Source organism: Pseudoalteromonas sp. 20-92 (assembly GCF_030847595.1).
GTDB lineage: Bacteria > Pseudomonadota > Gammaproteobacteria > Enterobacterales > Alteromonadaceae > Pseudoalteromonas > Pseudoalteromonas fuliginea.
Genome location: NZ_JANJGQ010000020.1, coordinates 1 through 57,671, shown reverse-complemented (window position 1 = coordinate 57,671; position 57,671 = coordinate 1). Strand labels below are relative to the sequence as shown.

Sequence of the window (57,671 nt, the reverse complement as noted above, 5' to 3'; positions counted from 1 at the left end):
TACCTTGATGGGGCGTGCCTAAAGTAACTACTTTTGTAATGTGTTGGCTTGCAACTGAATTAGCTTCTAGGTATGCGCGAGCGACTAATCCGCCCATTGAGTGACATACGAGTGCAGAAGGTTCACCTGCAATAAATTCATCAATTTGAGCAAAAATAGCATCGCGGTTTGGATCAAGCGTATTATAAGTAAGGTTTAATACCTTAACACCAGATTCTTCCAAGCGAGAGCACAGTGGGCGCATAACAAAGCCAGACATATACAAGCCATGTAAAACAATAACGTGTTTAACTTTCATATGCTCCCTAATACCAATTTTATTAAAAACATGATCATTCTAGCGTATTAAATAATCCGCTACCTGCGTTAAAAATTATTTAGATAGAACAACTATGTGTCATAATTTTCGCCTTGTTATCGACTTATTTATTTGTCGCTATAATAGATAACTAATTTAATGCAATTGGTATAAATACCGTAATTACATTAACTGTAGCGGTTTTACTTCAATATTAGTTGTATCGGTGTTTACCCACACTTCACCATCTTGAATGGTAATGGCGAGCTTGATACCACGATCAACCAAAGCAGCAAGTGCTTGTGTGGCTGCATAATCAAGGCTAAAAATACTCAGGTTTTTAAATTCATACAATTTAGGTTGGTGTTTTTGCCACCAAATTGCTTGATTGTTTTCACCATAAGTATATAGCACCACTTTTTTAGATTTATTACAGGCTTTTTTAAGACGTTTTTCATCTGGTAAGCCAAGTTCAATCCATAGTTCTATTTCTTCACTATAGCTTACATGCCAAAGTTCAGGCTCATCATCAGCACTTAATCCTTTAGTAAATTCTAAACCATCACAGCTATTGAGTGCAAAAGCGAGTAAGCGAATCATTAACCGTTGGTCGGTTTCTGACGGATGTTGTGCCAAGGTTAAACTAAAATCTTGGTAAACGTGGCGGTCCATATCGCTAAGCGATAATTGCACCTTCATAATGGTGGATTTAAGAGCCATAACAACTAATCTAAAAAAATTTGCGCCAGTATAGCGCAATTAAATGAATTGCCAGTTAAAATAGCGGTTAATTATACGTTAGGAGTTAAAAATGGCTATCCAGTGGTTCCCTGGGCACATGAATTAACTTCCGTAGTTGTTTGTTGTGGTTATTTTACGTTTATAATATCAATGACTTGGTTTTATTTTGTTCCGCCACCTTCCGTTGTTTGATAGCTAAATCCGAATGTTACAGTACCCCACTCAGTACCCCCGACTATAAAAATACTATATACTCACTTTATTAACTGAATATATAGGTTCTGCGAATTATGCGTTTAACTGATCGCAAGATAAAATCAATTGTAGCCACAGGTAAAGAACAAACCTTTTCAGATGGTAACTGTCTAGTATTACGTGTTAGAGCGAATGGCACTAAATCTTGGCGATTTAAATATACAGTTAATAAAAAAGTCACCAAGCTTTCCTTAGGTGCATACCCTGCTGTGACTCTTGCTGAAGCCCGAAGTGTGGCAGTAAACTACTTGCAGCTTTTAGCTAAAGGCATTGACCCTAAAGAATACGAAAGTACTAAAAAGGTTGAAGCGAGTAGAAAACTAGCTAATACATTTTTAGCCGCCGCAGAGCTTTGGTTTGAACGTAAGCAGCCTAATGTGACGGCTAAGCATGCCGCTAGAGAGTGGCGAACACTTGAGATGTATATTTTCCCGAAAATGAAGGGCATGCCTTTAGAAAGTATTACAGCGATTGATACCATTGAAATACTTAGACCGCTTGAGACTGACGGTAAACACTCCACTATCAATAATATTTGCCAAAGCTTAAATCAGATCATGGATTACTCGGTAAACCATGGCTTTATCAATGCCAATCCACTAGCAAAAATTATAAAAGTATTTACTAAAAATACTGCAGAGCATATGGCAACGATTAGACCTGAAGAACTACCTGATTTTTTAACCGCTCTGAATGGCTCACAAACTATTCAAAACAAAACCAAGCTTTTAATTTTGTGGCAATTGCACACTATGACTCGCTCAAATGAAGCCGCAAGCACTAAGTGGGCAGACATTAATATTGAAGATGCTTTATGGGTTATTCCGGCAGAAAATATGAAGGGCGGAAAAATGCACCGAGTACCCTTAACCCCAAGCACTCTAGCAGTACTAGAACAAATGAAACCACTCAGCGGTCACCATGAATATGTATTCCCGAATGGGCGCAATAAAAAGAGCCATGCAAGCTCCCAAACGGTCAATAATGCTATAAAGAAAAGCTTGGGTTATAAAGATAAGCTGATGGCTCATGGAATGCGCTCCATAGCATCTACAGCCCTTCATGAAAAAGGTTACGATAGCCTGCTAGTTGAAGCCTGCTTAGCTCATGCAGATAAAAATGAAACAAGAGCAGCATATAACCGCTCTGATTATCTTGAAAAACGTAGGTCTATAATGAGCTGGTGGAGTGAGTTCATTTGCGAAGGCATGCATTAAAAATAGCCTGATTGATTCAAGCTATAATACGCCCTTATCATTATCAATAATCAACTTAATTAAATATTGAGTCATGCTCATATTTCTTACTTCGGCGTTTAATCGTAGTTTATTATAGTCACTGGGGTTCAAATTTAATGTTACTTGTTCTTTATTAAATTTACGTCTTTTGGCTTGTCGCCAAGCATTTTGAAATAATTCTTTATGATTATTTTTACTCAAGTATTTATCTAATTTATCTGAATTCCCAGATTCCAAATATTGCTCAAAAGCCTTTGCATGAACTGGTGAACTTTTAGAAAGATACGCGACTGCCCATATCTCAAAATACTCTCTATGTCTGACATCTAACCCATTAAAAAGTGATGAAACTACACTTATTTTGTTGGTACTTGTGTTACTCATTGCTAACTAATTCCATTACCTGTAATGTTACCTGTATCGTTACCTGTATCGTTACAGGTAATGTTTTTCAAAACTGGAGAGTACTATTAAATCTATATTAAGTGAAGAAGTTTTTAATTTGCCCCCTAACTCCTTCTGGATTTTTATGAAGCTGTACTTATGTCCAATATTTGAACTTGAAGGAGAACAGTTGAGGGGTTCTTTAGCAGAACTTAATAAAATGATTGGTGTTAGTTCTAGAGATTTTAAGAACTGCCTCGATGAGTTAGTACAAAAAGATTTAATAAGGCTCGCTCATAATGTCAGTGTAATTAAAAGAGGATGCTCTCCACAAAAAGTAATTTTATTAGGTGAGGTTAAAGAGTTTTTAGTTCAGAGTTATGATGATAAATCACTTGCGGATATCCGAAAAGTTTTAGCTTTTAAAAACTCAAATGACTCAAAGCTTATGATTAAAGAAAAGGCTCTCTTACTTTATTGTTTGCTGATAAAAGACTCGGTAGCAATGAGCGAAGTGTATATAAAGAAGGCATTTGATGTGAAGATTAAGAGTACTAATGAAAAGTTCAGTCAACCTGACTTTGGGTTTCAGAGTGTAAATAATATAGACTTTGATAATAGTAGTCGCATATTCAGAATTGAAAAGAAAAATAGCCATAGGATGGTCATGCAAAGAGGAGATAAAGGATTACTGGTAGTTTTACATTTACAGGAGCCGGATGAAAAATCAGAAGCAAAACTAGAATATGAGCAAATAATTATCGGCATTGAAGGCGTTACAGGAGCGCCATCACTGAATAAACTTTCTACTCTAATAAGAAGTTACTTTGAGTACTATCGAATGTATAAAATGGAGGGGGCAGAGGAATACATTGTAAGGGAAATGGGCAATTTTGGTTTTATTAGTGATAGAGATAATAATCGCGAGTTTATTGGGAGCTTAAGAAAGGATTGTAAAGGCTTTGACGCTAAAACTAGAGACCGAATAAGTGATGAGGCTGGATTAAAGCTAATTATAAAGGAAAAATACTCTGTCGCAGAAAACACTCAATTTCGAAATTATATTCTTGCTCTTAAAAAAAGTTGTTATTCAGATGCTTACTTGAAAAAAATAGCCAAGAGTGTAGTGAAATTGATTTTCAAAAGAGAGCACTACGAGAGTGGCGATTACTTTTTCCGTGCTGTTTGTGACTTTTATGTATTGCTTTTAAAGCGCTTAGAAGAAAGATTATCAGACGATTTTTATAAAGAAGGGTTAAAAACTATCCATGTTAACGATGATAGACCAGTCTGTTTTAATGTTTGTGTCTATGCAGATGTAGGGAACATTAAGTTAACTCGCTCCCTGTTGTTTCAAAATAAAGTGTTTAAGGTTTAGTTAATTTGCCTCCTCGTATTGGACTAACTTCAGAGTGAATAAAAAGTAGATTAAAAGGTAGCTTCCTGCTCTTTTTTTGATTGACTAAAGGTATGCCTTTATTTTAGAAAACCATTATTTCGTATAGTTAATATACATCTAGCATTATGTATTTAAAGCACTTAATTATTTGATGTGTTTTTTTACTTTAATTCTCCTTTGTATGAAATATACAAACTTATGGAGAAAAGTAATGAGCTATAGAAAAGTTGAAAGAAATGCATTTGATGAACGTTTTCATGTATTAACCACATATAAGCAAATTATTGAAGCAGAGCTTAAGAGTGCATTCGATAGCAATAAAAGAGTGTCTATAATTCGTTTTGATTTACATATACCTAAGCTGTGCAGGGGACAAGACAATCCACTTACTCAAAGTACCGGATTGATGAAGAAGTTTTTTGGTTCTTTAGTTTCAAAATTAAAGGTTAGTTTCCTTATTGATGATGTTTATCGAACGCAATGCTTACGTTACGCTTGGGTAAAAGAGTTTGGTGAAAATAGTGAGGTTGAACACTATCATATTTGTTTGTTTATGGACCAAGATAAGTTTGGTTTTATAGGAGGTAGTGAATACACATCGAGGCTTAGGGAAAATAAAAAAGTAAAGAAAAAGTCATTAAAAACCTGCATATTCGAAGCTTGGGCTAGCGTTTTTGGCTTAAGTGCTAACTTAATCTTAAGTAGCGTTCATTTTACTAAAAAACCTGTACATTGGATTAGTTTTCGTGATTATGAGGAGGGAAATGAGGTATATAAAATTGCTGTTAAACGCTTAATGTATTTGGCTAAACCAGAAACAAAGTGCTGGAGAGGGGACGGTCTAAAATCAATCGGAACTGGTTGCATGACGATAAAAAACTCTATTAGACCTAGAGCTTTTAGTATTAAGGACTAGGAAAGTAGCTATGCACGGCTAAGAAATTACTGATAGTGATTTAACCACTCAAGATTTTGAAGTCGATAAGTGGTTAAATCAAATCTGAGTTAGTACGCTTTAGTCGTCTTCTTCACAATCACACTCATGTTTTTTAACTAAGCAGTCTTCACAGCCAGGACACTCACAATTACTTCCCATTTGTTCGCAGTTATCACAAATTTTATCTAATGGATCCATGTTCTTACCTTTTAATTAATACGATATGTCTGACACAGTGAATACTAGAGTGAGATTAAAAACAAGTATGTAATCAATTAAATAGAAAAATTTATCTAAATAGGGGGCAGTACTGCCTCCTTATTTTAATCGTCATTAATAACGTCACGTAAAATAATTAAAATTGCAATTACATGAGTGACTAATTGTGCAGTTTTATTACGTCTAAGCATTCAACCTCCTGTTTTAGTTGAGCTAATAAATTAAGTTCAGCAAAAGAGGCGTATGAGTTACCAATTATTAAATGATCCAATACCTCTACATCTATTAACGACAGAGCTTTAATCAGCTTACCTGTTATGAGCTTATCCGCTGTAGACACCTCCACGCTCCCAGAAGGATGATTGTGCGCTAGTATGACACTAGCTGCATTAACCCTTAATACGTCCTTTACAACCTCTCTGGGATACACTGAGGCTGAATTAATTGTGCCAAAAAAAAGCTCTTTGTATTCAATAATTTCATTGTTATTGCTCAAGTAAATTATTGAGAATACTTCTCTCTCATAGCTACCTAATTTCAGCTTTAAAAAATCTACAGTTGAACTTGGGGAGCTAATTCTGCCTTCCCTTTTTAATCGTCGAAATAATATTCTTGATGCCAAATCAACAATTTCATCGTCAGTCAAAATTGTATTATTTGTGCTTGGTAGTTGCTGGCTTTTTAACATGTGGACCTCTTATGAATTGTTTGCTCATAAAGGTGATATAGATTTCAAAATATTTGGAATAGTGGGTGGGAACTTAAGGAAGCCCAGAAGTATTTTTTTACACAACTCCCTCATTAGATGACAAAAATTAGGAGTCATCAAATGCGTTTAATTAAATTAAAAGAAGTTATACAAAAAACATCACTTGGCCACTCAAGTATTTATAAATTTATTTCTGAAGGCACATTCCCAAAGCAAGTATCGCTAGGTGCTAAGTCGGTGGCATGGGTTGAGTCAGAAGTGGATGACTGGATAATGGAAAGAATAGGGGATAGGAATATTTAGTGGCTGATTCGCTTTATGGCTTTAAGGGTGGGGGGAGGCACTGAAATCTGCTATGGCATATATTCTAGCTTATGGCATGCTACTCACCTTTAAACATAGGGACGTGTGAAATGAACTCTTTTTATAGTGGCTTAGAAAAACAGCTTTCAGGCATGGATGGCGGGAACATCAATGCGCCTTTATGGCTTTCAGGTCTAGAATGGGGTAGCGCTGATGAAAAAGTTACCTTAGGGATAACCCGACCAACCCACAACGTAGCAGGCTATTGCGTTCCTTATCTTTCCGATGAGTGGAAAACTGAAAACCTAAATTTTTACAAGTGGCAATTCGACCAAAAAATAGCAAAAATTCTTTGTAGGGCCTTTGAATATGAAGGTGAGTATAAGGAGTACATGAAAAAGCACTACTGTAATTTTGATTCAAATGAGTTTAAGTTAAATCTGTTCCCACTTCCTTGCAAGAATATGAATACTTGGACTGAGGAACATGTCGAACTCACTAAAACTAAGATTAAATACCACTATCAAACATACTGTTCAATTACTCGGTTTAAATTGTTTAATGCCTTAGTAAAACAGTTCCAACCAAAGGTCATAGTTTGCTTTGGGCCAAAGTATACCGAAGAATATAAAATGGCATTTTGGGGCGATACTTATAATGAAAACGAATGCGCGGAAGAACGAGTATCTCTAGGGAGCAAAAACGAGTTAAGAATATTTAAAGCTAACGGATTGCCAGTATTAGTGCTTGCGCCTTTTCTAGGGAGAAACTTAGTTGCTAATGTTGAGCTAGATAAATTGGGAAAAATAATAAAAGTTTATCTTTGAAAGTACTTAACTATTTGATCTTTGGACGTCAAATCATTAAGTGTCAATGGTGGATGAATTCTATAAATCCTAAGTCATGGAAGGGATTTTAGTAAAGATGATTTAATTAAATCATCTTTACTATACTAATTATTTTGTATGGATAAATTACATTTTTATATCGCGTAATATTGCCTTAATGTTTTTTATTAAGGCTTTTTCTTTAATATTACTTGTATGGTCAGCTTTTAAAAGCTGGTGGGCTATGCTGTGGCATGTTGGGCACAATGTAACTAAGCTATCGATAGATACTTTGCTTTCCTTAACCATACTGATAGGGTTGAGGTGGTGGCATTCGACCACTTTATCTTGGTAGTGAAAGTTACAAGCTTTGCAAGAATATTTATCGTATTTTTTTCTTTCGTTTGCTATCGCTTTATTTCTGGATCTCGCTAAAACTTTACGCTCTCTGAGAACCCCTTCAATTATTATTTGATCTGGCTTTTCAATATCTTCAAGCTCTATATCATCAAATATTGAAGGCTCTTCTGATATGATTGTATTTAAAAAGCTCTTAATTTTATTAGGTTTGTTTTGTTTCCAAATATCGGCTAAGTTTATTCGCGATATGTTAAGAACATTTAAAGACCCTTCATCTGCAATTAACATATTTACTTCATTACTATCTGTGTAGTTCCAGAAATCAGTCAAATTGAGCCTTTTATCCCCTCTTGTCTCAGCTTTATATAGAGAAGCTAATGATTTTACTGATTTATCTAATGTATGAAAGTAAACATCTTTTGTTACCTTTTGAGCCTTACCTCTTTCTTGATCATCGTAGTTATGAAACCCAACTCTATGAAAGTATTCACTGATGATTTTCGTTGCATCAGTAATTTTTTTGTTCTTCATTGTTTGAGTTGTTGCTAGGAGAGAGAAGTCAACACCTTTACTTTCTATAAAGTAAATAGACTCTTTTTCTTTAATTGATAAGTTTGCGGGTTTAATTCTATTTGCTTGTGTCATGTGAGTCCCTGCTTGATTTTTTATTTATCTTATCTGATGAATGAAGTGACTTCCATGCTAAAAGCATTAGCAATCAATATTTTAAACTTAACGATTACTTTATTTGCATTAATAACTATAGTTTCTCAGTAAAATATTTAGGGCTGGCTATTAGTAAAAAGGTTGCAGAGTGTAATTGCCTGTGAGTTTAAATAAAAACTATCGTGATCTTATTTAATATTGTCCTGGATTTAGGTTTGGGGTTGAGTTAAACTATCAGCAATTAAAGTTTCGGAGTGTTTATTTGTGCGGCATATTGAGCTGTTTGCAGGCTGTGGCGGCCTTTCATTAGGTTTAGAAAGTGTGGGTTTTGAGTTTGTCTTAGGCAATGAATTATCACCTATGGCAGCTGAGACGTTTGCTTATAATTTTTTTAATGAAAACTTAAGTGATCTTGCTAAAACCCAAGCAAAGCCGAAACAAGTGAAGTGGATTAATAGTCGCAACGATGATTTGAATGCAAGATTACGAGAAAACCCTTTTGAGTTTCCTACTATTGATGAGAGTGGTTACAGCGATTTACCTGCTGATATTCGTGAATACGAAGGCAAGTTATTGGTTGGTAGTGTCAGGGAGTTAAACACCCTTTTATCACAACGACCGGATCTTGCTGATGCGTTACATAATAGCTTTGGGAGAGGCGAGCTAACTCTTGTTTCTGGTGGCCCACCTTGTCAGAGCTTTAGTATGGCAGGTGCACGTAAAAAAGACTGTGAAAAAAATACCTTACCTTTGGAATTTGTTTCTTTTGTACAAAGTACTCGGCCGCGTTTTGCGTTGCTTGAGAACGTAACAGGTATTTTAAGAGCATTCCAAGACGATGACGGTAATAAGTTTCACGCATGGTATGAAGTCGCTAAAGCTTTCGCTTCTATTGGGTATGTACCGCTTTGCCTTCACGTTAACGCTCGTTATGTAGGTATTGCGCAAAATAGACCTCGTTTCATTCTTATAGCTATTCGACAAGATGTTCATGCTGATATTATAGAAGCGCAGCATCTGAATGCTCAAAGCCATAGTTTGCTCGCTTCATCCTTGCCGTTTTTTAATATGGTGCAAGAAAAAGGAGCTGAATTAGAATTTGGTCATTTAGATTACTTTGATGTTGATAAACAACCAAAGGTATTCGAAGAAAGCTTTTTAGCCGAACTTATCAATGGGACTCAGATTTCTGTTAGTGAGGCAATTGATGATCTTCGAGGTGAGGGTATAGAAGCATCTAACTTTGTTACTCAACTTAACAGTACCTTTGAATTACCATATAGAGGCGCTATCCCTAATCATGATAAGCGTGCCAATGGGGAACTTGTGCAAAGGCGCTTTAGGCTTTATCAGGTGTTACAACAAGTTGGAAGTAAAGCTGTAAGCAAAGAGGTATTCGCTATTTTAAAAAGTGAATCTACAACCCTTAGTAGTGATGCATGGGCTGCACTTTCGAAGTATGAGTATTTAAATTTAGATGGTGAATTAGAGCTTATCAGCAGTCTTCAAAACTTTATTAATTACCTAAGGCTTCATCCGACTAAAAAACAAACACAGAAAGCGTTGGCTCCAAATTTACCTGCACCAGCAGCTTTATCTATTCCTGATGATGCATGTCATTATCATGCAGATGAACTTCGAACTCTTACTGTGAGAGAAATGGCACGTATACAGTCTTTTCCTGATAACTTCGAGTTTCGTTCTAAAGTAACTACTGGCGGTAAAATGAGGCGTTATGAAGTGCCTCAATATACTCAAGTTGGTAATGCTGTTCCACCGCTTTTAGCTAGGAAACTAGGTTTGATAATTGCAAAGTTATTGTAATTTAATTTAGTCTTTCCAGAACATTCTTAATCTAACGGTCCCAGCAGTACTATTAAAGCACGCAAAGCTACTTGTTTTTTACATGTTGTTCAAAGTTATATGAATATTATTCCAATGATAATATTATAGACAATGTAGTTTCTATAAATATAAAAGTCACATAGGCTTAGTTTATGAGTCGTTTTTAAATAAAAATTTATTATAAGGAAATTTACTTTGAGTATTAAAGCCAGTCAAAAGGAAGTAAGTGATTTGTCAACGGGGCCAAGTGATGAGGATTTAGTAAGTGAAATAAAAAACGGTAAATCACAAACTGCTAAATTAGAGACTGATGATAAAGTCTTGGCAAGGGTAACCGATGGTATATATCGAGTGCCTGGTTCAGCAATTCGTGAACTAATTTCGAATTCTTATGATGCTGATGCAGAGAATGTAGTTATCAGCACAGATGTCCCCCGATTCAATTCAATGACAATTCGGGATGATGGTAATGGAATGTCTGTTGATACTCTTGTTAACATGATTCGTCATATTGGTGGAAGTGCAAAGAGAACATCAAAGGGTAAGGGTCTTGAGGTTACAGATGCTAAAGATACCTCTTTAAGCCCGAAGAAGAAAAGAAAGTTAATTGGCAAAATCGGTATTGGTATCTTCAGCGTTGCTCAGTTAACGCGCGACTTTGAGATTATCACGAAACAAAAAGGTGATGAGTATTATTCTAGAGCTAAAGTTACTTTATTTAATTATTCAGATGAAAATATTACCGAAGAGGCTGAGAGGGGACAAAGCTTCCAAACAGGTAATGTTGAGATTTGGACTGAACCAACAGAAAATATAAATGCACACGGCACGGACATAATATTAAAAAATATAAAAAAAAGTGCAAAAGAGCAATTGCAAAGTGTCGAGGTTTGGGGTCTGAAAGAAAATGAAACAGATAAAACCGATGACGATGAAGATGATATCCAAGACTCTTCAAATGCAATTTTACCCAGCTTTCATGTTGGCTCTATAAACAGTGATGAAGACGGAACGGATGTTTATGATGTGCCTGAAAGGCAGCACCCTAACTTACCTTGGGATATAAATACGGATCCAAAAGAAAAATTTTCACTTTTATATAATGCCATTTTAGAAAAAACAAAAAATGCTGTTAGCCCTAAATTAAGCCATGTTCTAGATAATTATTTAGACATGATTTGGAGTCTGGGCCTTTCTATCCCATTACCTTACATTGAAAAGCACCCGTTTAGTCTAACTTCTAATGATGTATCGGATATTTTCGCTTTAAGTAACAAAAAGAAAGGTCAAGTAACAGACATTTCAGATCTATTAAAAGATGGAAAGGGTTTAGGGGAAAAACTTGGTTTTATATCCCAGAATGAAAAAAGTGACTTTAATGTCACTATCGATGATATTCAGCTTTTTAGACCAATAAAATTCACAGATTTACCTGAATCAAAAGCAGTGGTTAAAAAACCTATTTTATTTGTTGGGAAATATGAAACAGAATTTTCTGAAATGGATATTAAGGACTCTGCGGGTGGGTTATCTTTTGAAGCTTATATCTTGTGGAGCCCTAAAGTTAGTCCAAAAGACCATAATGGTTCGTTGATTAGAATTAATAATGCTTCAGGTATTATGTTCGATGATAGCTTTATGAAATATCAGGTTGCTGAACAGACTATTAAAGGACAGTTAATAGCTGAAATTTTTGTCCATAAGGGCTTAGATTCAGCTTTAAATATAGATAGAGAGTCATTTAATGTAGCCCACCCACATTATCAACTTGTCATGAAGTGGTTACATAGTGCGATTAGGCAGGTTATCAATAAATATAAAAAGATAAAAAAAGATAAAAAAATTGAAATCGTTGGAAATAACGCCAATGACTTTTCAAGGAGGCTGAATTCAATTGTTGAAAAACGCTATATTGCAAATAAAAGAGATCCACGCGAGCGATCTAATTTAGTTGTTTCAAACCCTGCAATAGAGAGCGATGGAAGCAAAGAGGTTCAACCTATTAGTTTTAATGAGGATTTAAAAAATACTAATGATAATTTTCTTATTTCAAATAATAAGTTGTCTGAGGTTTTCGAAAGTATAAAAACGAATAAACCTAAGCAGCTACAGCTTATGAGCAAATCTGAAGCTTTGTTACAGATATTAGATTCATACGGAATACTTGATAATTTAACACTTGAAATACAGGAAAGCCTAGTAATTGATCTAATTGAAATAATGAAGATGGAGGGATGAAAATGGATTTATTTAATTCAGATGAGGTCTTAATTGGAGAGGATACGTTCGGAAAAGTATCTAGCCCTCAATCTAATGCTTTTAAACCTTGGCATAAACCAAGAAAACAATACATTAGAGATAAGCAATGGCTTTTTCAATTTAAGAGACTTCTTGGCTCCAGAGCTTATAGAAGCATTGATACAGTTAATTACTTTGGACTGCCGGGCGGGGACTTGCTAGATGTAAATTTTATATTTGATGGCGTTGAAACTAGCAAGGACGCAAAAGGTAAAACATTTGGATTTCATGGCTTTATTAATAATGAAAGTGATCATAATAAAGCGCAGATAGAGCTCTCTAAACTTCTTGATAAAAAACATATAGATCAACGCTCTAAAATAGATCAGTTTCAATTCGAAGATTTGCAAAAGACAAACTCAGAAGCATGGTCACGAGTTAAAAACTTTGGGACTTATCACTTTATAAATTTAGATTTCTGTAACAATGTAATGTCTCCAGAAACATTGGTATCAATCTTTTATTTACTCAAACATCAGATCCATAGAGTAGCGGATATGCCATGGTTATTGTGTATTACAACGCGTTTAAACCGTGATAGCGCAAAAGAGGGTATCATAGAGAGATTTAATAAAATACTGTATCAATATTTAGGTACTGACTTGCTCAAGAGTAAAATTCAGGAGTGCTTTTCTGAAGTGGAAATATATATTGCAGAAGAAAAGGACTTAACATCATTAGAAAGCAAAGAGCTAATGAATCAGGTACTACAAATTGGTTTAGTTATGTGGATTCTAATCGAAGCATTACAAGAAGGGTGTGAGGTTACTTTAAAAAGTAGCTTCAAGTATTCAGTTAACCTCTTTGATAGAGAATCAGATATGCACTCTTACGTATTCTCAATAGAAAAGAAAACTAAAGAAGCTGACTTATTGGGACTTGTTCAATCTGAAAGTGGGAAAAATAAAGAAGTAGATTTTGAGTCTTGTGCATTACAAGTTCTCGATAAGCTTTCTTCTAGCTTAGATATAGATACTCACCTAGAGAATAATCAGGATGACTTAGAACACTATGCAGATGAGATGATCCGGCTTTTGAATAAATGTAGTTATGATACGGAAAATTACAAAGATATAATGGCCACAGAATATGGATACGAATTTAACTCATAAACTATACAATTAAAAACTATTTGGGGAAGGCCTGCAGTGCCTTCCTCAAATAAAAACAATACTTCCCAAATGTTTATTCTTAAGTACTAACTTTAAAGCAGTATAAACTTCACACTCAAAGATCACTCCATGGTCGTCCATGTAAATCTCAGGCCCTTCGCTAGTTCCTTCATTAGTAGCCCTAACTATTACATATCTAGGTGTATCTTCCTCTCTTTGCTCTATGTCAGCATAATCAACCCATAGTACATAATACTGCTCGCCTACTTTAAAATAGAAGCTAGGGCAAAGATCATTGTGCCAACTCTTATCTATTAGATAAGGGTGATTTTTTAAGTCAAAGCCTAGGTCAAAGTCTTGACCAAATTCTTGTTTATATAACTCCATTTTTTACTCCTAAAAATAAATACTAAAGCAGGTGCAAACGCACCTGCTTCTATGCCGGTTAGTTAAAGTGGAAAGCCTAAATCTTTTTCTGTGAGGTAGTAGCAGTTATCTTCTTTGTTAAGGCCTAGAGAGCTTGCATATGCGGGAGTACCCTCAATAAAGTATATTTTAAGATGAGGAGTAGGGTTTTGGATATTCTCTATTTTAACGTTACCTTGAATCAGTTGTTTGCTTGGTATATTCAAGATTTTTGATACACCTCTTACTATAGTTACGTTGTGCCCAAGTTCTTTAATAAACTTGTCGTTGTAAATTTCTAGCTCAGCCCTAACTATGCCTTTCTTTTTCCAGTCCCTTAAAGGGCCTGACCATATATTTGCTAATAGTTTAGATTCTCTGTTAAATTTGCTGGCTTTCCAGATTCTTACTTTATGCGAACCATCTGCATAATGAATAACTATTTCAGCTTTCTGTACTTTGACTAACCCAGATTTAAATTCATCAGCATCTAATCCACGATAGCCACCGTCGATTTGCTCAGTAAATGTCAGCTCGGGCTTTAACTCAGCAGTACTTTCTTTTGAGTTTTCTACTAAATCAAGAAGACGATTAATAGCTCTGTCAGCTGTGTCATTAAATCCCGCAGCATGTTTTTCTAATCTTTCATAAGTACACTTAGAGATCGAGAAACTAACTAAATTACTATTCATATATAAATACCTGTAAATTAAATCATATTTGATGTTTTTTATGATATTGATGCGAGAGTCCTTAGTCAATCATTGTTTTTATCAAATATGATTTAAAATATGGTTTTATTATAAACTTATGCAATAGAGGTAGTAAATGCTGTAAACTTAAAGCTATTAGTTGAGGTGATAAATCGAAATTATTCACCCAGTACCCCACACAGTACCCCATGGTGTTATGGGTTGAAATAAAAGGTTTATAAATCAAATGAGTAGAGTAGGAATACAGTGGTTCCCTGGGCATATGAATAAAGCCCGTAATGAAATTAAAGAAATAATGCCACAAATGGATGTGATCATTGAAGTGCTAGATGCGCGCATTCCCTACAGTAGCGAAAACCCGATGGTGGCAACCTTGCGTGAAGGTAAGCCAGTTATCAAAATAATGAACAAAGCTGATTTAGCTGATCCTAAAATGACGCAAATTTGGAAGGATTATTTTGAACAAGAAAATGGCGTTAAAGCGATTTCTTTTGGTCACGATAAAGCAGCTGAAGTGCATCGTATTAATGAGCTTTGTAAAAAGTTAGTGCCGCATAAAGTAGGCGCCGATAAGCAAATAAAAGCCATGATAATGGGTATTCCTAACGTGGGTAAATCTACGTTAATTAATGTACTGGCTGGACGTATAGTTGCAAAAACAGGTAATGAACCTGCTGTAACGAAAGCACAACAACGCATTAAGCTTGAAGACGGTATTATGCTTTACGATACGCCAGGTATGCTTTGGCCAAAAGTAGAAAACGAAAACTCAGGTTATCGCTTAGGCGCTACAGGTGCCATTCGTGATACCGCACTTGAGTATGAAGAAGTAGCAAGTTATACCGCTGAATATTTATTACGTACTTATCCTGAGCTTTTAAAAGCGCGCTATAAAATCGCTGAACTTCCTGAAAGTGACTGGGAGTTTGTTGAAATGGCAGGCAAAAAGCGTGGTTGTATTCGTGGTGGTAACCAAATAGACACGTATAAAATGTCTGAAATACTAATCAACGAATTGCGCGATGGTATTATTGGCCGTATTACGATGGAAACTCCGCAAATGCGTGAGGAAGAAGAAGTAATGGTTGCTGGTTTACGCGCAGCTGCAGAAGCTAAAAAACAAGCTAAAGAAGAAGAAAAGCTTCAGCGTCGAGCGCGAGCACGTAAAAACCGTCGTTAATTGATTTAGTTTAATTTAACCAACTAAATTACAGACATAAAAAAAGCCCGTAAGGGCTTTTTTAGTTTCATATCTACCGTCACCGATATGAGCAATGTAGCAAGTAAAATAGTAGGGCGGTTACTCGTCATCAACATCAAGGGGCGTTGCGGTTCATAACAAGTAACCATAGCTGTTAACGTGCGCCACACGTTGTTTCAGGGTCGAGAAACAAATCAATTCATTCCGTTACAAGCCAGTATGTTTGCCGTCTTGTTGATAGTGATTATCAGTTAGATTCAAGTGTCTGTCAACACCCAAATGCAAATAATTCTTATTATCTTGTTGTGCAACTTGTAAGCTGATGTAAAGCATGAAAAAATTGCGACTATTTAATTTTTCTTCATCTTGGGTGATATATGCGGTGATTAAATCGCTCTTAGTTTAAACAAGTATTAGTTTTTAAAGATTAGTAATTTCTGAGTATATATTAAAGTTTTAGCTGTTTAAGCTATGGTAGTGTGTTGTTCCAAAATAACGAAATAACTTTATGTACCTAAAGTTAGGGCGAGAAAAAAATAGTGTTTTCATTATGTTACATGCGATTCTCAACTTGAAATACAAAATAGACCTTGCGCATAAAAAAAATATATTGAATTGATTGCATTTTAAGCGGCTTGCATGGTGATGTTCGCTTTAAGTAATGTTATACTCCTGCCGAATAATTTATCGACTTTATTAAGAGTAAAATTAATGGCAGATTTATCGAAGTACAGAAACATTGGTATTTTCGCGCACGTTGATGCGGGTAAAACCACGACTACTGAGCGTATCCTAAAGCTTACTGGTCAAATCCATAAAACAGGTGAGGTTCATGATGGTGAATCTACTACTGACTTCATGGAACAAGAAGCTGAGCGCGGTATTACTATTCAGTCTGCGGCTGTAAGCTGTTTCTGGAAAGATCACCGTTTTAACGTTATCGATACTCCTGGGCACGTTGACTTCACAGTAGAAGTTTACCGTTCACTTAAAGTATTAGATGGCGGTGTTGGTGTGTTCTGTGGTTCTGGTGGTGTTGAACCACAATCAGAAACTAACTGGCGTTATGCTAATGATTCAGAAGTTGCACGTATTATCTTCGTAAATAAATTAGACCGTATGGGTGCTGATTTTTACCGTGTAACTGAGCAAGTACGTAAAGTACTTGGTGCTGTACCACTAATCATGACTTTACCAATTGGTATTGAAGATGAATTTGTTGGTGTTGTAGATGTTTTAACTAAAAAAGCATACGTTTGGGATGACACTGGTCTTCCTGAAAACTACGAAATTACAGACGTTCCTGCAGACATGGTAGAAAAAACTGACGAGTATTATGAAATGCTTGTTGAAACTGCCCTTGAGCAAGACGATGAACTACTTGAAGCTTACATGGAAGGTGAAGCACCTTCTGTAGAAGACATCAAGCGTTGTATCCGTAAAGGTACACGTGAGCTTGCTTTCTTCCCTACATACTGTGGTTCTGCGTTTAAGAACAAAGGTATGCAGCTTATTCTTGATGCTGTTGTTGATTACCTACCATCTCCTACAGAAGTTGATCCTCAACCTCTTATGGATGAAGAAGGTAACGAAAATGGCGAATTTGCAATCGTTTCTGCAGATGAACCTTTCAAAGCGTTAGCATTCAAAATAATGGATGACCGTTTTGGTGCATTAACATTCGTACGTATTTACTCAGGTAAACTAAATAAGGGTGACACTATCCTTAACTCGTTTACTGGTAAAACTGAGCGTGTTGGCCGTATGGTTGAGATGCAAGCAGATGACCGTAACGAATTAACTAGCGCACAAGCTGGTGACATCATTGCTATCGTAGGCATGAAAAACGTGCAAACTGGTCACACTTTATGTGATCCTAAGCACCCAGTAACACTTGAGCCAATGGTATTCCCAACTCCAGTAATCTCGATTGCTGTACAGCCTAAAGATAAAGGCGGTAATGAGAAAATGGGTGTTGCTATCGGTAAAATGGTTGCAGAAGATCCATCTTTCCAAGTTGAGACTGATGAAGATTCAGGCGAGACTATTCTTAAAGGCATGGGTGAGCTTCACTTAGATATCAAAGTAGATATCCTTAAGCGTACTTACGGCGTAGACCTTATTGTTGGTCAACCACAAGTTGCTTACCGTGAAACTATCACTCGTGAAATCGAAGATAGCTACACGCATAAGAAACAATCTGGTGGTTCTGGTCAGTTTGGTAAAATCGACTACCGCATCAAGCCAGGTGAAGTTGCTTCAGGCTTTACGTTTAAATCATCAGTTGTTGGTGGTAACGTACCTAAAGAATTCTGGCCTGCAGTTGAGAAAGGCTTTAAGTCAATGATGGGCGAAGGTGTTCTAGCTGGCTTCCCAGTACTTGACGTTGAAGTTGAACTTTTCGACGGTGGCTTCCATGCCGTGGATTCATCTGCAATCGCGTTCGAAATCGCTGCTAAAGGCGCTTTCCGTCAATCGATCCCTAAAGCGGGCGCACAACTTCTTGAGCCAATCATGAAAGTTGACGTGTTCACTCCAGAAGATCACGTTGGTGATGTTATCGGTGACCTTAACCGTCGTCGTGGCATGATGAAAGACCAAGAAGCTGGTTTAACAGGCATCCGTATTAAAGCAGATGTACCGTTATCAGAAATGTTCGGTTACATCGGTACACTACGTACAATGACATCGGGTCGTGGTCAGTTCTCTATGGAGTTCTCACACTACGCTGCATGTCCAGCTAACGTAGCTGAAACTGTAATAGCTGCAGAAAAAGAGAAAAAAGCTGCTAAGTAATTAGCTCTTTAACTCTTTAAAAAAACCCGCACATGTTGCGGGTTTTTTATTGCCTATAATTTTTGGATAAGAATATGCCAAGGAGGAGTAGCTCTATATTTTTAATAAAAGCATGTTCATTTATGTGGTCTGCTATTTTTTATTAGGTTAATTTTTGATGGGAGATCTTAAATAATACCAACCTGCATAAATCTTTGATCAATTTAACGAATTAAATTGCACTATAACGTCGTTAAAAATTTTCTATTTAGAACACTAGATACAAAAATTTTGCCTAGTTCTAGCGTGATTTTCTTAACGTTAAATAGGCCCCATATATAAACAGATTGGTATAACCTGAACTCTGGATAATAAATCTATCTCAAGCAGCTATTTTCAGCGCTTACTGCGTTGAATTTACTTGTAATAGGCCAGCGATTGACGCGTAAATTCGCCTTGTTTTCACTGAAAATCTTTGGCTAGAGAAAATAAATTTAAATATCACTATAATTCAAAACGTTGGTAAATCTCTTAACCAGAGCTCAGGTTAACTATTTTAATACGGAAAAATATTTATTAGACAATAAAAAAGGAGCAACTTATTGCTCCTTTTTTGGTTTTTAACGGCTCTTTTATTTAGCGCTAATTAAACTTTTTTATCGCTTTAGCTTTTATCGCTTTCATCTTTAGCTTGTGTGGCTTATTAAAGCTTTGAATGGGCATTGTAACCACATGCTCTTTTGGCAGTGTTGGAATAGTTGTTGGATATTGACCTTCTTGAGGTACAGAAATCTTTTTGAGATGAACCTTAAGCGCTTCTAAAGTAGCATCGTTATCTACTTCACTAGGGCAAATAAATATACCTAGCTCTCTAAGGAACACGCCTAGCTTAATGCTACTTGAGTAACGGACTATAGGTGCTGCGAGTATTAAGCCTAATAGTATTGGCGACAACCACCAAAAGAATACAGGGGTAAAGTAATACGCTGTGCTGCCCCATGCAATAGCGACGATAGTTGAAAATAGCGTATAACCAAACGCTTCCCTCCAAGGAACCATTCGACCTTCACGAGGCTGTGCATCCCACTTTACTTTTTTACCTAAAAATACGCATATAACAAAGTAAGCATGAAATACCATCATTAATGGTGCAACAATAATAGCAAATACGGTTTCAATGATTGAGCCTAGTATCAGCTTAATCGAACCACCAAAGCGTTTGTTTCTGTGCACTAATGTAACAATAACACCCATTAATTTAGGTAGTAGTAAAATTATGATTGTTAAGTAAAGTAGTGAATCAATCAGTTCGGTTTTGGCAATTTGCCACGTCGGAAATAACTGGTACGCGCGATTAAAGTAAACATCGCTATTAAGCGCACGTGTTACGGCATCAATCGTACTTAGTGCGAGCATTGATAGCCAAATTAGCGATGAAATATAGGCCGTTGCTCCCAGTAAAAAATGAAACTTACTCATTAACTTTAATTTTGATGAGGACAGTAAACCAAGGTGTTGGATATTCCCTTGTACCCAACGTCTGTCGCGTACAGCATAATCTAAAATGTTACTTGGAACTTCTTCATAACTCCCTTCAATGTCTGATAGTAGCAATACGTCCCAATTAGCACTGTGTAACAAAGAGGCTTCTACAAAGTCATGACTTAGTATTTCACCACCAAATGGGGCATTACCTTTAAGTGTTGGTAAACCACAACAGGTAATAAACGCCTCAACTCTAATGATTGCGTTGTGGCCCCAATAGTTTGCTTTATCGGTTTGCCAAAAAGCAGAACCAGTCGCTAGCATTGGGCTGTAAAGTACGGATGCAAACTGTAAAAAGCGGCCAAAAAAAGTATCTTGACGAACGGGAATAGGAATTGTTTGAATAAGGCCTGCTTGCGGGTTGTTTAGCATGCTTGTAGTAAGCTCTAGCATGCACTTTCCGGTCATTACGCTATCAGCATCAAGTACAATCATATGGTCGTACTGGCTGCCCCAACGTTCACAAAAATCAGTTAGGTTGCCTACCTTGCGGTGTTTATTATCTTCGCGGCGACGGTAAAAAACGTGTTTAGCTGTACTGCCTAATCGCTCACACAATGCATGCCATGCACTTAACTCGTTTTTGGCTATTTGTGGGTCTTGGGTATCGCTAAGTAAATAAAAGTCAAAGTGATCTAGTTGCCCTGTTTCTTTTAGTGATTCTAGGCTTACTTCAAAGCCTGCGATAACACGATGAGTATCTTCGTTATAGATTGGCATAACAACCGCTGTTTTTTGCTTAGCAAGTGCTTGGCTGTCGAAAGAGATTGGCTTAATACGCTTTAAAGTTAGTGGATCGATGCGCAGTAGTTGCAGTAAGAAACCAATTGTACCGCTACAAAATGCAGTAACAATCCACGCAAACGTAATTGAAAATAGGGCGAGTAATGCATATTCAAGTAAGGTCATACCGTTTGAATTTAAAATTTCAAACATAATAGATATGCCGTAACCTGATATGCCAAGAGCTGCAATAGCAAACAGCCATACACGAACTGTTTTGAAAGGCATTGACGTTCCCTTGTTTTGCTTACTTGATGTCATTTGGATACCAAACATAGCTCCATACCTCACTAATTTCTTTTTCACGTAGTTTTAGCGATAAACGCATATCTACTGGTTTTCCGTCTTGTGGGGCGATTTTAAAGGCCACACGCCATCCATATGTATCAGGTAGCTTTTGTATTGTTACATCACTCACTTCACCTGTTGTTAGCTGTATATCAGCCTTTAAATCTAGCTTTTTAGAGAGCTGGTTAAGCTCTGGTCCTGAAAAGTCGACAGTAAATTGACGGTGACTTTTTGGTGGAGGATTGTCTTCACCTGGTAGTGCTGCACTGCCAATTCTAGTACGCACCACGCGTGCTTTTTCATGTTGGTTTAAATGGGCATTAAAAGTCGTCATTTTATAGCTTAGTTTTAATGAATCTCCCGCTTTGAAGGGTTTTTCAGGTACCCAATAACTTACTATATTGTCATTAGTTTCTGTGTCAGTTGGTATCTCTACTAGCTCAACTCGACCATTACCCCATTCACCTTCTGGTTCGATCCATAGGCTAGGGCGGTCGTGGTAATGAGCTTCTGTATCAAAGTAGTTATTAAAATCACGATCGCGTTGCGCTAAACCAAAACCTTTTGGGTTCTCGTATGTAAAAGAAGTGACGCTTAGTTGCGCGGGATTGTTAAGTGGGCGCCACACCCATTTATTATCTTGCGATTGTGTTAATAAACCGTCTGAATCGTGTACTTCAGGGCGGTAGTCATCAAAAAATTTAGTACTGTTTTCACCGTGATAAAACATACTCGTTAAGGGGGCAATACCTAGTTTTTTAACGTCTTTACGTGCAAATATTTGCATATTTACTTTTACAGCCGTATTTGTGGTTGGGTCTACATCGAACCTATATGCCCCCGACACTGATGGGCTATCAAGTAGTGCAAACATAACAATATTAGTTTGATCTAGTTTTGGCTTAACTAACCAAAACTCTTTAAACATTGGGAATTCTTCGCCTGAAGCTTCTGCAGTATCAATCGCTAAACCGCGAGCAGACAATCCGTAAACTTGCTTTGGGCCAACAATACGAAAATAAGATGCACCTTGAAATACCATTACTTCATCTTTGTACTCATTGGTATTTAGTGGGTAATGTAATCGAAAGCCAGCGTGACCAAGCTGAGTATTGGCAATGCTTTTAGTAATTTCTTCTTTTAGAGGAGCAGCAGTGCCATCGTACTGATAAAAGTCAGTACTAAATGGGAGGCGGGTGCGTTTTGAGTCACTATTAACAGTATTAATTGTAACGGGTGTTTTATATAAAAAACCGGGGTGGAATAGCTGTAGCTCGTAAAGACCTTCGTCTTTCCACACTGACTTGTCTTGTTTGAAGCGGATAGAGCGATAATCTTGATAATCAATATTATTGAGAGCATCGAGTTCAATGTTTTTTGGAGCTATATATTCTTCACTTGCTAGTTTTTTAGCACGCGCGCTTATAACGTCAAATAAACTACTTTGTGGAATGGCTGCTTCTGTTGTAGCTGCAAATGCTTGATTGCTGTTACCCCAAGCCGAAAATATAATAAGTAGACCCAAGAGTGGCTTTGAGCTCTTTTGCCATGTTGATAATCGATGGGTAAATTGTTTCATTTTCATTCCTTTATAAAAACACGACTTATTTTTAGGGTTGAGACTAAGTTATTTACTTAAGCAATTTTTAAACCTAAATAAATACATTAAAAATCAAAAAGCTAAGTAAGAGGCATAAAAGATCTCGACCACTCTTCGTGTAAAAAACACCCACGGCTATGTAGTTGCTTCTTACTTGGTTAGTTAGTTGAGGGTGATTTATATAATAAGGCGATATTACGAGGTGTTTACTGAAGCTTGTCTGAATTACATTTGTATAAAAATAAAAAAAGCCGCGATTGCGGCTTTTTAAGGGTATCTAAATTAGTTATTTCTTTTTAAATCTACGCACGATTGATAGCGGCGCTAAAAGAAGTGTTAACCAAAATAATGAACCTGCATCGTTATCGTCATCTGAACGTAGGTTATTAACTTTAATAGCTACATTTTCAGCTTTAGATACGTTACCAGCACTATCTTGTGCTTGAACAGATAAGGTAATGCGGTTTTCAAACTCGTAATCTAACTCACCGGCTACAATAAGTTGTCCCTGGTTGTTAATAGAAACACTGCTGTTTCCTGATACAATAAATTTAACAACTGGTGACTCATCTGCATTAGGGTCACTAAAATCAAGCGTACCAATTACTGTCCCAATCGCACTATTTTCATCAATAGCAAACGTTTGATTCGCTGTAATAACGGGTGTTTGCTCTTCTGGTGTTAGCGTAATTTCAGATTTTATATCAACAATTACAGGATCATGATCTGAGGCGCGGTATGCGCTTTGAGAATATAAACTTGATTGTTGAGCATCACTTTTAAATTCAACATTGTAATCAAGCGAAATTGGTTCATCAGCATTAATATGCCAATCTTTAGCTGATACTACCTTGCTAAGTAATGATGCACTAGCTACTGCATGGTCAAGGCTACCAGCACGGCCAGAGAAGCTATAAGAGTAAGCAAGAGTATTGCCATCAAGCTCTGCGACTACATTTTTATATCCTTTATCAGCAAACGCACGTATTGGATCTTCCATTGCGTAAGCATTCATGTCGCCAACTAGAATAGTATCTTCGTCGTCAACACCCGTTGGTTTGCTATCAAGCCAATCTGCGAATGCATTAGCACCTTGTGTACGTATTTCATTCCAACAAGCTTGGCCATCATTTTGATCTTCGTTCGCGCCGCTTGCACTACCACAACCACCTTTAGATTTTAAGTGCGCTACGGCTACAGTAAATACTTCATCAGTTGCTAAAGATTTAAAGCTTTGTGCGATAGGAGTACGATTACTAAAATCAAATGGTGCATCAGTAGTAATAGCGGCAGTACCGACTTCTTCTACCTTATTAGCACGATAAATTAACGCAGTCGTGATTGCATCTGTACCGATTTGATCAAGACCAAAGTCAACAAATGCATACTGGTTAGCTGCATCAGCTTCGTTTAATGCATTAACTAAGCTAGCAATAGCGCTAAATTCACCAAAACCATCATTTTCGATTTCCATCAAACCAACAACATCAGCTTGCATTGCGCTAATGGCACTTACAATTTTGGCTTCTTGACGAATAAATTCAGCTTCAGAATCTGCACCGCGACTCGTAGGGAACCCTTCACCTTGGCCATCACCATTAAAGTAATTAAGTACGTTGAAGCTTGCTACACGTAAATCTGCCTCAGCATTAAGTTCAGGTGCGTCTTTACGTGCATTTGTTGCAATAAATTGAGGCGCTACAGTTGGGTGAATTCGGTAAAGGCTAAAGCTATAAGCAAGTGCACCAGTCACTGTATTTACTGTATCACCAGTACGTAATGTATTTTCTGCTGATAAACCAGGAGTTGGATAGGCTGTAGGATCTAGATTTTGAACAGTTGAGCCATCATCGATTAATATTTTCTTAGTTAAGTTTTCGGCTTCAACTGCGTTAGCAGTATCACCAGGTAACGCAACTTGCGTACCTTGATACAAGCGCTCAGTCGCGACTTCAACTTCACCATATCGACCAAGGCCAAAGTTATTGGTAACAACTAATGGCTGTTCTAGCGTTACTAGCATACCTTCAAACGATTCTAAATAAGTTGCATCAGCTAAAGGTAAAGTTATTTTTGTAGCGGCTGAAGCTAAGCCAGTATCACAAACAGCTACTTGGCTTACGCTGCCGATTTGTGTTGCATCAAAATATTCTTCAACAGTACCTTGCACACGTACATGGTCGCCTACACTTACGTCAGTATCTGCAAAGTAAACAAACAGGCCTTCAGAAGTCAGTGGATTAGCGTCTATATCTGCAGCAAGTGAGCTTATAAAAAAGCCTTTTAATTCATCGTCGCCTTGGAAGTCTGCTGTTACAACGCCTTCAAGTTCAACAACACTACCCACAAGAGGGCTTGCTGCACCATCGCCTTGAATAGCGCTAATCAATGTTTTATCTGCACCACATACTAATGGATCTAGTGGCTCAGGTTCTGGTACTGGAGCGGAGTCACTACCAAATACGCCTAAACCAGAAAAATCATCTTGGTCAAATTGCACCCATTCTTCGCTTGGGTCAAAAGGAGCGCTTGGCGAGGTACGGCCAACGAGGACGCTATCGTTGCGACGAAGTGTTTTATTTTGTGTTTGTACGCCACCTTCAGACCAATAAGAGCCCGGATCCGTACCAAATTGACCAAAACTATCAATGACAGTGTCGCCTTGAATTAGAACTAATGCATCATCACCGTTAAAGCTTGTAACACTATGCTCTAAATCAGCTTTACCTTTTAGCTCATCATTTGAACTTGGGTTTACGATTACATATGTTCCGTTGGCAGGTAAAGTAGCTGATAAGTCGAGCGTAGATTGTATCGTTGTTTTACCGTTCACATATAAATTTAATTTATAGCCAGCAAGTGATAACGAATCAGTCGAGTTATTATAAAGCTCAATTGCTTTATTGTTGCTACTACCTTCTACATATTCCGAAATGATAAGATTAGCGGAGGCTGGTGCACTAAGGCTTGCTATAACAAGCGCTAGTGGCGTTATTTTTGTTTTAAACATTATTATTTTTTTCCCGTGTATTGTGTCCCAAATGGGACACTTAGTTTAAGGAAAATTTATTACAAATAAAATACAATAAGTAAATAAAATGAAAGCAAAAATAGCGAAATTGTGACTATTGTATTACATTATTTACTTTTTAAGTATTGTGCAGCTTGTTTAGCGAAATAAGTCAGAATACCATCAGCACCAGCTCGCTTAAATGCCAAGAGAGATTCCATTATTGTTGCTTCCTCGTTCAGCCAGCCATTATCGATTGCGGCTTTGTGCATAGCGTATTCGCCGCTAACTTGATAGGCGAAAGTTGGCACGCCAAATTCATCTTTTACGCGACGTACAATATCTAAATAAGGCATACCAGGTTTAACCATAACCATATCAGCGCCTTCTTGTAAGTCTAATGCAACTTCACGTATTGCTTCGTCAGAGTTTGCAGGATCCATCTGGTAGGTCTTTTTGTCAGCGCCTTTTAAGTTCCCTGCAGAACCTATTGCATCTCTGAAAGGACCATAATAGCTAGAGGCATACTTAGCTGAATAAGCCATAATGCGAGTATGGATAAAGCCATCCGCTTCAAGCGCTTCACGAATTGCGCCAATACGGCCATCCATCATATCTGAAGGAGCGATAACATCGGCTCCAGCTTGTGCATGAGAAAGTGCTTGTTTAACCAATATTTCAGTTGTTACATCATTGATGACGTAACCTGAGTCATCAATGATGCCGTCTTGCCCATGTGTAGTGAATGGGTCAAGTGCACCATCAGTAATTACACCGAGTTCAGGGTAAGCTTCTTTTAAAGCGCGAACAGTTCGCTGCACTAAACCATCTTCATTGTAAGCTTCTTCGGCGAATAATGACTTTTTATCTGTAGGCGTTACCGGAAAGATTGCAATGGCTGGCACGCCGAGCTCAACGAGCTCTTTTGCCTCAATAAGCAATAAATCTATTGATAAACGTTCAATGCCGGGCATTGATTCAATCGCTTCACGACGATTTTTACCTTCAAGTACGAAAACGGGGTAGATTAAATCGTTTACGCTAAGTTGGTTTTCAGCCATTAGACGACGAGAAAAATCGCTTCTACGCATTCTGCGCATACGAGTATACGGAAAAAGGTCTAGTCCTGATTGGGCCATATTAGAATACTCCTACTGTGGAATTGGAAAATTAATTACTTGATTACGACCGTGCTGTTTAGCGTAATAGAGGGCTTTATCAGCGTGCTCGGTAAATATTTCGGGGGTGTTAAGATCATCTGCGACGCTAGTGTAAACACCAGCACTAATTGTAAATTTAATGTCAGTGCCAGCAACAATTACAGTACTTTGCGCAATTGTTTCGCGTATTTGTTCTGCAATATCTAACGCGCCTTCATTTGGTGTATTTGGAAGCAGCACTACAAATTCTTCGCCACCGTAGCGTGCAACTTCATCAAGTGGACGCTTTAGATTATTTTTTATAATATCTGACACCGCTCTAATAACCTGATCGCCAGTTAAATGACCATACGTATCATTAATTGTTTTGAAGCGGTCTATATCAAGCATAATAATACTTAATGGCGTTTGCTCTCGGCGAGAACGGCGAAGCTCCATTATTAATTTCTTATCAAAAAAGCGACGGTTTTTTATACCGGTTAAAGCATCTTCAGTATTAAGTTGCTCAAGCTCTCTATTTTTCTCTTCAAGCTCTCTTAAGGTTACTTGTAGTTCAAAGGTTCGTTCGTCGACAAGCGCTTCTAACTCTTGGCGAGCTTTTTCTTGTAACGCTAGACGTTCGTTTAAGAGTGTATCTTGCGCCGTATTTTTAGCAATCAAGGTTTGCTGCGTAACTATTTGTTGGTCGCGTTGCAAAATAAACTTTTCCATTACGGTATAGCACAAACAAAAAATACAGCTAAAAAAGCAAATAAAGACAATAACTAAACTATTCTGACCAAGGGAATACCAGCCCATTGCTGTAGCAATAAAGTAGGCTATAACTATAAGGAAGAAGATTAAAGTCAGTAAAAGGCCTTTATTTTGTTTGGATGGGTCACTACGAGTACATATAAGTGTAGTGATAATATAAAAGCACAAAATAATAGGAATAGTTACAAGGCTAAATAAAGTAACGATTAAGTTAGGTAGCAGCCAAACACATAGTAATGAAATGGCAAATAGGCTGGTTATTATCGTTTGTACCTTTAACAGCGTAGAGCGTTTAGGTTGGCAAATGAGTTGCTGTAAAGGTAAAAACAACAAGGTAATAAGCATCAGTAACATAGAGCTCATTAGTTGCTGAATACCCGTTAGGTTTGGATGAAAAAAACGCAAGCCAAATCCACACAAATAGGAGAGTAATAAACCTAACGTCAACGTTATCATACCAGCACAAGCAAAATAGAGCTTGCGTGAGAACCCATATAAAACAAGACAGCTAAAGGCTAACGAAAATACAAAACCAATGAGCAAACCATATATTAAATTTAGTTTACCTTTGTAAGCTAAATAACTATCTTGCTGCCACAAAGTTAAAGGTACTCGTAACCCCGCACTATCCGTAACTTTGAGGATCACAGTTGTTGTTGTGTTTGCAGGCAATGTTAATTTAACTAATAAAGATTCGCTTTTTATTAGGCGCTGAGAAAGCACAAAGGCGTCGCCTATTTGTGTTTGTGAAAGCAGCTCAGAATTGTGTAAATGAAAAACTTGAACTTTATTTAAGAGAGGATTATCTATTGAAAGTAGTGGCTCAACTTCACTGTTGAGTGTGTTTTTTATTGTAAATGTAAGCCATACTGGTCGTTGTTCTAACCCTAAGTTTAATGAGCTATTTTTAAGTGAATGCCAATTTTTCAAATTACTATTTCGAGCTTCTAAAAGCGAAGTTGGTTCAAAAGAATAGTTTAAATTTATGATATTTTGGGATTTAAAATTTTGGCTTATTACAATGGGATTTGCAGAAGCGTTAAATACACATACTAGGGTAAGTAGGCTAAATAAAACTTTTGCAACTATCATTAACGTGTCTCTAGAGCAAAAATGTGATTAAAGTTTTTTGTAGTTTGAGTTGCTACAGTCTCAGCTTCAATTTTATACAGTTGAGCGACAGTTTGGCAAATATGTGGAAGCAATGCGGGTTCATTTTTACGTGATTTGGGTTTAGGCTTAATCGAGCGCGGAATTAAAAAAGGTGAATCAGTTTCGAGTAGCAAGCGTTCTAAAGGAATGTGAGGGACTAATTGTTGTAACTCTTTCCCACGTCTTTCATCGCATACCCAGCCAGTAATACCAATGTAAAGCCCCAAATCTAGATAACTTTTTAACGAGCTAGCATTACCGGTAAAGCAGTGAAGTATACCGCGTACTTTGAATTCATTAAGTATTTTAAGCATATCTTCATTGGCATCACGTTCGTGTAGGTAAACAGGTAAATTTAAATCTTCGGCTACAGCAAGCTGGCGCCTGAAGACGCTGCGCTGAATATCTCGAGGTGAAAAATCGCGATTATAGTCAAGCCCACATTCGCCAATAGCAACCACCTCATCGTGCTTTGCAAGGTGTTTTAATTGAGTCTCTAATTCGCTGGTGACTGATTTTGCATCATGGGGGTGTATGCCGGCTGTAGAGTATTGCTGATACTTTATAGCCAGCTCAAGAGATTGTTCACTCCCTGCTATGTCACAGCCAATAATAAGCATGTTGTTAACGCCTGCACTATTGGCGCGGTTAATAATCTCTTGATGCTGTTCATCAAACTGATGGTTAGTTAAATTAACACCAGCATCAATTAAGGTATACGACATTACTTAGTGCGCTTAACGCGAATAGAGCGATTTTGATTCGCTTTTTTTAATAAAAATGAGTTAAAAACACCACGAGTTATAACAACCGTATCACTTTCTTTTAAGCGCATACTATCAGAGCCAATTTGACGCCATTGTTGATCATTATCTAAATTAATAATGAGCTCACCATAAGCTGCTTTCTCTATTGAAGTAATTGTAGCTTTAATTTCAGTATCTTTTTCTTTGTATATCTCTTTATGCTCTAAACCAAAATCATCGGCACTTGCAACTGATGACGCTTTCTGTGTTGGAGCAGGTATTGGCACGTTAGTATTTGTTGTTGGCGGTGCTAAAACTTTTGCAACTGATGGCTTGGTCAGCGATTTACCCGCAATAGTATTGTCGTAACATAGTAAACGGTTAAAGTCGTTTTCAATAAAGCTACATGCTTGTAATGCTTGAGTGTTAATTTCTGTTTGCGCAGCAAATGTGGGTGCGCTTAATAAAACCAATAGTGAGAGTAGTTGTTTTTTCATTTTATTCCTCAGATTCTTGTTGTGGTTTAGCGGTATAAAATTTCGCTAAAATTAAGCCTAGTTCAAACAAAAGCAGCATCGGAAACGCTAGTAATGTTTGTGATAATACGTCGGGCGGTGTTAAAAACATCGCGACTACAAAAACACCTACCACGATATAAGGGCGTTTTTCTTTTAAGCTTGTTGTCGTTGTTGCGCCACTCCAGCATAGCAGCATAATGGCAACTGGAATTTCAAACGCGACACCAAAAGCAAAAAATAATTTTAATACAAATCCTAAATAACTACTTATGTCGGGCGCAAGAGTCATCATCTCAGGACCTGCGCTTGTAAAAAAGCCTAAAATAATTGGCAGTACTACAAAGTAACAAAAGGCTATACCACCATAAAACAGTATTATGCTAGAGGCGAGAATAGGCATGAGCATTTTCTTTTCGTGCTGATATAACCCTGGTGCGATAAACCCCCAAATTTGATGTAATATCCATGGAATAGATGCAAATAAAGCGACAAATAAAGTCAGTTTAAAAGGGGCGAAAAAAGGTGCTGTCACATCAGTTGCAATCATAGTTGCAGTGCTTGGCAAATGTGAGACTAGCGGCTGTGCAACAAAAGCGTAAATGTCATTTGCAAAATACACTATGGCAATAAAAATAACGAAAATGCTCAATAGTGCTTTTATAAGTCGATCTCGTAACTCAATTAAGTGAGCCACAAACCCCGATTTTACTTGCTCAACCATTATTATTTATACCATTTAGTAAGTTGACCATTGAAAAGGAAATTAATTTCACTTTTTTTCATCAATATGTTGGTTGTTTTCTGTCTTTGGCGGTTGTTTTTTATAGCTGTGGGTAACTGATTGAGCTGCTTGTTGTAGCTCGCTCAACGAGTTTTGCAGTTCAGGGCTTAAGTCTTTTAAGTTTTGTTGCTCTGCTTTTTTAAGGTTTTCATGCAGCTCATGTACGCGTAGCTCTTCGCTGACTTCGGCTTTAACTAAATTAGCTAGCGACTTGGCTGTTTTAATCCAGCGGCTCACTGTTCTTATAGCCACAGGCAAGCGTTCAGGGCCTAAAACCACTAAACCAACAATAAGAACAATAACAAGCTCCCACATTCCCATGCTAATTAAACCTTATTATTATCTTTGGTTTTTTCAGCGTTAGCTGGATCGTTTGGAACTGCATTTTCTGATTTTTGGATTTGCTCGGTAGTGTCTTGTTCTGTACTTTTTTCATCAGACATGGCTTTTTTAAAGCCTTTAACAGCACCGCCTAAGTCCCCACCCATTCCACGTAACTTTTTAGTACCAAAAAGAAGAACGATGATTGCTAGTACAATCAATAATTGCCAAATACTAATACCACCAAAACCCATGGTTATCTCCAGTCTATAAAATGATTAAATGTATATTTTAAATACTAATTATACGCTCAATAACGCAAATAGCACTTAGTTTATGCGCTGCGCCATGCAGTTATAAAGCTAACAGCAGAGCAGCTAATAGCGATGCTGGCAGCAATTAAATCGTGCTGTAAATAACAAAGAGCTGACATGATTATTGTCGCACTACCAAACAAGCCCAAGATTAAAGGTTTTTGAGATACCTTTTGTATTTGTACTTGAGTGCGAGGAGTTCGCTTTAAATTTTGATAAATTAAATCCGGTAGCTCGGGCATTTTTTCTGCCCAAAAAGGTAAATTAGCATACATTTGTTTCAATACAGATAATGGGCCGACTTGTTGTTTTACCCAGTCTTCTAAAAAGGGTTTAGCTGTTTTCCATAAATCCAGTTGCGGGTAAAGCTGTCTGCCTAACCCTTCAACATACAATAAAGTTTTTTGTAGTAGTACGAGTTGAGGTTGTACCTGCATATTAAAGCGGCGTGCGGTATTAAATAAATTAACAAGCACATGACCAAATGAAATTTCAGCAAGTGGCTTGTTAAATATAGGCTCACACACTGTACGAATCGCAAATTCAAATTCTTCAATGCTGGTATCGGGTGGCACCCAACCTGAATCAACATGTAGCTGGGCAACTTGACGATAATCACGATTAAAAAAGGCAATGAAATTTTCAGCTAAATAGCGTTTATCTTCTTTATTAAGCGTACCAACAATACCACAATCTATACCAATGTATTTTGGGTTTTCAGGATGTTCGCGAGAGACAAATATATTGCCAGGATGCATATCAGCATGAAAAAAACTGTCTCTAAATACTTGTGTAAAAAACACCTCTACACCGCGTTCAGCAAGTAATTTCATATTTGTATTTTGTGCTAATAGTGCATCAGTATCAGAGACAGGTATGCCGTAAATACGCTCCATCACTAATATATTATGGCGGCTATAATCGCTATAAACTGCAGGGATATAAAGAGAATCAGAATCTTCAAAGTTACGCTTAAGCTGAATGCCATTAGCGCCTTCTCGCATTAAGTCGAGTTCATCAAGGAGTGTTTTTTTATACTCTTTAACAACTTCTACAGGGCGCAGGCGTTTTGACTCGTTATGTACTTTGGCAAGTACTTTAGCGAGCTTCTCCATTAACGCTAAGTCAGCATTAATCTGTTCATGAATATTTGGACGAATAACTTTTATTACAACATCTTGCTCAATGTTGTGCTCATCAATAAGTTTTGCTGTGTGGACTTGCGCTATAGATGCCGAGGCCAGCGGTGCTTGTGAAAACTCACTAAATAATTCACTTATATCATTAATTTCGAGTGCTTTTTCAATGATTTCTTGTGCAAGTTCACCTTCAAAAGGTTGTACCTGATCTTGTAAAAACGCGAGCTCTAGGGCTATATCGTGTGGTAGTAAATCGCGACGGGTGGAGAGCATTTGGCCAAACTTAATCCATACAGGACCAAGCTCTTGTAATGCAAGACGTAAACGCAACCCTACTGATTTTTCTTTATGCTGATTGCGTAGCCAAAAAAAGCTTCCACGCATTATTTTGGCAAACCAGGGCGTTTTATGCTTAGGGACTAACTCATCTAACCCGTAGCTAAGTAGTGTTTTAGTGATGTAATACAATCGTGCAGTCGACACAAAAAATCCTTAGCGGGTTACGATGTTTAATAAGGCGTTTATACGCTGCTCAATAGCAGCAACTTGGCTTTTAATTACTCGGTTTTGTTGTTTGAATTGCTCAAGCTCTAAGGGATGAATAGTTATAGCAAGCTCATCCTGACATAAACTAGTAAGTGTAGTGGCTAACTGCTTTTTTACTTTACTGCTTTGCTGCTTGAGCGAGGTTAAGTGTAAATAAAGTTGCTGGGCCGGGCCATCGCCAATATGCTTTGATAGTTGTTCTGGCCAATCAATATCTAAACTCGAAAATGCGTTACTGTAAGTTTGGGCAATATTCAAATCACCTTGCAGGTCGAGTTTATCTTGGCGTATTAGCTGGGTAAGCATCGCTGGATTTTTTAGCGCAATAAGCGTATCTATATCGGCGCTTATCATGCAATCAGCGTTATCACTGCTTTGTGCGGTATATAAATGTAGTTTTTTATCAGCAAAAACGAGTTGGATTGTTTGTTGCCAATCTCTTACTTCAACAACTAAACGCAGCTCTTTAACTTCATTTAGTTTTTTTGAAAGCTTTGGGTCGAGTTTAAGTGCTTGATTAAGTACATGCTCGATAAGCGAAAGTACAAAGTTAGGCAACATGAAAAAAGTAGATGTGGTTGACCTATCATTATTTTTTTCAGTTACTTGTTCAAGCGCCATATCACTCTGCCTTAGTATTTAAAACCACGGTGAAGTGCAACAATACCACCTGTTAGGTTTTGATAAGTTGTTTGTTCAAAGCCAGCGTCATCCATCATTGCTTTAAGGGTATCTTGATCTGGATGCATACGAATCGATTCGGCTAAATATTTGTACGACTCGCTGTCGTTAGCAACTAGTTTGCCCATTGTTGGTAATAAATTAAATGAATAAAAATCGTAAGCTTTACTTAGTGCTTCATGCTCAGGCTTGGAAAATTCTAGCACTAGTAAGCGACCACCTGGCTTTAAAATACGGTACATAGAACGAAGTGCTTTGTCTTTATCGGTTACATTACGTAAACCAAAAGCAATAGTGATCACATCAAAGCTATTATCTGGAAATGGCAGCATTTCGGCGTTCATTTGTACGTAGTCAATGTTACCAACAAGGCCCAAGTTATGCAGCTTCTCACGGCCCACTTTGAGCATTGAGGAGTTAATATCGCCTAAAACAACTTGACCTGTTTCACCGACTAATTGACTAAATTTAGCCGTCAAATCACCAGTGCCACCAGCTAAATCAAGTACATGATGGCCTTTGCGAACACCAGAACTGGCAATAGTTTGACGTTTCCATAAGCGGTGTACACCAAAAGACATTAAATCATTCATTACATCGTATTTTGCTGCAACTGAGTGAAATACGTCTGCAACCATTGAGGCTTTGTCGTTTTCAGCTACCGTTTTATAGCCAAAATGCGTGGTCTTTTGCGGTGTTTCGTTCATGATTAATCTCTATCGTGGCAATAAGCACTAGTGTACTTTATTGTGTACTGCAGGTGCAATTTGAATATGATTTATCAGGTGATTTAATGCCCAGCAATAAAACAACTTTGCCCAAGAGATCGAGCTTTAAAAGCTGCATTTGAGGCTTTTTTAGCAAGTTGATTAAAATCATCTTGTTGCTGATGCTGTGCAATCCCTAATGATAAGTTTATAGCGGGTAGTTTTGTGCCACTTTTTGAGCTAACAAATCGCAACTTTTCTACCCCATTACGTACTTTTTCGGCTATTAAAGTTGCCGTTTCAGGATCAATGTCGGCGAGTAATATAGTAAATTGGTCTTTAGCAGTCCGTCCAGGTAAACCGCTTTGGAATACATACTTTTGTACTTGCTTAGCGACTTTATTCAAAATAACTTCACCAAGAATATCACCATAATTATCAACAAAGTGATCAAGGTTATCTATTTGAACAGCAATGGCACAAATGGATTTTTCTTGATTTGTCCAAACTTGGGTTTGTTGAGTTAAATAATGACGTTTATAAAGGCCCGTTTGGCTATCTACTATATGCTGCTTTCGGAGCTGAGTTAATTGCTTTTGCGTTTTTTCGTGTAACTTTTTAGCTTTGCTAAGTTCTTTCTTAAATTGTTTATGCTGCTCTAGTAACTCTACGGTTTGTGTATTGAGGATTTTAAGGGCTTTACGGCTTTGTTCTATACTGTTTTCATCAAGCGTATGCACACATTCATTTACTTGATCAGCAAAGCGGATAATTTGTTTTTCTGTTGCTTGAGCATTTCGAGAAAGTGACCCGATAATACCGTCAACATTTTGAATCATCGAGACTTGAGTTGTGTGCCCTTCATTTAAAAATTGAAAATATAATTGTTCAATTAAAACACTGTCTATATTTTCTTCTGTTGCAATCGCACGTTCTAGTGCATTTTTAAGGTTTATATTGGCTTGGCTAATATAGGTATAAATCACTTGAAAATTAAGCGGGGTTGGCGGCAGCGCATAACGCTCTAAAAACACACACACTTTAGTCATTTTTTCTTGTGCAATTGCCATGGAATCATGGAACATCATTTTTAAATACCAACTGAGTACGCATAAGAGTTAATTGAAATATCTCATTCCGTGAGGCGGTTATGCATCCGAGCTTTTATTATTTTTTACTACAGTAATCGTTATGGCGGTTATTTAAAAGTAAAAAAAGAGTTACGGAACTTAAATTTTCATTTTAACAACTCAATAGCTGCTTTTCTCATCAATTAAGCTTGTTTTTACTTCTGTTGATATACTTTACTCTCGAAATACACTTAGTTTTAGTAAGGTTTATAAGCGTTGATTGGTCTCATTTACTTGCTATTTATTTAGCCTACGATAGCTTTGTGATATCTATTACATCGTCAAGTTAAATTACAATGAATCATTTTTTACAGCGGCCAATGCGCCATTCTTTACTTGGTTTCATGTTTTTATGCTCATTAAGTGCATGTCAAATAACAACGCAAAATGCAGATCAACAGTTTACGCAGACAGCCAAAAGCATTGTTGATTACAGACAAAGCATTAATCCTTATAGCAATGCAAAAGGGGTTAAAGGTTACTTGTTACCAAATCTATCGCCCGAATTTTTAGCGCAAGAATATAAGAATAAAACACAGTTACTTGCCGAGTTAGATACCGTCAGCATTGATAAATTAAGTGATGAAAATCAAATAAACTTCAGCATTATTCGAGCACAAGTACAAAACAGCGTTGATGAGTATATATTCAATGCGCATTATATGCCGCTTACATCAGAGTATGGTTTTCACTCTGGATTATCATATATCGTCAATAGCTCTCAATATAAAAATCAGCAAGATTTCGATACATACCTTGCACGTTTGGCGCAAGTTCCACGGTTTTTTGAACAAAACATACATTGGATGAAAAAAGGGATAGAAACGGGCCTTACTCAACCTAAAGCTGTGCTAGAGGGTTACGAAGATTCAATTAATGCTTACATTGTTGACGATATAACTACATCTGAGTTTTATAAACCTTTTTTAACTAATACTGCTGGTTTGAGCGATAGTGAATTTAAGGCACTACAACAAAAAGCTAAAAACATTATAAAAGAAGATGTTATACAGTCTTATAAAAATTATTTAGTGTTTTTTACGCAGCAGTATCGACCTAGTGCACGCACAAGCATTGGTATATCAGATACACCTAATGGCGAGGCATTTTATAAAAACAGAGCTAAGTATTACACTACTACCGACATGACGCCTAAAGAGATTCATGAACTTGGATTAAAAGAGGTCGCTCGAATTCGCAGTGAAATGGAGGACGTAATAGCTGAAGTAGGTTTTAAAGGCACATTCGCCGAATTTATTCACTTTTTACGTACGGATCCACAATTTTACGCCACAACACCAGAGCAGCTTTTAAAAGAAGCATCTTATATAGCTAAAAAAATGGATGCACAGCTGCCTAAGCTATTTCATACCTTGCCACGTAAACCTTATGGCGTAGCCCCCGTACCAGCCAATATAGCTCCTAAATACACAACAGGCCGTTATTCTGGCTCTAATCGAGATGATGAAGCAGGTTATTATTGGGTGAATACTTACGCATTAGATAAGCGCCCTCTCTATGTTTTAGAAGCGTTGACTCTGCACGAAGCAGTGCCAGGACATCATTTACAAATATCACTTAATGCCGAGCTTGAAAATCTACCGAGTTATCGTCGTGATGCTTACCTTTCGGCATTTGGCGAAGGTTGGGGGCTTTACTCTGAATACTTAGGCTTAGAAGCTGGCTTTTATCAAGACCCATATAGCCGTTTTGGTCGCTTAACTTATGAAATGTGGCGAGCAGCACGTTTAGTTGTTGATACGGGAATGCACATGTATGGCTGGAGTAGAGATCGGGCTATGAACTTTATGAGCGAAAACACCGCGCTTTCGCTGCATAATGTTAAAACGGAAACCGATCGTTATATATCGTGGCCAGCACAGGCACTGTCATACAAAATTGGTGAGTTAACTATTAAACGTTTACGCGCTGAGGCAGAGCAAGCGCTTGGACCAAATTTTGATATTCGCGAATTTCATCATCAGGTTCTTCGCCATGGTTCAGTGCCCTTGTCAGTATTAGAAACACAGGTACGTCTATATATAAAAAATGAGTTAAGTAAGCAGCAAAATTAGCTTTGTAGGGCTTATAAACCTTGAACAAACAAAGGTGTTGTGTCATTTTGACCACAACACCTTTTTTATACCACAGAGCTAGTAGTGTAGTTTATTTTAGCGACTCCAATCGTCAAAATATTCACATACTACGCAATAGATATTATTTAAAAATATAGCCATCAAGGGGCCTTAGATGAGCAATTTCATTATGTTTAGTATTGACGTATTTGCGAGTATTTTTATTATCGCACTTGGGTTAATTGTGCTTACTGTTATTATTTTTTACTTTCGCGATATAACACAAACAAAACATGCTATTAGGCGTAACTACCCAGTAATTGGCCGCTTTCGATATTTTTTTGAACGCCAAGGTGAATTTTTCAGACAATACTTTTTTGCCCTCGATCGAGAAGAAATGCCATTTAACCGCGCTGAGCGCAGTTGGGTTTACCGCGCAGCAAAAGATGTCGATCGCACCGCTGCATTTGGTTCAACCCAAAGCTTAGAAGTAACGGGTACAGTTATGTTTATGAACTGTGCGTTTCCTACTTTAGATGAAGAAGCACTCGACCCGAGTAATGTTACTTTGGGTCCATACTGTAAAACACCTTACACCACTAACTCGCTATTTAATGTATCAGGTATGAGCTTTGGTGCGTTATCAAAACCCGCTGTACGTGCTTTATCAAAAGGAGCTAAGTTAGCAGGTTGTTGGATGAACACCGGTGAAGGGGGATTAAGCCCTTATCACTTAGAAGGTGGGGCTGATATTGTTTTTCAAATTGGTACCGCTAAATATGGTGCACGAGACGAGCATGGAAATTTAAGTACTGAAAAGCTAAAAGAAATAGCGGCTCACGAACAAGTAAAAATGTTTGAACTAAAAATGAGCCAAGGCGCTAAACCTGGCAAGGGTGGAATGCTTCCAGGGCGCAAAGTTAATGCCGAAATAGCTAAAATTAGGGGTATACCAGAAGGGCAAGATTCGATTAGCCCCAATGGTCACCCTGAAATTAAAAATCCAGCCGATATTCTTGATATGATTGCCACTGTACGTAACGCGACAGGTAAGCCTACAGGGTTTAAAGCTGTTATTGGTGCATACGGATGGTTAGAAACGTTGTTCGCTGAAATAAACCACCGTGGTATCGAGTCTGCACCTGACTTTATTACCATAGATAGTGCTGATGGTGGTACGGGCGCAGCACCGCAACCGCTTATGGATTCGGTGGGTTTACCACTGCGCGAAAGTTTACCGCTTGTAGTTAATATGCTTGAAAAACATGGGCTTCGAGATCGTATTAAAATAATCGCTTCTGGTAAATTAATTGTTCCTTCAAAGGTTGCTTGGGCATTGGCGCTCGGTGCTGATTTTGTTGTATCGGCTCGTGGTCATATGTTTGCACTGGGCTGTATTCAAGCAATGCAATGTAATAAAGATACTTGTCCGACGGGTATCACTACGCATAACGAGCGTTTGCAACGCGGCTTAAATGTAGCTGATAAAGCGCAGCGAGTAGCTAACTATAATAAATACATTCATTATGGCGCTGGGCTAATAGCTCATTCTTGTGGTGTGACTAGTGCACGCGAATTAAAACGTGAGCATGTACGTATAGTGCAAGAAAGTGGGCTTTCGGAACCGCTTGATAAAATTTACGAAAACTACAAGTAAGTTTTTAACTAACTAAAAAAGGCGCTAATAGCGCCTTTTTAATGTTTGTTAGTTTAATTGGCTTATTAATAAACTAAAGAATGCTTCTTTGTTGTTGCATGTTTGTGCATTTAAAATAAGTTGCTCGCCTAGTGCTAATGTTTGTTTTTGCACTGTAAGGCGCGCATTGTCATCACTAATACTATCTATATCGCTTACGTGCGCAAGCCCAATAGTACGCCTAATTAACTCAGCACCACAGCAACCAACAGCATCTTGCAATACGTTTTTCATAAAGTATTGCGCATAGCCTACTGGCGCTAGTGATTCATCTGTTGTTTTAGTGCGTATTAATTCAAGCCATTGTTGCTCAAATAAACTATAGGTGTCTACGATACAGCTAAGTAAATGTGTTTGGTAATTACGACGAGCCACAAAATCTTCAATATGCCCGTATTGTGCGCAGTAATTTAAAAGTAAATTACCAATAAAAGAGCCAATATCGAACCCAACAGGACCAAAAAAACCAAACTCTGGGTCAATCATCTTTGTATTATTACAATCAACAAAAATACTGCCGCTATGCATATCACCATGAAGTAATGTTTGCGGGTTAGATAAAAAATTAGCTTTTAATTTTGCTATTTCTAACTTTAATGCGCTGTTTTTTTGTATTGCATCAACTTCGCTTTGTAGTTGATCTGGGTAGTTATTACGTTCGTGCCCAATGTACGGGTCGCTAAAAAATAAGTCTTCAGTGATTTGGCAAAGCTCAGGATTAGTAAATTGGCTAACGAGCGCTTTTTTAGTTTGCGCGGTTAAGTAAAAATCTGAATTATAAAAGCCGGTGTGGCTTAAGTAGGTAGCTACATGCTGTGCCAATTTAGGAAATTGCTCTGCATTATTTTGTGCAGTACGCAATATTTGTAAATTACCTAAATCTTCTAAAATAGTCAGGGCTTGTATTTCACTATAATGTAAAACATTAGCAGTATAAGTAGGGCAAATAGCACCATGGTTAAGTAAAACTTGTGCTTCTATACGGGCTCTATCAAGTGTTAATGGCCACGACTCACCCACGCAACGCGCGTAAGGCAGAGCTTGCTTTAAAATAACACTATTGTTTTGCTCATCAGTAATTCTAAACACTAAATTAAGATTGCCATCACCAAACTCATACGCAGATAAGGTCTGTCCGGAATCAAAAAAATTACATTGTTTAGATTCAATTAATGTCGATACGTAATCGATAGCGCGCTGTGCGGTAAAAGCAACATAGTTAGTCATGGTTTTAATCTCAAAAATCAGCTTTTAAGCATTCTATACCTTTAAATGTTTAGATGTCTACAAGTCTAACTTGAGAGTTATTCAAAGTGGTGTAAAATAACGTTACGCATTTTTAATACCTTAAGCATTATGCAAAATTTAATCGCAAGCAGTTTAAAATATGAAAACGGGTCGCTTAGTGTGCTCGACCAATATTTACTACCTCACCAGCAGGTATGGCATCAGTGCCATGATGTAGAAACCATGAAAGAGCTGATCATTAACTTAAAAGTGCGTGGAGCTCCACTTATTGGTTTAGGCGCGAGCTTGTTAGTGGCGTATTTAGCTGGGCAAGGGGTAGTGAAAAGTGAGCTTGAAAAAGCAATCAATGAACTAGAAGCCACTCGTCCAACGGCGGTTAATTTAATGCATTGTATGGCGGCATTGCGAAAAGCTTTAACGCAAAGCGATTATGTTGCCGGTATTGTTAGTACTGCTGAGCGGTTGTTTATTGAAGATATTGAGCTGTGTGAACGAATGGCAAGCCGTGGCGCCGAGCTTATAAGTAGTGGCGACAACATATTAACTCATTGTAATACAGGGGCGCTTGCAACCGCTGGTATTGGTACTGCACTGGGTGTTATTTACAAAGCGCAGCAAAAATATGGCAACGTACATGTGTGGGTTGATGAAACACGACCATTATTACAAGGCGGTCGCTTAACTGCCTTTGAGCTTGAGCGCTGGAAAATACCTTACACATTAATTTGCGATAATATGGCGGCAAGTTTAATGGCTGCAGGTAAGGTAGATAAAATAGTGGTAGGGGCTGATCGTATTGCCGCCAATGGTGATTTTGCTAATAAAGTGGGTACCTATAATTTAGCCGTACTTGCGTATTTTCATAACATTCCATTTTATGTAGTTGCGCCTATTACTACGCTTGATACCAACACCGCGTGTGGTGATGATATAGAAATAGAGCAACGTAATCCTCAAGAAGTGCGCGGAGTTAGCGGTAGCTTTGGTGAGGCTTTGTGGGCACCCACTAATGCCAATGTATATAACCCTGCATTTGATATAACACCGGCAAAACTGGTTACAGGGTGGGTGTTAGACACGGGGGTTTATAACCAAAGTCAGGTAGAAAATGGCGGTCTCATAAAGCTTAAGTAACTTCGCGGTATTTTTGGTCCACGCTATGTTTATTAGTGTGGACCAAGGTTTTGAATGACCAACTTACGATAATAGTGGAAATTGCTCTGCAATAGACGAGTCAGTGCTTTTTGCTACCCAGCCCTCTGTATTGTTAAATAAGCGAATGGCAGTAAACTCAGGATCGCTTCCCATATCAAACCAATGCGGGGTAAGTTCAGGCACTGAAATTAAATCGCCTTGTTGGCAAAGTACCTGATAAACCTTATTGCCTAAATGCAGGCAAAATAGCCCTTGGCCTTTTACAAAAAAACGTACTTCGTCTTCACTATGAGTATGTTCAAATAAAAATTTTTTGCGCAGCTCTGATGCGCCAGGGTTACCTTTAGCTAGAGATATAACATCTACTGTTTGATAGCCATTTTCAGTTTTTAACCGATCTATATCGCTTTTGTACGCACTAATAATTTGCTCATGGGTGGTGTGCTGATTAATATCTGCATTTGCTTGCCACTGTTCAAAACGTACGTTTACTTTAGCTAGCTGCTTTGTAATATCATCAGCATTTGATGTGCTCACAAGTGCCTTGTTTGCATTGTTGTCGGCATACACCGTTAATTGGCTCATACTAATTGCTCCAATTTAAATTGACTAAAGTCATTAATATAAGGGTGTGCTTTAGTGCTTGCTTGCCCATCACGAATTAAATGTAGTGTTTTTAAACCCACAGCCTGCGCGGCGTCAAGCTCACCGGTTACATCACTTAAAAAGAGTATTTCTTCTGCCTGAAACGGTAACAGTTCAACAATGGTGTTATAGGCAGTTCGTTCTTGCTTTGCGCCAACTTTGGTGTCAAAAAAGTCAGAAAAAAAGCTGCGAATGTCGCCATAATCACTGTATTTAAAAAGCAACAGCTGCGCTTTTACCGAACCAGATGAGTACACATACAAAGTAATATCGTTGTTGTGTTGAGCTTGTAAAAAATCAAATGCATCTGGGTATAAATGACCCTTAAAATCGCCGTGTTCATACCCTGTTTGCCAAATTAAGCCTTGTAACTGCTTAAGTGGAGTGATTTTTTTATCTTCATCAATCCAGATAAGTAAGGCGCTAATGACTTCTTCTATATCGGCGTTTGGCTTTTCGATAAGGGCTTTTACGGCACTAATTTGCTCAGCTACATCGGGCTTATTAGCATTGGCACGTACAAAGGTAGGTAACTGTTTTGCTGCGTAAGGAAACAACACCTCTTTAACAAACGAGATACGGGTTATTGTGCCTTCGATATCGGTTAAAATGGCTTTAATCATTTAGTTACTCCCGCTTGAATGCCTATTATTTTTAGGCGCTCTAGTTCGCAGCTAAATAAAAACTCTAAGGCTTCTAAGTGGCGACGAACTTCATCAATATTACGTCCTACTGCATATAAACCATGACCACGTATCAGTACGCCGTGCTCTATAGGCGTATGTAAATGATGGTCACTGACCAGCAGGCTTAATCGGTCAATATCTTGATCGTTATCGAAAATAGGAATGCTCAGCGTTTCTAAGTGCGAAGTAAAGCCGCTCAGTGCTTTTTGCATTTCATAGCCTGTTAAATCAAGCTGATGCTCTTGGGTAATTTGCGACAGTACGGTAGCGGCTACAGAGTGAGTATGTAAAACACACTGTGCATCAGGTATAAGCTGATACAAACTTAGGTGTAATTGTGTTTCTGCCGATGGTTTTACAGCTCCTGCTAGGCGCTCGCCTTGGTGATCTAATTGCAAAAAATGCGCTTGCGTCAGTGAGCCTTTATCGTGCCCACTTGCTGTAACAACAAAGCCAGTGCTAGTACGAGCTGAAAAGTTTCCGCCTGTTGCGGGTACCCAGCCTTTTTGGCTAACCCATTTTCCGGCTTCAATAAGTTGTGAAATAGCGGTATTGTTTTGCATACATTCCTCACTAATGAGCGTAAAGTTAATTGTTTTTAGACGGCTATACTTCTGTTTTAAGCAATGATAGCATCGCTTTAAGCGCAAAACCATCATTAAGGGCATCTCGTGTTTGAAAGTAAATTACCAAATTTAGGCGTTAGTATATTTAGCCAAATGAGTGGGTTGGCTAATGAGTTTTCGGCAATTAATCTCTCTCAAGGCTTTCCTGAGTTTGATGCTCCTGATCTTTTAAAAACGCAGTTAAATTATTATGTGCAGCAGGGCGTTAATCAATATTCACCTTCAAGTGGTGTACCACGATTACAGCAACAAATTGCTGATTTAGCAAAGCGCAAATATGCAGCTGATATAAACGCAGCTGATCAAGTGACTGTTACCTCGGGTGCAACAGAGGCATTGTTTGTGGCTATTCAAACAATTGTACGCCCCAGTGATGAAGTGATCGTATTTGACCCTGCATATGACTCTTACCAACCGGCAATTGAACTCGCTGGCGGAAAGTCGGTACACATTGCTTTAAGTGCGCCAAACTACACTATTGATTGGCAAGTGGTAAGCCAAGCAATTACTAAAAATACCCGTGCAATTATTATAAATACACCTCATAACCCTAGCGGTAAAATATTACAGCCACATGATATAAAAAAGCTTAAAGAGTTGGTTAGCACTCACAATTTATATGTAATAAGCGATGAGGTATATGAACACATTACGTTTGATGAACAACCGCATTTAAGTGTATTACGCGATGATGAATTATTTACCAAAAGCTTTGTTATATCGAGTTTTGGTAAAACATTTCATAGCACGGGCTGGAAAATGGGTTACTGTATTGCACCTGCCGATTTAGCTGTCGAATTTAGAAAAATTCATCAGTACGTTACGTTTTCTAGTTTTACCCCCGCACAGCATGCGCTTGCCGATATGCTCGAGCAACAAGGTGAGCATATAGATGAGCTAAGCGGGTTTTATCAGCAAAAACGCGACTTATTAGCGAGCCATTTAAGTAACAGCCGTTTTAAAATTTTACCTAGCCAGGGCACTTATTTTTTATTGTTAGATTACAGTGATGTATCGGATTTAAACGATGTTGATTTTTGCCATTGGTTAGTTGAGCAAGCAGGTGTTGCGGCTATTCCGTTAAGTGTGTTTTATCAAAAGGCACCAACCGACAAAGTAATTCGTTTATGCTTTGCTAAAAACGACAACACTCTCATAGAGGCTGCGCAAATATTATGTCAACTTTAACCATTACAGCATTGCAAAGTTCGCTTTATTGGCTTGATAAATATGCTAATTTAGCCATGTTTAATAAACAGCTTGAAGCAATTACGCATCAGCCCGATCTTATTTTACTGCCCGAAACATTCTCGACTGGCTTTGCTATCAATTTAGATTGTGCAGAGCCTGAAAACGGTAAAGTACTGACGTGGTTAAAGGCGCAGGCTCATAAACATAGTGCGGTTATTGCAGGTTCTGTACTTGTTGCACAAGGCGATAAAAAAGCGAATCGGTTTTATTGGGTAAAACCCGATGGTGAGGTGAGTTATTACGATAAACGCCATTTATTTCGCTTAGGCAGCGAGGGCGATTACGTTGTAGCAGGGCAAGCGCGTAAAGTTTTTGAAATCAACGGTTTTAAACTATTACCGCAAGTATGTTACGACCTGCGCTTTCCGGTATTTCAACGTAATAATAACGACTACGATGTAATGATAAACGTAGCAAATTGGCCAGCTGTGCGCCGCCATATTTGGGATACGTTACTTATGGCGCGCGCAATGGAAAACCTGTGTTACGTAGTAGGCGTTAATCGAGTGGGTGACGACGGTAATGGTGTGGCGCACAATGGCGGTACTGCAGTATACGACTTTAAAGGCGATGCATTAACTAAAGCGCAAGATGACACCGAGCAACTAGTTACTATAACACTTGAAAAAGCACCACTGGATGAGTTTAAAGTAGCGTTTCCTGCCTATTTAGATGCAGACCCTTTTACATTAATATAGACACGTTAATTTAGCGCAGAGCCAATAAAGTGTTAAAATAGTCGCTGATATTTTTGTTGGCGGCTAATATACATTATGAACACTTTAATCACTCCTTAGTGAAAACACGTCATTACTGCAAAGTACATTAGCGCGTGTTACTAATAACTTATTTGATAATGCTATTTTAGTGTGTAACGAACAGCACCGATTTATTGCCGCCGAGCAGGCTGAAAGCTCAAATCCTAGTGCATTATTACTCGAACCCAAAGGTAAAAATACCGCGCCTGCCATCGCATTAGCCGCCCACTATGCACTGCAAAATGGGGTTACCGGTCCGTTATTAGTGATGCCTGCCGATCATCATATTGAAAACTTTGATGTATTAACGGCTAAGCTCCCTGAAGCTGTAAAACTTGCCGAGCAAGGAAAGCTAGTTACATTTTCTATTACTCCTACAGAGCCTCATACTGGCTATGGCTATATAAAACAAGGCGCGGCTATTGCTGGAACGGGTTGTTACGATGTTGCACAATTTAAAGAAAAGCCTGACTTAGATACAGCGAATCGTTATTTAGCTCAAGGAGGTTATAGCTGGAATAGCGGCATGTTTTTATTTACCCCAGCAGCCTATTTAAAAGAGCTCGAGCGGTTTGCGCCAAAAATAGCAACAAGTGTCGCTGCAGCCGCACAATTTACTAAAGATTTAGGGTTTACCCGCCCAAGCAATAGTGCGCTTGAGCACTGCCCAAGCGATTCAATTGATTACGCTATTTTAGAGCGAAGCGATAACGTAGTTGTTATGCCTGTTGATTTAAAATGGAGTGATGTAGGTAGTTTTTCATCCCTTGATGCACTTACAAAAAAAGATGAAAACGGTAATAGTTCAAATGCTAATTATATTGCTCAAAAAAGCGCTAATAATTTGGTTATTAACGAGGCTGAACACACTATTGCCACGCTTGGAGTAAGTGACTTAGCAATTATTCATACCCACGATGCCACACTAATCGCAAATCAAAATGAGCTAGATTCTCTGCCTTTGTTACTTAAGCAAATTGCTACAACACAGGCTGATAAACTTAACCATCATCAAGTGGTTTTTCGTCCATGGGGAAATTACCGCACTTTGGTTGAAGGCACTGGCTTTAAAGTTAAAAAAATTACTGTTACCAGCGGTGCTAAGCTTTCGACGCAGCGCCATCAGCATCGCGCTGAACATTGGGTGGTGGTTTCGGGTATTGCAAATGTATGTATTGATGAGCAAGCGTATACGCTAACGCACGATCAATCGTGTTATATCGCCGCAAAACAAATTCATAGCTTGGCTAATAATCAAAAAGAGCCGTTAATTGTCATTGAAGTGCAAACCGGTACTGTACTTGATGAAAGTGATATAGAGCGATTTGATGATAAATATGGAAGGGGTTAAAAAATCAAATCCATGCCAAAAAGGACGTTCCAATACTAATGAGTAAAGTAATTTATAAAATAACGCCGGATGTTAATCATTACAGAGTCATATTTCCTGATAGCGAAGCTTTATGTGAACCTGACCTATGGAAGCCTGATGGTTCATCAAAAGAGTCGACATTAATAAATTTTAGTGCGCATTATAATCAAGAAAAAAAGACTCCTATAGGTGATATGGCAGCAATAAATTTACAGGGTCTTGCTATAAGGGATCATGTAGCAAATGAATTGGCGGAGATTTTTGAAGATTCGGGAGAGTTATTGCCTTTCTATGTAGGTGATGACAACTGGTACTTTTATAATGTCACTCGAAAAATAGAGGGCATCTTAGATGTTGAAATGAGTACTTTTATGCTGCCAAGCTTAAATATTGGATTACAAAAAGCGATATTCAAAAAAGAAAAATTACCTAAGCATAGCTGTATATTTAAAATGCCAGAAGATCGATTTGAAGGTACATATATTTTTGATTCTCGTAAAAATGATAAAGATGTTTCTTTAAACCTCTTTTGTGCCTTGCAAGCACATGGTTTCACAGGTCTTAACTTTGAAGAGGTAGCAAGATTTGATTAACTTAAAGTGAAATTTAAAAAACCTTAACGCTTTTTTAATTTCACTCTAACTGCCCGCGCACAAACTTTAAATATTGCTCTAAGCTTTGTTGCCACAAATCTAACGCTTCATCAAGCATGTTGTTGTGTGGTTTTTTATCGAGTAAGCGGCGCTCTATTTTTTTTAGCGCTATACCATAACGATTAAAACCTAACTGTAAGGCTGTGCTTGCCTGGCGATGTAAAAGCTTAATACATTGCTCTGGATGCTGAGTAGTAAGCTCTTGGCAACGAATGAGTTTATTTCGTGCTGAAAGTACAAATTCGTTATAAATAGACGATACTTCATCTTCACTAAACGAAGTGGTTAGTGTCTCTGCTGCGGTTTCGTCGTACAAAGTGTCAATAAGTTCTACAGTAATATTAGCCGTTTGATTTGATTGAGAGTCGCTAAGTGCTTGGCGAAGCTTTTGGTGTTTAATAGGCTTGCCAACAATATCTTTTATTCCTAATTCTAAATATTCTTTTACTTCGTCGGGGCTAAGGCTTGCAGTAAAAGCGAGCACGGGAGTTCGTTGATTCTTATGATCTATGTGCTTTAGGCGTTTAAGTACTTCTTGGCCTGTTAAGTCAGGTAAGTTCATATCAAGTAACACTACATCAAAGTGATGTTTTTGCATAAGCTCAATAGCGCTTTTCCCATCCTTTGCGAGCTTAATTTTGTGCTCATCGTCGGCCATAAATTCGATAGCAATTTTTTGGTTCAAATCTAAATCTTCAACCAATAATACATCAAGGCCTGTTAGGTAATCTTTAGTCTGGTGTCGCTGCTCTACTAAACTTAGTTCGCCCAAAGTAAAAGTGACGATAAAGCTAAATACACTGCCTGTACCGAGTTGGCTTGCAATTTCGAGTCGGCTACTAAGCTTTTCAAGCAAACGGCTGGTAATGGCTAAACCTAGGCCGGTTCCACCTTTTTCTTTACCTGCGCTACTTTGTACATAAGGTTCTGTTAAGTAAGCTATCTCGTCGTTTTCTATGCCTGGGCCAGAGTCCTTTACACTTATTTTTATGGTGTGTTCAAGTTGTTTCTCTAAAATTAAATCAACTTGAATTTTCACAACACCGTGGTCGGTAAATTTAATGGCATTACCCACTAAGTTAATAATAATTTGCCTAAGTTTTTGTTGGTCGCAGTAATAACAAGCTTGCTCTGGAATATTGCACACAAGCTCAAATTTAAGATGTTTTTGCTCGGCAAGTGGGCTCAGTAATAGACATAAATTATTGAGCCATGTTTTAAATTCTATATCTTCTTCATAAAGTGCTTCATCACTTTGATCTAGGCTTGCGTAATCAAGTACTTTATCTACGAGTAAATTGAGTGATTCGGCGGAGTTTATAATTGCCTCGCAATAAGCTTTATTACGAGTATCACTTGTTTGGTTCATGACAAGCTGAGCGCTGCCTAAAATGCCATTCAGTGGGGTGCGTATTTCGTGGCTAATAGTTGAGAGAAATAGTCCGCGTATTTCTAAGTCTTTTTGCGCTTTATCGGCTAGTTTATTGAGATGCTGCTCTCTGCGTTCATTACACAATAAGGCCATGCCTGCAGCATAGAACATGGGTGCAATGACGCCATTTAAAAATAATAGTGAGCTAAACCAGCCATTAATTAATAGATTACTTTGTTCAATATCGTCCATAAATAACGAGCGGCCAATAAAACTAAAAGCAACGAGAGTCAATATAATAATGTATACAATACTGCCATTAGGATAGGGCGCACGGGCATGTTTGATAAATATAAATAATAAAAATATAGCTTCAGCTATATGTTGTATATCAGATGCAATAACTCGTTCGTGTAAAGAGGGATCATAAAAGGTGTAATAACCGAGCATTACAGCGCTAAAAGCAGTAAATGAGCAGATTAATTTGAAGCCAATACCGTGATAATTTAAAAATTGGCTGAGTGATAGGCAATGCACAATTGAAGCTGCAAACATCATGCTACTGGCAATGCTAATAATAACTAAATTATGTGTATTACCAACAAGGGTAAAACCAATAACAGAACCCAGTAATAAAATAGGGTAAAAAATATAAAGCAGAGTACCCGGAGTTTGCTTGTTTGTTCGCCATGTTAAAAAATTAAGCAAGGTCATTACAACCACTATGGCTATGCTGGCAAAGTAAAGAGTGAAAGAGTCGAGCATTTAGTTTCCAGCGAAGTGATGTTTTAACAAGTGGGTAGTAAATATAAAAACAGACACCTAAGTGTCTGTTTTTATATTTAAACGAAATGCGTATTTAACGAATTTCGTCTGGTATATTTTGCTGCGCCCAAGACAATAGCTCAATGCGATTACGACATTTAGTTTTTCTAAATGCACTGTATAGATGAGTTTTTACAGTGTGCGGACTAATACTTAATTCTTCAGCAATTTCTTTATTTTTAGAACCATTACTCATTAACGAGATAATTGCTTTTTCTCGTTTAGTTAATTTAACTGGTTCTATATCACCTTCAGTTAGCTTATGAAGTGCATCTTTATTAAACTGCAGCATACGGTTTAATGCGTTACACATTATGTCACGGCGATACCAAAGCTGATCTTCCATTAATAAACGAATACCTTTCATTAATACATCGGCGTTATCAGTCGTATAAAACACACCACGAATACCGCTTAATAATGCACGGTTAGCTAGTTCTGGATTTTCGTCTAGGTTAAATAATATGATATCGCATTTAACGCGTAGGTTTACTAATTGTTCTTTTAGCTTTCCCCATGCATCTTTACTTGATGTTTCAATAAACAGTAATCGAGTCCCTTCAGGTATATCTAAAATGTTTGTACCTGTGGTTACGTCAAGGCCTTGCGTTTTTAACAAAGGTTCTAAAACGTTAATGCCAATAGTATTAATTGGCTCTTGATCTAATAACAAAAAGGCAGAACTGCTCATATTTTTATACTCTTTTATAAAGCTGACTGATTAAGTTTATCACGACTTCCACACCTTTTGTATTAGAAAGTCGCTATTTTACTTGAAAACAAGTACGATTTTACGATTATTTAAACATAAAATGTTGCAAATAAGTAATTGTTTTTCGTTTGTTAAACATGAGAAATATTAACATTTGGCACTTAACGTATATTAAAAGAGTACAATAAAAGTCATTATTTAAATAAAACTCTTTTTAACATCTTGATACGGAGGCCAGCCCATCTCTTTCCCTGCAAGCATATGCAAGTGTATATGGTATACAGTTTGCCCACCATGCTCGTTACAGTTCATTACTACTCGATAGCCGTTGTCTGCAAAATTATGTTGTTTAGCTAACTTTGCTGCTACGGTATATAAATTGCCAATTAAGTATGAATTTTCATCATTTATATCATTGATAGTGGCAATTGCTTTTTTTGGGATAATCAATACATGGAATGGGGCTTGAGGATTTATATCTTTAAATGCAAGGGTATCATCATCTTCATAAATAATGTCTGCTGGAATTTCACGATTAATTATTTTTGTAAAAATTGTATTTTGACTCATGGTATGTCCCTAATTAAATATTATGAAATTTAGGCTCACTAATGACAAAATTTCATAGCAGTGTCAAACTGAAAATAACTAAAGGAGTAAATATGCGTAAATCAGTATTAATGGGCAGTGCGGCAGTGCTGTTATTTAGTGTATCGAGTATGGCAGAAAATATTCACTTCCCTGAAGAGTTTGTGCCATTACAAGTGGGAGAGCGTGTTATAGAAAGCTCTCTATTTAGTCGGGTTGATGATTTAGAGCTTGCGCCGGGTACTTATCAGCTAAAATTAAAATATACCGACTTATATGAACAAGGCTTTGACGATCATGAAGTGATTGAGTCAGAACCGTTTTGGGTAGATGTTACCGTTGAAGCTGGGAAAAATTACACTTTGGTGTTTAATCGGGCAGATAACGCCGTGTCGGCGAAACTATTTGCAGAAGTACCAGAAGTGAGTTTACAAGCCAAAGGCAGTTCATTGCCTGAACCCTTAACTGTTATTTCCAATAATCAAATGGAAAAAGTAAAGCCGATGAAACCAATGGTAAGTTCGGCTGTTGTTTCTCAAAAATCAAATAAGCCACTAGGGCCTGTTAATAGTCAGGGGATGCCAAGCGCAGCGAATATGCTTGATTTTTGGTGGCAACAAGCCACAACTGTAGAGCGTAAAGCTTTTTTAGAAAAAGTGACAAAATAACAGAAAAACAAAAGGGCCAAATTTGGCCCTTTTTAGTTTCTAGTTAACGCTATTTATTCAAATAATGCGTCAATAGTACCTTGTGCAAGAGGGTGATACCCAGGACGTGCTTTTAAGTACACGCTTTGTGCCCAGTCTTTTTTACCGTTAGTGATAAGTGATTTATATAACGGCACAATTAACTTACGACGGCCAATACCTGATAAGTGCTTATTAAGTGCAGGGTAAATTGGTTGATAACCATTTCCTACTGCTAGCATAAACCAAGCAAATGCTCGTTCAGCATTAGTTGATTGCGTTAGGTTAAATTCACTATCAAGCTCGCTCATTTTCTCTATGCTTAAATCGCGTGGTAAGTTATTTAAAAAGTGTAGCCACTCATGCACAGACCAATCAGCCGTTGGCAGTTGAGTTGCAGTTGTGTCGCCTTTTAGCCATGCTGCTGTTGCTGTATCTACTTTATCAAATGCATCAGAAGTAGGGTTTGGCGCATCACTTGGTAATCCAGGTTCAAAAATCCATTCGTTTACTTTATCCATGCTTACAACACCAGGATACTTTTCTATTAAGTTAGCTTTTAAGTAAGTAACAAATTGCGCGGTAGTAAGTGATTTAAACGAAAACTCTTTAAAGTACGCTTTTACAAACGGGTCAAATTTATCACGACCATATTTGTTTTCTAGGTAAATTAAAAATAATTGACCTTTAGTGTAAGGCACTGAACTGAATGCATCGTCTGGGTCGCGGCCGTTAAGCTTTAAATTAAGGCGTGTATCTGGTGCATCAATTGTTTTAAGTTGTGCGCGTAAAGACGCTGAATCAAGTGCTTGTTCCATAACTGCACGGTCACGGCCAAATACTTCTTCCATAATGCGGTTTTCAACGTACGAGGTAAAACCTTCGTTTAACCATAAATCTTCCCACGTTGCATTAGTTACTAAGTTACCTGACCAAGAATGAGCAAGCTCGTGAGCAATAAGGTTAACTAAGCTTTTATCACCAGCAACAACAGTTGGAGTAATAAATGATAAGCGTGGGTTTTCCATGCCACCAAACGGAAAACTTGGTGGTAGCATTAATAAGTCGTAGCGACCCCATGCATATTCGCCGTACATCGCGTTTGTTTTGTCGATCATGGCTTGGGTGTCGTCAAATTCAGCAACTGAGGCATCTAAAATTGTAGGCTCAGCAAATATGCCAGTTTGGTGCGACATTGCTTTAAATTCTAAGTTACCTGCGCCAATAGCAATTAGGTAAGGTGAAATTGCTTGTGGCATATCAAAAATGTAGTCGCCATCTTTATAAAGCGCATCTTTGTTGTCGGCACTCATTACAGCACGTATATCTTTTGGTGTATGAATTCGTGCAGAGTAAGTTACACGCATTGCGGGTGTATCTTGCACTGGGATCCAACTACGTGCATGAATTGCTTGCGATTGGCTGTACATAAATGGATGCGTTTTACTTGCCGTTTGCTCTGGTGTTAACCATTGCAGGCCTGAAGCTTCTGGACGACTGTTGTAGTAAATACGAACTACCTCAGCTTGGTTTTTAAACACAATAGTAAGCTTTGAGCCTTTAACGTCATCTCGCTTAGCTAAATCAAAAGTCGCTTTTTTCCAGTTACCGCTTTGATCTTTGTACATTACTTTATCAATGTCTAAGTCGCGGGTATCAAGTACGAGAGTTCTACTTTTGCTGTTGTTCCACTGAAGAGTATGCTCTACAAAACCTTCTAACTGCTTGTCGGCAAAGTCGACATCTAAATCAAGGTTTAAGTGAGTAGTAACAACATCATCAAGGTTAGCATACGAGTTTTGGTCTATCGCATTAGCCATTGCTTGCGAACACATACCCGCCATAGCGAGGCTTAAAAAAAGAGGTTTAATTTTCATCATTACTCTGAACACAAATAAAAAGTGCAGGTTTTATATCACGATTGACACGGCGGGTTGAGTGATTTTTACAATCTAGTGCCACATTTGCGACGATGAGGTAAACTATTGCGATTAGTTACCGGTATTTTTAGAGAGCTTTGTGGCGCATTCATTACACTCCTTACATACATTCGCATTAAACAGCCAATGCCAAAATTTTGTTGAAATTACTCAGCTTGAGCAACTTAAAACGCAAAGTTTTAGCGCGCCGTTTTGTTTGCTAGGCGAGGGCAGTAATACCGTATTTTTAAATGACTACATGGGTACGGTTATAAAGATAGCCTTAAAAGGTATTAAAATTACCGAGCGTGAGAGCAACACACTAATAAGTATTGCCGCAGGCGAAAACTGGCATCAACTAGTTAGCTATTTATTAGAGAAAAATATACCCGGGCTTGAAAATCTAGCACTTATACCAGGGACTGTTGGCGCATCGCCGGTACAAAATATTGGTGCTTATGGCGTTGAAATAGCTAATTTTGTTGAGTTGGTAGAGTACTTTGATATAACCACTAACACTATGCATTTATTAAATAACGAACAATGTGAATTTGCTTACAGAGACTCAATATTTAAACATGCCCTTAAAAATAAAGCGGTGATCACGCAGGTACATTTAGCGCTCCCAAAAAAATGGCAACCAGTATTGAGTTATGGCCCTTTGCAGCAACTTAAGGTTGTTACGCCGCAGGCTGTGTTCGATCAAATAATACAAACTCGCAATAGCAAATTACCTAACCCATATACACTTGCCAATGCGGGTAGCTTTTTTAAAAACCCTATAATAACCAACCAGCAGTTAGCTGAGCTATTAAAGCAATTTGCTGATTTACCTCATTACGAATATGGGCAAAGTCATCATAAGGTCGCGGCAGGTTGGTTAATCGATCAAAGTGGTTTAAAAGGGCACCGCGAGGCAGGTATTGAAGTGCATCAACAACAAGCACTAGTACTTGTTAATCACGGAAATAGTGAAGGCAGCGACCTAATAAAAATAATTAAACACATTCAGCGAGTGGTTTATACGCGTTACAACATTATTTTAGAGCACGAAGTACGTTTAATGGATGCACGCAGCGAATGCCATATTAACGCGGAGCCTAAGTAATGAAAGCACCTGATGGAAACAAACTCGCTATTTTAAATGCTTTAAAGCAAGGTGTTTTTGTATCTGGCCAAGCGCTGGGTGAACAGCTTGGCATTAGCCGAGCTGCGGTAAGTAAACATATTAAAACGTTACAAGAAATGGGCTTGGATATTTTTAAAGTGACTGGCAAAGGCTATTGTTTGAATAGTCAGGTGGGCCTTTTAAATAAAACACAAATTGATCAGCACTACAAAGCGCTAGGTGCTAATACTGCCGATGTAGAAGTACACCCTATTATTGATTCGACCAACAGCGAGCTTATGCGCCGTATACAGGCTAAAACAGCGCTTGAGTCTGGTACTGTTATTGTTGCTGAAATGCAGCAAGCAGGGCGCGGCCGACGCGGCCGTGTTTGGCAATCCCCATTTGGCGCTAATTTGTATTACAGTTATTTTTGGCGTTTAGATGACGGCTTACAAGCTGCAATGGGTGTATCAATTGCGGTAGGCCTTGCTGTTTATGATGCAATTAAAGCGTTATACCAAATTGACGTAGAGCTTAAATGGCCTAACGATATTTATATAAATAAACAAAAACTTGCAGGTGTATTGGTTGAATTAGATGGGCAACCGCAAGGACCTTGTCAGTTAGTGATTGGTATAGGTATTAATTTACAAATGCCAGAAAGTTTTAGTAAAAATATAGACCAAGCGTGGACCGATTTAAATCAACATACTCAAAAGCTTGATAAAAACCAGCTGGTGGCGTCACTTACTTATCATTTAGAGCAGCGTTTAGTGCAGTATCGTCAAACTGGCTTACAAGATATGTATGAGCAATGGAATTCGCTTAATGCGTTTGCTGGCGATTATGTTGAGCTAAATACAGGACACCGAAGCTGGCGTGGAATATGCGAAGGTATTGACCCACAAGGTGGAATACGAATTCGCCAAGATGGTGAAGTAAAAAGTTATTACGGTGGGGAAGTCTCCCTCAGAAAGGCGCAAGTATGAGATTACTGATCGACGTAGGAAATACATCACTAAAAGCTGTGCTGTGGCATAACGAGCAAGCACAACCAGCAGATATAAATAACCTACCTTGGTTACAAATAACCGAAGTGATTTATGCGTGCGTAGGGCGCAGTGATTTACTAAATGATATTCTCGTGCAAGCGGCTAGTAATAATATTACTAGCTTTGAGGCCAAGGTAACCAAAACGCTTGGAAATCTTGTATGCGCTTACGAGCATGTAGCTAACTTAGGCATAGACCGGTGGCTTGCGCTTATTGCAGGCTTTACGTTATATCCAAACACAGCATGCATTGTTGTTGATGCAGGTACTGCGACAACAATTGATGTGCTCAATAGTGAAGGGTTGCATTTAGGTGGCTGGATTTTACCCGGGCTTGATTTAATGACCTCATCACTTACACAAAATACTCAACGTGTTTTTGATGACGGTAAAACTCCATTCACCAATGAACTGGGTAAAAATACGCCTAATGGTTTAAAAAACGGTGCTTTAGTCGCAACCATTGGAGCAATTGAGCAAGCTAAGTTGCACTTAACGGATAAAAAAACAGAGCAAAAAGTACAAATAATTTTTGCTGGTGGCTATGGCTTACTTTTACAGCAGCAATTTGCAGGAAGTATTTTTGATTCATTGCTAGTAATGAGGGGGTTACATTATTGGCGCGAACTAAGTAAAACAACATAAAAAAGTGCAAAAAACGTGTTTTCGCGTGAATATTGAGCATTTAAACTAAAAATTTACACTTTTTTTAATTTTATAGTTGCATCCCAATAAACCTTACTCTAATATCTCGCCCCGTACTAAAGCAGTGCCGACTTAGCTCAGCTGGTAGAGCAACTGACTTGTAATCAGTAGGTCAACCGTTCGACTCGGTTAGTCGGCACCACTTTCCTTTTACCGGAAGTGAATTAGTAGAGAATTATCGTGGAGGGGTTCCCGAGCGGCCAAAGGGATCAGACTGTAAATCTGACGGCTCAGCCTTCGCTGGTTCGAATCCAGCTCCCTCCACCACTTTATTCTTGACGGTTAGAGGTAGTTTAAGAACAGATTTTTATGCGGGCATCGTATAATGGCTATTACCTCAGCCTTCCAAGCTGATGATGCGGGTTCGATTCCCGCTGCCCGCTCCAGTTCTTGTGTTGCTGATATAGCTCAGTTGGTAGAGCGCACCCTTGGTAAGGGTGAGGTCGGCAGTTCGACTCTGCCTATCAGCACCAGTCCTAAGAATCTCCTTGATTACTTCCTTTATCTGTCAGAAAATACTATTTGAAAAAATTAACTTAATCTACCTCTGGTGGATTATTTTCATATGTAATTTAGATACACAAAACTGATAGGTTCCGTCATGGCAAAAGAAAAGTTTGAACGCGTAAAACCGCACGTAAACGTTGGTACAATCGGCCACGTTGACCACGGTAAAAC

General features: G+C 38.0%; 49 protein-coding genes, 4 tRNA genes and 2 pseudogenes (1 of these 55 running past the window's edge). 26 read left to right on the top strand and 29 right to left on the bottom strand.

What is annotated here, in order from left to right; translation table 11 throughout:
* A protein-coding gene (locus NRL14_RS15585; RefSeq protein ID WP_033030961.1) for an alpha/beta hydrolase crosses the window boundary here: on the bottom strand, positions 1 to 298 show its 5' end (the start). Its footprint begins 308 nt before the window's first position; the window shows 298 of its 606 coding nt (coding positions 1-298); the start codon lies at positions 296 to 298; the stop codon falls past the left edge of the window.
* Between the two features lie 183 nt (positions 299 to 481).
* Positions 482 to 1,018, bottom strand: coding sequence for a YaeQ family protein (locus NRL14_RS15580; RefSeq protein ID WP_149605357.1), 537 nt, complete (start codon positions 1,016 to 1,018; stop codon positions 482 to 484).
* Positions 1,019 to 1,329: 311 nt separating this feature from the next.
* Here NRL14_RS15580 and NRL14_RS15575 point away from each other — a divergent pair, with 311 nt between their 5' ends.
* On the top strand, positions 1,330 to 2,511 hold the full coding sequence (locus NRL14_RS15575) for a tyrosine-type recombinase/integrase (protein ID WP_306725085.1): 1,182 nt from the start codon (positions 1,330 to 1,332) through the stop codon (positions 2,509 to 2,511).
* 21 nt (positions 2,512 to 2,532) lie between these two features.
* Here the strand turns inward: NRL14_RS15575 and NRL14_RS15570 are convergent, their stop codons facing one another.
* Entirely contained in the window at positions 2,533 to 2,916 is a 384-nt protein-coding gene (locus tag NRL14_RS15570; RefSeq protein ID WP_306725084.1) for a hypothetical protein, read from the bottom strand.
* A gap of 145 nt (positions 2,917 to 3,061) precedes the next feature.
* On the opposite strand from NRL14_RS15570, the gene NRL14_RS15565 reads away from it, so the two are divergent.
* Complete coding sequence (locus NRL14_RS15565; protein ID WP_306725083.1) at positions 3,062 to 4,294, top strand: hypothetical protein; 1,233 nt, start codon at positions 3,062 to 3,064, stop codon at positions 4,292 to 4,294.
* Positions 4,295 to 4,526: 232 nt separating this feature from the next.
* Positions 4,527 to 5,231: an inovirus-type Gp2 protein gene (locus tag NRL14_RS15560; RefSeq protein ID WP_306725082.1), complete on the top strand. Its 705-nt coding sequence runs from the start codon at positions 4,527 to 4,529 to the stop codon at positions 5,229 to 5,231.
* Between the two features lie 400 nt (positions 5,232 to 5,631).
* On the opposite strand, the gene radC is transcribed toward NRL14_RS15560, so the two are convergent.
* Complete coding sequence (gene radC / locus NRL14_RS15555; RefSeq protein ID WP_306725081.1) at positions 5,632 to 6,159, bottom strand: DNA repair protein RadC; 528 nt, start codon at positions 6,157 to 6,159, stop codon at positions 5,632 to 5,634.
* Positions 6,160 to 6,300: 141 nt separating this feature from the next.
* Here radC and NRL14_RS15550 point away from each other — a divergent pair, with 141 nt between their 5' ends.
* Positions 6,301 to 6,483, top strand: coding sequence for an AlpA family transcriptional regulator (locus tag NRL14_RS15550; protein WP_306725080.1), 183 nt, complete (start codon positions 6,301 to 6,303; stop codon positions 6,481 to 6,483).
* Between the two features lie 110 nt (positions 6,484 to 6,593).
* Positions 6,594 to 7,310 (top strand): hypothetical protein, encoded by a 717-nt coding sequence (locus tag NRL14_RS15545; RefSeq protein ID WP_306725079.1) that lies wholly within the window; start codon positions 6,594 to 6,596, stop codon positions 7,308 to 7,310.
* A 147-nt stretch (positions 7,311 to 7,457) separates the two neighbouring features.
* On the opposite strand, the gene NRL14_RS15540 is transcribed toward NRL14_RS15545, so the two are convergent.
* On the bottom strand, positions 7,458 to 8,315 hold the full coding sequence (locus tag NRL14_RS15540) for a hypothetical protein (protein ID WP_306725078.1): 858 nt from the start codon (positions 8,313 to 8,315) through the stop codon (positions 7,458 to 7,460).
* A 285-nt stretch (positions 8,316 to 8,600) separates the two neighbouring features.
* Here NRL14_RS15540 and NRL14_RS15535 point away from each other — a divergent pair, with 285 nt between their 5' ends.
* The 3 genes from NRL14_RS15535 to NRL14_RS15525 all read left to right on the top strand — a co-directional run bounded on the left by NRL14_RS15535 (position 8,601) and on the right by NRL14_RS15525 (position 13,591).
* Positions 8,601 to 10,160, top strand: a complete 1,560-nt coding sequence (locus tag NRL14_RS15535) for a DNA cytosine methyltransferase (RefSeq protein WP_306725077.1) — start codon at positions 8,601 to 8,603, stop codon at positions 10,158 to 10,160.
* 216 nt (positions 10,161 to 10,376) lie between these two features.
* The gene (locus tag NRL14_RS15530) at positions 10,377 to 12,419 is read left to right on the top strand and encodes an ATP-binding protein (RefSeq protein WP_306725076.1); all 2,043 of its coding nucleotides are present in this window, start codon (positions 10,377 to 10,379) and stop codon (positions 12,417 to 12,419) included.
* 2 nt (positions 12,420 to 12,421) lie between these two features.
* Positions 12,422 to 13,591 carry a hypothetical protein gene (locus tag NRL14_RS15525; protein ID WP_306725075.1) on the top strand — a complete coding sequence of 390 codons (1,170 nt, stop codon included), beginning with the start codon at positions 12,422 to 12,424 and terminating at the stop codon, positions 13,589 to 13,591.
* 45 nt (positions 13,592 to 13,636) lie between these two features.
* On the opposite strand, the gene NRL14_RS15520 is transcribed toward NRL14_RS15525, so the two are convergent.
* Positions 13,637 to 13,978, bottom strand: a complete 342-nt coding sequence (locus NRL14_RS15520; RefSeq protein WP_306725074.1) for a hypothetical protein — start codon at positions 13,976 to 13,978, stop codon at positions 13,637 to 13,639.
* A 62-nt stretch (positions 13,979 to 14,040) separates the two neighbouring features.
* Complete coding sequence (locus NRL14_RS15515) at positions 14,041 to 14,688, bottom strand: hypothetical protein (protein WP_306725073.1); 648 nt, start codon at positions 14,686 to 14,688, stop codon at positions 14,041 to 14,043.
* 247 nt (positions 14,689 to 14,935) lie between these two features.
* Between NRL14_RS15515 and ylqF the strand changes: the two genes are divergently transcribed.
* Together ylqF and fusA are read left to right on the top strand one after the other, a co-directional pair.
* Positions 14,936 to 15,889, top strand: a complete 954-nt coding sequence (ylqF, locus tag NRL14_RS15510; protein WP_306725072.1) for a ribosome biogenesis GTPase YlqF — start codon at positions 14,936 to 14,938, stop codon at positions 15,887 to 15,889.
* A gap of 732 nt (positions 15,890 to 16,621) precedes the next feature.
* Positions 16,622 to 18,706: an elongation factor G gene (gene fusA / locus NRL14_RS15505; RefSeq protein ID WP_007378013.1), complete on the top strand. Its 2,085-nt coding sequence runs from the start codon at positions 16,622 to 16,624 to the stop codon at positions 18,704 to 18,706.
* A gap of 621 nt (positions 18,707 to 19,327) precedes the next feature.
* Here the strand turns inward: fusA and mdoH are convergent.
* The 14 genes from mdoH to NRL14_RS15435 form a co-directional block, all read right to left on the bottom strand.
* The gene (mdoH, locus tag NRL14_RS15500; protein ID WP_306725071.1) at positions 19,328 to 21,289 is read right to left on the bottom strand and encodes a glucans biosynthesis glucosyltransferase MdoH; all 1,962 of its coding nucleotides are present in this window, start codon (positions 21,287 to 21,289) and stop codon (positions 19,328 to 19,330) included.
* The gene (locus NRL14_RS15495) at positions 21,261 to 22,880 is read right to left on the bottom strand and encodes a glucan biosynthesis protein G (protein ID WP_007378015.1); all 1,620 of its coding nucleotides are present in this window, start codon (positions 22,878 to 22,880) and stop codon (positions 21,261 to 21,263) included. The genes mdoH and NRL14_RS15495 overlap by 29 nt, the downstream gene beginning before the upstream one ends.
* Before the next feature lie 307 nt (positions 22,881 to 23,187).
* Positions 23,188 to 25,911: an ExeM/NucH family extracellular endonuclease gene (locus tag NRL14_RS15490; protein ID WP_306725070.1), complete on the bottom strand. Its 2,724-nt coding sequence runs from the start codon at positions 25,909 to 25,911 to the stop codon at positions 23,188 to 23,190.
* A gap of 128 nt (positions 25,912 to 26,039) precedes the next feature.
* Positions 26,040 to 27,050, bottom strand: a complete 1,011-nt coding sequence (gene hemB, locus NRL14_RS15485) for a porphobilinogen synthase (protein WP_007378017.1) — start codon at positions 27,048 to 27,050, stop codon at positions 26,040 to 26,042.
* A gap of 12 nt (positions 27,051 to 27,062) precedes the next feature.
* Positions 27,063 to 28,916 carry a diguanylate cyclase gene (locus NRL14_RS15480; RefSeq protein ID WP_306725069.1) on the bottom strand — a complete coding sequence of 618 codons (1,854 nt, stop codon included), beginning with the start codon at positions 28,914 to 28,916 and terminating at the stop codon, positions 27,063 to 27,065.
* Entirely contained in the window at positions 28,916 to 29,701 is a 786-nt protein-coding gene (locus tag NRL14_RS15475) for a TatD family hydrolase (protein WP_306725068.1), read from the bottom strand. Before NRL14_RS15475 ends, NRL14_RS15480 begins: the two co-directional genes overlap by 1 nt.
* On the bottom strand, positions 29,701 to 30,219 hold the full coding sequence (locus NRL14_RS15470; RefSeq protein WP_306725067.1) for a hypothetical protein: 519 nt from the start codon (positions 30,217 to 30,219) through the stop codon (positions 29,701 to 29,703). The genes NRL14_RS15475 and NRL14_RS15470 overlap by 1 nt, the downstream gene beginning before the upstream one ends.
* Before the next feature lies 1 nt (position 30,220).
* Complete coding sequence (gene tatC / locus NRL14_RS15465; RefSeq protein ID WP_007378021.1) at positions 30,221 to 30,961, bottom strand: twin-arginine translocase subunit TatC; 741 nt, start codon at positions 30,959 to 30,961, stop codon at positions 30,221 to 30,223.
* A 48-nt stretch (positions 30,962 to 31,009) separates the two neighbouring features.
* Positions 31,010 to 31,342: a Sec-independent protein translocase protein TatB gene (tatB, locus tag NRL14_RS15460; protein ID WP_306725066.1), complete on the bottom strand. Its 333-nt coding sequence runs from the start codon at positions 31,340 to 31,342 to the stop codon at positions 31,010 to 31,012.
* 5 nt (positions 31,343 to 31,347) lie between these two features.
* On the bottom strand, positions 31,348 to 31,596 hold the full coding sequence (gene tatA, locus NRL14_RS15455; protein WP_306725065.1) for a Sec-independent protein translocase subunit TatA: 249 nt from the start codon (positions 31,594 to 31,596) through the stop codon (positions 31,348 to 31,350).
* An 80-nt stretch (positions 31,597 to 31,676) separates the two neighbouring features.
* Complete coding sequence (gene ubiB, locus NRL14_RS15450) at positions 31,677 to 33,278, bottom strand: ubiquinone biosynthesis regulatory protein kinase UbiB (protein WP_007378024.1); 1,602 nt, start codon at positions 33,276 to 33,278, stop codon at positions 31,677 to 31,679.
* A 9-nt stretch (positions 33,279 to 33,287) separates the two neighbouring features.
* Complete coding sequence (locus NRL14_RS15445; RefSeq protein ID WP_007378025.1) at positions 33,288 to 33,962, bottom strand: SCP2 domain-containing protein; 675 nt, start codon at positions 33,960 to 33,962, stop codon at positions 33,288 to 33,290.
* An 11-nt stretch (positions 33,963 to 33,973) separates the two neighbouring features.
* A complete protein-coding gene (ubiE, locus tag NRL14_RS15440) occupies positions 33,974 to 34,729 on the bottom strand; it encodes a bifunctional demethylmenaquinone methyltransferase/2-methoxy-6-polyprenyl-1,4-benzoquinol methylase UbiE (protein WP_306725064.1) in 756 nt (251 codons plus the stop codon).
* 83 nt (positions 34,730 to 34,812) lie between these two features.
* Positions 34,813 to 35,799, bottom strand: coding sequence for a GGDEF domain-containing protein (locus NRL14_RS15435; RefSeq protein ID WP_007378027.1), 987 nt, complete (start codon positions 35,797 to 35,799; stop codon positions 34,813 to 34,815).
* 356 nt (positions 35,800 to 36,155) lie between these two features.
* Between NRL14_RS15435 and NRL14_RS15430 the strand changes: the two genes are divergently transcribed.
* Positions 36,156 to 37,934 (top strand): DUF885 family protein, encoded by a 1,779-nt coding sequence (locus NRL14_RS15430; protein ID WP_306725063.1) that lies wholly within the window; start codon positions 36,156 to 36,158, stop codon positions 37,932 to 37,934.
* A 175-nt stretch (positions 37,935 to 38,109) separates the two neighbouring features.
* Positions 38,110 to 39,591, top strand: a complete 1,482-nt coding sequence (locus NRL14_RS15425; protein WP_306725062.1) for an FMN-binding glutamate synthase family protein — start codon at positions 38,110 to 38,112, stop codon at positions 39,589 to 39,591.
* Between the two features lie 48 nt (positions 39,592 to 39,639).
* Here NRL14_RS15425 and mtnK read toward each other — a convergent pair whose 3' ends face one another.
* Positions 39,640 to 40,857, bottom strand: a complete 1,218-nt coding sequence (gene mtnK, locus NRL14_RS15420) for an S-methyl-5-thioribose kinase (RefSeq protein WP_306725061.1) — start codon at positions 40,855 to 40,857, stop codon at positions 39,640 to 39,642.
* Between the two features lie 129 nt (positions 40,858 to 40,986).
* Between mtnK and mtnA the strand changes: the two genes are divergently transcribed.
* Positions 40,987 to 42,012 carry an S-methyl-5-thioribose-1-phosphate isomerase gene (mtnA, locus tag NRL14_RS15415; RefSeq protein ID WP_096792215.1) on the top strand — a complete coding sequence of 342 codons (1,026 nt, stop codon included), beginning with the start codon at positions 40,987 to 40,989 and terminating at the stop codon, positions 42,010 to 42,012.
* 63 nt (positions 42,013 to 42,075) lie between these two features.
* On the opposite strand, the gene NRL14_RS15410 is transcribed toward mtnA, so the two are convergent.
* The 3 genes from NRL14_RS15410 to NRL14_RS15400 are packed head-to-tail and all read right to left on the bottom strand — an operon-like array spanning position 42,076 to position 43,927.
* Positions 42,076 to 42,618, bottom strand: a complete 543-nt coding sequence (locus NRL14_RS15410; RefSeq protein ID WP_008136549.1) for an acireductone dioxygenase — start codon at positions 42,616 to 42,618, stop codon at positions 42,076 to 42,078.
* The gene (gene mtnC, locus NRL14_RS15405; protein ID WP_008136551.1) at positions 42,615 to 43,301 is read right to left on the bottom strand and encodes an acireductone synthase; all 687 of its coding nucleotides are present in this window, start codon (positions 43,299 to 43,301) and stop codon (positions 42,615 to 42,617) included. Before mtnC ends, NRL14_RS15410 begins: the two co-directional genes overlap by 4 nt.
* Positions 43,298 to 43,927 carry a methylthioribulose 1-phosphate dehydratase gene (locus NRL14_RS15400; RefSeq protein ID WP_008136552.1) on the bottom strand — a complete coding sequence of 210 codons (630 nt, stop codon included), beginning with the start codon at positions 43,925 to 43,927 and terminating at the stop codon, positions 43,298 to 43,300. Before NRL14_RS15400 ends, mtnC begins: the two co-directional genes overlap by 4 nt.
* A gap of 108 nt (positions 43,928 to 44,035) precedes the next feature.
* On the opposite strand from NRL14_RS15400, the gene NRL14_RS15395 reads away from it, so the two are divergent.
* From NRL14_RS15395 to NRL14_RS15380, 4 genes and pseudogenes are all read left to right on the top strand, one after another.
* Positions 44,036 to 45,178, top strand: a complete 1,143-nt coding sequence (locus NRL14_RS15395; protein ID WP_306725060.1) for a methionine aminotransferase — start codon at positions 44,036 to 44,038, stop codon at positions 45,176 to 45,178.
* Complete coding sequence (locus tag NRL14_RS15390) at positions 45,166 to 45,939, top strand: amidohydrolase (RefSeq protein WP_306725059.1); 774 nt, start codon at positions 45,166 to 45,168, stop codon at positions 45,937 to 45,939. The genes NRL14_RS15395 and NRL14_RS15390 overlap by 13 nt, the downstream gene beginning before the upstream one ends.
* 91 nt (positions 45,940 to 46,030) lie before the next feature.
* Positions 46,031 to 47,350: pseudogene (locus NRL14_RS15385) on the top strand (mannose-1-phosphate guanylyltransferase/mannose-6-phosphate isomerase); the annotation flags it as partial.
* A gap of 38 nt (positions 47,351 to 47,388) precedes the next feature.
* Positions 47,389 to 47,964, top strand: a complete 576-nt coding sequence (locus NRL14_RS15380; protein ID WP_007378042.1) for a hypothetical protein — start codon at positions 47,389 to 47,391, stop codon at positions 47,962 to 47,964.
* Between the two features lie 40 nt (positions 47,965 to 48,004).
* Here the strand turns inward: NRL14_RS15380 and NRL14_RS15375 are convergent, their stop codons facing one another.
* From NRL14_RS15375 to NRL14_RS15365, 3 genes are all read right to left on the bottom strand, one after another.
* Positions 48,005 to 50,161, bottom strand: coding sequence for a response regulator (locus NRL14_RS15375; protein ID WP_306725058.1), 2,157 nt, complete (start codon positions 50,159 to 50,161; stop codon positions 48,005 to 48,007).
* 94 nt (positions 50,162 to 50,255) lie between these two features.
* Entirely contained in the window at positions 50,256 to 50,912 is a 657-nt protein-coding gene (locus NRL14_RS15370; protein ID WP_007378044.1) for a response regulator transcription factor, read from the bottom strand.
* Positions 50,913 to 51,131: 219 nt separating this feature from the next.
* Positions 51,132 to 51,503 (bottom strand): histidine triad nucleotide-binding protein, encoded by a 372-nt coding sequence (locus tag NRL14_RS15365; protein WP_007378045.1) that lies wholly within the window; start codon positions 51,501 to 51,503, stop codon positions 51,132 to 51,134.
* A gap of 92 nt (positions 51,504 to 51,595) precedes the next feature.
* On the opposite strand from NRL14_RS15365, the gene NRL14_RS15360 reads away from it, so the two are divergent.
* Positions 51,596 to 52,189, top strand: coding sequence for a DUF2057 domain-containing protein (locus tag NRL14_RS15360; RefSeq protein ID WP_007378046.1), 594 nt, complete (start codon positions 51,596 to 51,598; stop codon positions 52,187 to 52,189).
* Positions 52,190 to 52,242: 53 nt separating this feature from the next.
* Here NRL14_RS15360 and NRL14_RS15355 read toward each other — a convergent pair whose 3' ends face one another.
* Positions 52,243 to 54,084 carry a M1 family metallopeptidase gene (locus NRL14_RS15355; protein ID WP_149613505.1) on the bottom strand — a complete coding sequence of 614 codons (1,842 nt, stop codon included), beginning with the start codon at positions 54,082 to 54,084 and terminating at the stop codon, positions 52,243 to 52,245.
* Positions 54,085 to 54,226: 142 nt separating this feature from the next.
* Between NRL14_RS15355 and murB the strand changes: the two genes are divergently transcribed.
* The 8 genes and pseudogenes from murB to NRL14_RS15315 all read left to right on the top strand — a co-directional run.
* Complete coding sequence (gene murB, locus NRL14_RS15350; RefSeq protein WP_306725057.1) at positions 54,227 to 55,234, top strand: UDP-N-acetylmuramate dehydrogenase; 1,008 nt, start codon at positions 54,227 to 54,229, stop codon at positions 55,232 to 55,234.
* Positions 55,234 to 56,226 carry a bifunctional biotin--[acetyl-CoA-carboxylase] ligase/biotin operon repressor BirA gene (birA, locus tag NRL14_RS15345; protein WP_306725056.1) on the top strand — a complete coding sequence of 331 codons (993 nt, stop codon included), beginning with the start codon at positions 55,234 to 55,236 and terminating at the stop codon, positions 56,224 to 56,226. Before murB ends, birA begins: the two co-directional genes overlap by 1 nt.
* Complete coding sequence (locus NRL14_RS15340) at positions 56,223 to 56,933, top strand: type III pantothenate kinase (protein WP_306725055.1); 711 nt, start codon at positions 56,223 to 56,225, stop codon at positions 56,931 to 56,933. Before birA ends, NRL14_RS15340 begins: the two co-directional genes overlap by 4 nt.
* A 126-nt stretch (positions 56,934 to 57,059) precedes the next feature.
* Positions 57,060 to 57,135, top strand: a tRNA-Thr gene (locus tag NRL14_RS15335).
* Between the two features lie 40 nt (positions 57,136 to 57,175).
* A tRNA-Tyr gene (locus NRL14_RS15330) sits at positions 57,176 to 57,260 on the top strand.
* Between the two features lie 44 nt (positions 57,261 to 57,304).
* Positions 57,305 to 57,379: transfer RNA gene (locus NRL14_RS15325), tRNA-Gly, on the top strand.
* Between the two features lie 11 nt (positions 57,380 to 57,390).
* Positions 57,391 to 57,466, top strand: a tRNA-Thr gene (locus NRL14_RS15320).
* 128 nt (positions 57,467 to 57,594) lie between these two features.
* Positions 57,595 to 57,671: pseudogene (locus NRL14_RS15315) on the top strand (elongation factor Tu); the annotation flags it as partial.

Excerpts from the sequence above, each read along its gene's own strand:
- NRL14_RS15445 (WP_007378025.1), bottom strand. The coding sequence starts at position 33,962 with ATGGCGCTTGAACAAGTAACTGAAAAAAATAATGATAGGTCAACCACA.
- NRL14_RS15545 (WP_306725079.1), top strand. The coding sequence starts at position 6,594 with ATGAACTCTTTTTATAGTGGCTTAGAAAAACAGCTTTCAGGCATGGAT.
- NRL14_RS15470 (WP_306725067.1), bottom strand. The coding sequence starts at position 30,219 with ATGAAAAAACAACTACTCTCACTATTGGTTTTATTAAGCGCACCCACA.
- NRL14_RS15360 (WP_007378046.1), top strand. The coding sequence starts at position 51,596 with ATGCGTAAATCAGTATTAATGGGCAGTGCGGCAGTGCTGTTATTTAGT.
- tatC (WP_007378021.1), bottom strand. The coding sequence starts at position 30,961 with ATGGTTGAGCAAGTAAAATCGGGGTTTGTGGCTCACTTAATTGAGTTA.
- NRL14_RS15380 (WP_007378042.1), top strand. The coding sequence starts at position 47,389 with ATGAGTAAAGTAATTTATAAAATAACGCCGGATGTTAATCATTACAGA.
- NRL14_RS15580 (WP_149605357.1), bottom strand. The coding sequence starts at position 1,018 with ATGGCTCTTAAATCCACCATTATGAAGGTGCAATTATCGCTTAGCGAT.
- NRL14_RS15515 (WP_306725073.1), bottom strand. The coding sequence starts at position 14,688 with ATGAATAGTAATTTAGTTAGTTTCTCGATCTCTAAGTGTACTTATGAA.
- NRL14_RS15560 (WP_306725082.1), top strand. The coding sequence starts at position 4,527 with ATGAGCTATAGAAAAGTTGAAAGAAATGCATTTGATGAACGTTTTCAT.
- birA (WP_306725056.1), top strand. The coding sequence starts at position 55,234 with ATGAAAGCACCTGATGGAAACAAACTCGCTATTTTAAATGCTTTAAAG.
- ubiE (WP_306725064.1), bottom strand. The coding sequence starts at position 34,729 with ATGAACGAAACACCGCAAAAGACCACGCATTTTGGCTATAAAACGGTA.
- NRL14_RS15565 (WP_306725083.1), top strand. The coding sequence starts at position 3,062 with ATGAAGCTGTACTTATGTCCAATATTTGAACTTGAAGGAGAACAGTTG.
- ylqF (WP_306725072.1), top strand. The coding sequence starts at position 14,936 with ATGAGTAGAGTAGGAATACAGTGGTTCCCTGGGCATATGAATAAAGCC.
- NRL14_RS15540 (WP_306725078.1), bottom strand. The coding sequence starts at position 8,315 with ATGACACAAGCAAATAGAATTAAACCCGCAAACTTATCAATTAAAGAA.
- NRL14_RS15340 (WP_306725055.1), top strand. The coding sequence starts at position 56,223 with ATGAGATTACTGATCGACGTAGGAAATACATCACTAAAAGCTGTGCTG.
- mtnC (WP_008136551.1), bottom strand. The coding sequence starts at position 43,301 with ATGATTAAAGCCATTTTAACCGATATCGAAGGCACAATAACCCGTATC.
- NRL14_RS15550 (WP_306725080.1), top strand. The coding sequence starts at position 6,301 with ATGCGTTTAATTAAATTAAAAGAAGTTATACAAAAAACATCACTTGGC.
- NRL14_RS15430 (WP_306725063.1), top strand. The coding sequence starts at position 36,156 with ATGAATCATTTTTTACAGCGGCCAATGCGCCATTCTTTACTTGGTTTC.
- NRL14_RS15425 (WP_306725062.1), top strand. The coding sequence starts at position 38,110 with ATGAGCAATTTCATTATGTTTAGTATTGACGTATTTGCGAGTATTTTT.
- NRL14_RS15520 (WP_306725074.1), bottom strand. The coding sequence starts at position 13,978 with ATGGAGTTATATAAACAAGAATTTGGTCAAGACTTTGACCTAGGCTTT.
- NRL14_RS15410 (WP_008136549.1), bottom strand. The coding sequence starts at position 42,618 with ATGAGCCAATTAACGGTGTATGCCGACAACAATGCAAACAAGGCACTT.
- mtnA (WP_096792215.1), top strand. The coding sequence starts at position 40,987 with ATGCAAAATTTAATCGCAAGCAGTTTAAAATATGAAAACGGGTCGCTT.
- tatB (WP_306725066.1), bottom strand. The coding sequence starts at position 31,342 with ATGGGAATGTGGGAGCTTGTTATTGTTCTTATTGTTGGTTTAGTGGTT.
- NRL14_RS15435 (WP_007378027.1), bottom strand. The coding sequence starts at position 35,799 with ATGGCAATTGCACAAGAAAAAATGACTAAAGTGTGTGTGTTTTTAGAG.
- NRL14_RS15490 (WP_306725070.1), bottom strand. The coding sequence starts at position 25,911 with ATGTTTAAAACAAAAATAACGCCACTAGCGCTTGTTATAGCAAGCCTT.
- NRL14_RS15400 (WP_008136552.1), bottom strand. The coding sequence starts at position 43,927 with ATGCAAAACAATACCGCTATTTCACAACTTATTGAAGCCGGAAAATGG.
- NRL14_RS15525 (WP_306725075.1), top strand. The coding sequence starts at position 12,422 with ATGGATTTATTTAATTCAGATGAGGTCTTAATTGGAGAGGATACGTTC.
- NRL14_RS15475 (WP_306725068.1), bottom strand. The coding sequence starts at position 29,701 with ATGTCGTATACCTTAATTGATGCTGGTGTTAATTTAACTAACCATCAG.
- NRL14_RS15355 (WP_149613505.1), bottom strand. The coding sequence starts at position 54,084 with ATGAAAATTAAACCTCTTTTTTTAAGCCTCGCTATGGCGGGTATGTGT.
- NRL14_RS15495 (WP_007378015.1), bottom strand. The coding sequence starts at position 22,880 with ATGAAACAATTTACCCATCGATTATCAACATGGCAAAAGAGCTCAAAG.
- mtnK (WP_306725061.1), bottom strand. The coding sequence starts at position 40,857 with ATGACTAACTATGTTGCTTTTACCGCACAGCGCGCTATCGATTACGTA.
- hemB (WP_007378017.1), bottom strand. The coding sequence starts at position 27,050 with ATGGCCCAATCAGGACTAGACCTTTTTCCGTATACTCGTATGCGCAGA.
- NRL14_RS15370 (WP_007378044.1), bottom strand. The coding sequence starts at position 50,912 with ATGAGCAGTTCTGCCTTTTTGTTATTAGATCAAGAGCCAATTAATACT.
- tatA (WP_306725065.1), bottom strand. The coding sequence starts at position 31,596 with ATGGGTTTTGGTGGTATTAGTATTTGGCAATTATTGATTGTACTAGCA.
- mdoH (WP_306725071.1), bottom strand. The coding sequence starts at position 21,289 with ATGTTTGGTATCCAAATGACATCAAGTAAGCAAAACAAGGGAACGTCA.
- NRL14_RS15575 (WP_306725085.1), top strand. The coding sequence starts at position 1,330 with ATGCGTTTAACTGATCGCAAGATAAAATCAATTGTAGCCACAGGTAAA.
- NRL14_RS15480 (WP_306725069.1), bottom strand. The coding sequence starts at position 28,916 with ATGATAGTTGCAAAAGTTTTATTTAGCCTACTTACCCTAGTATGTGTA.
- NRL14_RS15390 (WP_306725059.1), top strand. The coding sequence starts at position 45,166 with ATGTCAACTTTAACCATTACAGCATTGCAAAGTTCGCTTTATTGGCTT.
- NRL14_RS15365 (WP_007378045.1), bottom strand. The coding sequence starts at position 51,503 with ATGAGTCAAAATACAATTTTTACAAAAATAATTAATCGTGAAATTCCA.
- fusA (WP_007378013.1), top strand. The coding sequence starts at position 16,622 with ATGGCAGATTTATCGAAGTACAGAAACATTGGTATTTTCGCGCACGTT.
- NRL14_RS15570 (WP_306725084.1), bottom strand. The coding sequence starts at position 2,916 with ATGAGTAACACAAGTACCAACAAAATAAGTGTAGTTTCATCACTTTTT.
- NRL14_RS15375 (WP_306725058.1), bottom strand. The coding sequence starts at position 50,161 with ATGCTCGACTCTTTCACTCTTTACTTTGCCAGCATAGCCATAGTGGTT.
- radC (WP_306725081.1), bottom strand. The coding sequence starts at position 6,159 with ATGTTAAAAAGCCAGCAACTACCAAGCACAAATAATACAATTTTGACT.